Raw genomic sequence first — 57,671 nt, 5'->3', positions numbered from 1 at the left:
CCTCGGCCAGCCGTACGCCCTTCACCCGCAGCTTCTCATAGACCTGGCCCGGCGTGTCGGGGCGGACCTTGAAGCGGATGGTCGGGATGTCGCCGATGTTGGTGATCCGCTCGACCCGGACATCGCGCACGACGGTCGCGTTGCTGCCATAGGTGACGCAACCGAGGCCATGTTCGAACACGCAGTCGTGGATGTGGATGCGCTCGACCGGCGGCGCTTCGGCATAGGCCGCCGCCCCTGCCCCCTGCGTACCCTTCAATGCGATGCAGTCGTCGTCGACCGAGAAATGGCAGCGGCGGACGACCATGTCCTGGCAGCTATCGAGGTCGACGCCGTCGCTGCTCGGCGCGCGGATGACATGGGGGACGACGAAGCGACAATCCTCGATCGCGCCGCGACGGCAGCGATAGAGGTGCAGGTTCCAGAAGGCGGGGTCCTTAAAGGTCACTCCGCTGACCAGCACGTCGTTGCAATCCTCGATCGAGCAGAGTTGCGGAAAGGCGTAGACGACCTTGTTGCCGTTCAGCGTCTCCGGCGGCTTGTCGAAGAACATCCGCCAGAACGGATCGCCGTTGCCGTCGAGCGTACCAGGGCCGACGATGCGCAGGCCGTGATTGCCGGTCGCGTTGACGAGCGCGAGGCGCAGCGGCTCTGGGTACGCCTCGACGAAGCGGCGCATGACGATGGGGTAATCGGCGAGGCTCGGCGAACCCTTCAGCACCCCGTCCTTGCGCAGTTCCAGACCGACGCCCGGCTTCAGGATGATCGATCCGCTGACGAAGACGCCCGCCGGCACCGCGATCATCCCGCCGCCGGCGCGGGCGCAGGCGTCGATTGCAGCCTGAATTGCGCGGGTGTTGACGGTCCGCCCGTCACCAATCGCGCCATGGCTGCGGATGTCGACGGTGCGGCGACGTTGGGCAGAGAGCGGTGCGGCGACCGAGCCGATCAGTGCAGCGGCGGGGAGCCCGCGGAGTATCGTTCGCCTGTCCATGTCGCTCTCTCCGATCGCATTTTCATATGACGTATCATGATTATGCACAGCGGGTCACGGATATTTTGGCTATGCGGTATCAAGCCAGGGCCAACGTCGTCGCTTCTGAGAAGGCGAGAACCTCTGCAAAAGGTCATCGGTGCTCCCGCGCAGGCGGGAGCCCAGAGCCACGAACGACGCAGGCCATTGTATTGCTTGACCCTGGGCTCCCGCCTGCGCGGGAGCACTGACGGGTTTCTGACAGAAGCAGGGACCGAAGACGGTGGCGAGCGAAGGGTTACCGCACGAACCGGTCGGCGAAGGCGATGTAGTTCGTCCAGTCCGCCGCTGTGATGTCGTGCGGTCCGGTGCGGACATGGTAGGAGATCCGCGACAACACCGGCCGATCCGGCTCCGGCATCTCCGTCGCGTCCAGCCCTCCGGCCCCGAGCAGGCGGTACACCGGCTCTGCGCCCTTCGCCGCCAGGAATTCGCCGCGCGGGTCGGCCCACCAGTCCTCGCTCGCGCTGGCGATGTAGACCGGGCGCGGGGCGACGAGCGCGATCAGTTCGTGCGCGTCAACCGGCAGGTCCGCTTCCCGCTCGGCATAGGTCTTCCAGACCGGCGCGAACCAGTAATTGTTCATCACGCGGATCGTCTCGCCGAACCGGCGCCGGTAGAGCGACGCGCCGCCTTCGCCGGAATCGTTCGAGATGACGGCCGCGAACCGGTCGTCACGCGCGCCCGCCCACAGCGCCGCCTTGCCGTAGCGCGAATGGCCGATGACGATCAGGCGCTTGCGGTCGACGTCGCGATCGGTGCGCAGATAGTCGGCGACGCGGCTCAGCCCCCACGCCCAGGTCGCGATCGCGCCCCAGCGGGACGGCGCGCCGGGGCTGGTGCGATAGTAGGGCTGGACGCTCTCGGTGACCTTGCCGTCGCCATCGGGGTAGAGGTCGCCGGTGAAATAGGTCGCGACGCCATAGCCGGCGCGCAACAGGATTTCGACCGGCCATTGCGACGCATCGATCCCGCGCGACGCGGCATAGGCGACGCCCTTCACGACGCCGGTCGCGGGGGTGACCCAATTATGGGTGATGCGGATCGCAGGATCGGCGTTCACCGCTTGATTGCCGTGGAAATTGGGGCCGACGAACACCGGAACCGGACCCTTAGCCCTGGCCGGCAGATAGAGCAGCACCGCCAGTTGCGGACCGGTTTCCGTGCCATCGAGCAGCACCGTCACCTGCTTGCGCACCGCCAGTCCGCCCAGCGCGGAACGATCGATATCGGTCGTGACAAACTTCATGCGATGCGGCGCGGGCGGGGCGATGCCGTAGACGGTGCGCTCAAACGCGGCGATCAGTTCGGGGCGGCGCGCGCTGCGCCACATCGCGGGCGTGGTCACCCGGCGGCCATCCGCCATCACCAGCGGATCGGGCAGCGTGTAGGCGGGGACCTGTGCCTCGTCGCGGTTGCCGTCGAGTTGCGCGGCGGCGGGTGTCGCGAGGACCAGCGCGGCGAAGCAGGCGATACCGCGCATCAGTCGACCCGGACCGAATCGATGGCGAGACCGTCCGCGCCCGTTGCCGCCAGCGTCAGCCGATAGCTGCCGGCGTTGATCATGCCCGGCGTCTCGACCGTGACCTCGCGCCATGCGTCCGAGGGCGCGAAGGCGACCGTCATGGTCGCAACGACGATTCCGCTCGCGTCGAGGATCGTCACCGTCGCCTTGGTGGCAGCGCCGGCGAGCCAATAGCGAAACCGGAAGCGGTGGCTGGCGGCGACCCCGGTGTCGATCGGCCATGTGATCTTTGCGGGTTCGCTGCCGAGCGCGACATAGCCCTGGCCGCCATAGCCCTTCAGCGCGGTCGCGATGCTCGCCCCGTTCAGCGTCGCGGCCTCCGCCTCCTTCAATCCGGCATCCTTGGCGAAGGTGAACAGACCCGGCGCATAGGGCGAGACGAGCGTGCGGCGGACGAGCACGACATTGTCCACCGGCAGCGCGAGCGTCTCCCCGGCGGCGAGCTTGCGCGTTTCGAACCGAACCTCACGCGTCGCACTACCGTCGAGCAGCGTGCCGGTCAGCTCGCTCGCCTCCCAACCCGGCGCAGGTTGAGCGGCGACGCGGTACAGCGTGACGGGCCGCTTCGCGCGCAACGACGTGGCACCGGTCACGCCGTCACTGTCGAGCAGCTCGGCCGGCAGCGCCGCCCAGCGCGCAGAGCCAATGACGGTGTCGCCGATGTCGACGAACTGGCGCAGCGTCCCGCCCTGTACGGTGACAAGATCGCCGTCGATCTCGACCGCGGGCACGGCGATGGGACGGTCGCTCGCAATGGCGATCGCCGCGATCATCGCCTGCCCGGCCGCGACGCGCGGGAAGCTCAGTTCGAGCGTGCCGCCGCGAACGTCGGCAGTGACAACCTTCTTCAACGCCGCATCGACGCCCGCTTCGGCGAATACGTCGACGTCCTTCAGCAGCGTGCGGCCATTGACCGCGACATCGAACCGCCGCCAGCCGCGCGCATCGATCCCGGCGCGGCCGTACCAGCCCTCGGCGAAGTAAAGTTCGATACGGTAGCGGCCATCGGGAACTGCGAAGCGATAGCGCAGCGCCTCGCGGCCATAGCGATGCGTGCGGAACAGCGCGGGCGTGTCGGTGCCGGCGATCACGTCACTCGACACGCCGCGGCTGCCGAGCATGGGGTCGAGTTCGCGATAGGCATCCGCCCAGCTCGTCCAGCCCCAGCGCGCGCCCGGCGTCCAGTGACGATCGCCGGCCCAGGCCTGCCCGCTCGCGTCGGTCAGCGCCGGGCCACCGGCGTTGACGCGGTAGAGGTATGTCAGGCCCGCCGCCCCCTTCGTCAGCGTGGGCGCCCCCGCGCCGTCCGGCTTCGCGCCCGGCGGCGGGGGGAGCAGCGGCAGACGGATCACGTCGCGTGCAGCAACCTTGCCACCAACTCGGCACGTCGCGGACATGAGGCCGTAGCGGACGGTCACGCCGTCCCAGCGGAAGCGCTCCTCGGCATCGCGGCGGCGGCGACCGAGCGAAATGCGGCCGTCACCGTCGTTGAACAGCTCGACCGCGTCGCAGTTCGAATAGACCTCGATCCCCGATCGCACCCCCGGCACGGCCCAGCGGCCCGGCCATGTGTGCGAGACGATATGGACCATCGGCGCGACCAATGCCGGCACCTGGCGCGCGCGGAACATGTAATAGACATCGAGCGGCTCGCCCGCGAGCGTCATCAGCCCCTTGTTGTTGGCCGGCCCGACATGATCGAGCGCGCGCACGCCGTCCCAGATCTGCGTCCCGTCGGCGCGCATCGGCCGGCCGGGGTTCTCGTGCGTGGTCAGCAGCCAGTGGAAATGGCCGACGCTGCGGTCGGCGACGCTGTCGGCCAGCCGCGCCTTGGTCTGCATCAGCGCGGCCATCCGGTCCTCGCTGAACGGACGCTCGCCATAGGGTGCCTCGGCATGGAGGCCGAGCGCGCGCCACGCGCCATATTCGCCGACCAGCCCCTGCTTGACCATTTCCTGCGCATAGAGCGCCGGGTCGCCGCCATAGGTCCCCGACCAGTTCTGCGGGACATTCCAGTCGCTCCCCTCGCCGCCGTTGCACGTCACGACCAGCCGCTGCTGCGACGCGGTGGGATCGATCGTGCGGATGAGCGCGGTCATCTCCGCCGCGAACTCCTTCGGAAGCTTGCTTTCGTTCTGGAGGCCCCAGAGGAACACCGCCGGATTGTTGCGCCGCTCGCGTACCCAGTCGGCGATCAGCGCGCGGAAGTTGGCGCGGAAAGACGGCGTGTCGATCCACAGGCCCGAACTGAACTGCGGCCACCACAGCAAGCCATCGCGCGCGATCGTGTCGCCATAGACGAAATTGTGCGGATAATGGCCGTCGCGAAAGGCGTTGAAGCCGGCCGCCCTGACCTGCGCGACCCGCGCCACCGCCTGCTCGGGCGCGAAGGCATGGGAGCCGCCAAGCAGATGCTCATACTCGCTGATCCCTTTTACGTGGAACGGCTGGCCGTTGAGGAAGAGCCGCCGCGCGCCGCTCGCGTCGGTGCGGATCTCGAAGGTGCGGATGCCGTAGGGGGTAGCCAGTTCGTCGATGGTGCGCTCGCCCTCCACGATCCGCGCGCGTAGCGTATAGAGCGTGGGCGAGGCCGGCGACCACAGCCGCGGGCGGTCGATCCGGGGCAGCGGGGCTTCGACCGTCTGCGAGGCGCCGGGGGCGAGTGTCAGCGCGCTCCGCCGCTCGGCGACGACGCGGCCTGCGGCATCGACCATCTGGCCGACGATTGCGAAGCTGCGCGCGCGGGGCGACGCGTTCTCGACCTCGGTCCGCATCGTCAGGTGCGCCGCGGTCGCGTCGACCCGGCCGATCGCGCCCCAGGCATAGATGCCGAACGGGCGGATGCGCAGCGCGGCGGTGCGGACGACGCGGACCGGGCGGAAGATGCCGAAGGGTTGCGATCCTTCGCAGCAGCCGGCCTGCGGGCGGTCGTCACCGGAAATCCACGGCAGATCCTCGATCCCCGCGGGATTGTCGACGCGCACCGCCAGCACGTTCGCGCCGCCGCGCACCGCGTCGGTCACGTCGAGCGTGAAGCTGGTCAGCCCGCCGGCATGTCGCCCGACCGGCCGGCCGTTCAGCCAGACGGTGGCATAGCTGTTCACGCCTTCGAACATCAGCGAGATACGTTCGTCGGCGCGCGGGGCGGCGAGGGTCAGGCGCGTACGGTACCAGGCGGTGCCGTGGCGGGCGCCCTTCACGACCTGTCGGGCATAGGCATAGCCCTGCCAATTATGCGGCACCGACACGCGGTTCCAGCGCCTGTCGTCGGTGTCCGGTCGCTCGAACGGCTGGTCGGCGGCCTTCGAGTCGCCTTCGAACAGGATCGACCGCCACTCGGTAGCGACGGTCGTCACCTCCCGTGCGGCGGCCGGGAGGGCGGGCATCGCAAGCGTCAGCGCGAGCAGCATCGAAGCTATCGCCCGTCCGATCGTCCACATGTGCATCCTCAACCCTCACCTCTCACTCTGATATTATGAATGATGATATTACAGGTTGCCAGACCGAAAGACCTGGGAGCTTGCGATGTTCAGTCGGCGCACGGTGATTGAAGGCGGCCTCGCCGCCGGTGCGTTCGGCGGCCTGTCTCCCACCCTTTCGGCGGCACAGTCCTCGGACGGAGGACGCGGTGCCCCGGCGACGACGATGCTGTGGCACGCCAAGCCCGCCCAGGCGTGGGTCGAGGGCTATCCGATCGGCAACGGCCGGATCGCGGCGATGCTGCTGGGCGGCGTGAAGCGCGAGCGCGTGCAGCTGAACGAAGGCACGTTGTTCTCGGGCGGCCCCTATCACAACGTCAATCCGGCCGCGCGCGATGCGCTGCCCGAGGTGCGGCGACTGATCTTCGCGGGCCGCTATGCCGAGGCGGAAACGCTGGCGAACGAGCGCGTCCAGGCGGTGCCCCGGCGCGAGATGTCGTACCAGTCGCTGGGCGACCTGACGCTCGACTTGTCGCAAGCGAACGACACGTCCTTCGCCGATTATCGCCGCGAACTCGATCTCGACTCCGCAGTGGCGACGGTGCGCTTCGTTTCGGACGGCATCCGCTACGAGCGGCAAGCCTTCGCTTCCGCGGTCGATGACGTGGTCGCGATCCGCATCACCGCCGACCGGCCCTTCGCGCTCGATTGCAGCCTGTCCAGCGGGCAGCGCGGCAGCGTGCGCTTGGACGATGACGGGCTGTGGATTGAGGGCGTCAGCAACACCGACTTCGACAATCCCGGCCGGCTGCGCTTTGCCGGCGGCGTCGCGGTCGTCACCGATGGCATCCGAACGAGCGACGCGGGCGGCATCCGGGTCCGCGACGCGCGGTCGGTGTTGGTGCTGATCGCCGCAGCCACCGCGTTCCGCTCTCCGGTCGATGTCAACGGCGATCCGGCAGCTTCGGTCCGCGCGCGGCTGTCGGCGGCGCGGGCCAAAGGGTGGGACGCGCTGCATGCCGCGCACGTCGCCGACCACCGCGCGCTGTTCCGCCGACTGTCGATCGACCTCGGCACGACCGAGGCGGCACAGCGCCCGACCGACAACCGCCTGTCGCGCGCGATGACCCGCGACGACCCGGCGCTGGCCGCGCTGATGGTCCAGTTCGGCCGCTATATGCTGATCGCCTCGTCGCGCGGCGGCGAGCCGGCGAACCTGCAGGGCAAGTGGAACGAGCTCAACCGCCCGCCGTGGGGCAGCAAATACACGATCAACATCAATACCGAGATGAACTATTGGCCGGCCGAGAGCGGCAATCTGGCCGAATGCGTCGAGCCGCTGACCCGGATGGTCGAGGAACTGGCGATCTCCGGCGCGCGGACGGCGCGGGAGATGTATGGCGCGCGCGGCTGGGTGGCGCATCACAATACCGACCTGTGGCGGGCCTCGGGGCCGGTCGACGGCGCGCGGACGGGGCTGTGGCCGATGGGGGCGGCGTGGCTGTCGTGCCAGCTGTGGGACCATTGGGATTACGGGCGCGACCCGACCTATCTGCGGCGCATCTATCCGCTGCTGCGCGGGGCGGCGCTGTTCTTCCTCGATACGCTGGTCGCGGATCCGGTGAGCGGCACGATGGTCACCAACCCGTCGCTGTCGCCGGAGAATGACCATGGTCACGGCAGTACATTGTGCGCCGGGCCGGCGATGGACCGACAGCTGTTGCGCGACCTGTTCGACCGGACCATCACCAGCGCGGAGACCTTGCGCACCGATGCCGCGCTGCGTCGCGAGCTGGCGGCGATGCGCGGGCGGCTTGCCCCCGACCGGATCGGCAAGGCAGGACAGTTGCAGGAGTGGCTGCTCGACTGGGACGCCGATGCGCCCCAACAGACGCATCGCCACACCTCGCACCTCTACGCGCTTTTCCCCAGCCAGCAGGTCAACACCGACGACACGCCCGACCTTGCCGCCGCCGTCCGCCGGTCGCTGGAGTTGCGCGGCGCGGATGCGACCGGCTGGGCGCTCGCCTGGCGGATCGCGCTGTGGGCGCATCTGCGCGACGCCGACCGCGCCTATGCGCAGGTACGGACCCTGCTTCAGAGCCAGCCCAACGCGACCGCAATGCCGGGCTATCAGCCGCCGTTCCAGGTCGACTGCATCTTCGGCGGCGCGGCGGGCATTCTGGAGATGCTGGTGCAGAGCCGCGACGAGAGGATCCAGCTGCTCCCTGCCCTCCCCGCCGCCTGGGCGAAGGGAAGCATCGCCGGAGTGCGCGTGCGCGGCGGATGCAGCGTCGATCTGGCGTGGGAGGGTGGACGGCCGACCTCGGTCATGCTCCACCCGACCCTTTCCGGCCGGCGCGTGGTGCGTCACGCCGGGCGCACGCACAGCGTTACACTCACCGCCGGGCGTAGCCTGCGCCTCGACCCGGCCATCTGGACCCGATCATGAAGACCATCGTCTGCGACGAACCCCACCGCCTGTCCCTGGTCGAGCGACCGATGCCGGAGCGCGCCGCGGGCGAGGTGCTGATCCGCATCGCCCGCGTCGGCATCTGCGGGACGGATTATCACATCTTCGCCGGCAACCAGCCGTTCCTCAGCTACCCGCGCGTCATGGGGCATGAGCTGGCCGGTCATGTGGTCGCAGCCGACCCCGACTCACCACTCGCGACCGGCGAACTGGTCACGATCAACCCCTATCTCGCCTGCGGGACGTGTGTCGCCTGTCGCAAGGGCAAGCCGAACTGCTGCACGCAGATTCATGTGCTGGGTGTCCACACCGACGGCGGCATGGCGGAGTATCTGACGGTGCCGGAAAGCGCCGTGGTTCGCGTGCCCGGCTTGACGCCCGACCAGGCGGCGATGGTCGAATTCCTGGCGGTCGGTTACCACGCGGTTCGCCGCGGCGACACGGCGGCGGGGGACCGTGTGCTGGTGGTCGGCGCCGGGCCGATCGGCGTCGGCGTCGCGCTGTTCGCCAGGCTGACGGGCGCGGATGTGACGTTGACCGACACCAGCGCCGAACGGCTGGCGCGCGCCTGCGACATCGTCGGTGTCGAGGGCGTGGTGGTCGATGCGGGCATCCGCGACACGCTGGCGGCGCGGACGGACGGCGATTTCTATGACATCGTGTTCGACGCGACCGGCAACGTCCGCGCGATGGAAGCCGGGTTCGGTTTCGTCGCGCATGGCGGCAGCTATGTGCTGGTCAGCGTGGTGAAGGACGACGTGACCTTCGCCGACCCCGAATTCCACAAGCGCGAAATGCGCCTGATCGGCAGCCGCAATGCGCTGGCCGACGACTTCGCGGGCGTCATCGCGGCGATCGCCGGCGGACAGGTCCCGACCGACCGCATCCGCACGCACGACTTCGCGCTGGACGAGGCGCCGGCGCGGTTTCCTGAACTGATTGCGGGGCAAGCATCGGTGTTGAAGGCGATTGCCACCGTCTAACGCCCCCTTCCGTTCGTGCTGAGCCTGTCGAAGCACCGCCTTTCTGCCGCCGGAAAAAAGGAACGGTGCTTCGACAAGCTCAGCACGAACGAGAAAGGTCAGGGGGCCGCCTTCGCCCACCCCGCCTTCGCAGGTTCCAGCGTGTCGAGAAACGCCTCCGCGCTCGCCAGATATTCGGCCCGTTTCTCCGCGCTCATCCGGCCCCATGTCCCGTACATCGTCCCCATTCGCGGATTGGCGGCGAAGCGCTTTTCGTGCCGCGCGAGGAAGTGCCAGTAGAGCGCATTGAACGGGCAGGCGTCCGGCCCCGTCTTCTGCTTCACGTCGTAGCGGCAGCGCCCGCAATAATCGGACATGCGGTCGATGTACGCGCCGCTCGACGCATAGGGTTTGGATGCGATCATGCCGCCATCGGCGAACTGGCTCATGCCGATGACATTGGGCAGCTCGACCCATTCATAGGCATCGAAATAGACGACCAGGAACCAGTCCGAAATCTCTTGCGGCGCGACGCCGGCCATCATCGCGAAATTGCCGAGCACCATCAGCCGCTGGATATGATGGGCATAGGCCTCGCGCTGGGTCTGGCCAATGCTTTCGCTCAGGCAGCGCATGTTGGTGTCGCCGGTCCAGTAAAATTCGGGCAGCGGCCGCGTCGCGTTCAGCGCGTTGCGCTCGGCGAATTTCGGCATGTCCCACCAGTACATGCCGCGGATATACTCGCGCCAGCCGATGATCTGGCGGATGAAGCCCTCGACCGAATTGATCGGGGCATCGCCGCGCGTGTACGCCTCCTCCGCCGCGCGACACACCTCGACCGGATCGAGCAGGCCCAGGTTCAGGCACAGCGACAGGCTGCTGTGGTACAGATAGTCCTGCCCTGCGATCATCGCGTCCTGATAGGGGCCGAAGTCGGGCAGCGCGGTCGCGATGAACTGGTCGAGCGCCTTCAGCGCCTGCTTGCGCGTGACCGGCAGGCCGAAGGGTTCGAGGTCGCCGAAATGCCCGTCGAACCTTTTGGCGACGAGACCCAGCACCTCCTTCGTCGTGTCATCGGGGCGGAAGCGTTCGGGCGGCGGGTAGTTCAGCCCGCGCGGCGGCGTGGCGCGATTGTCGCGGTCGAAGTTCCACTGGCCACCGACGGGCTTGCCATCGTCTTGCATCAACAGGCCGGTCTTGCGGCGCATCTCGCGATAGAAATATTCCATCCGATGCTCGCGCCGTCCCTGCGCCCAGCCGTAGAAGTCGACGATCGGACAAACGAAGCGGTCATCGGGCAGGATATCGACGGGCAGGCCCGTGCGGTCGGCCCATTCGTCCTGCGCGGCCCGCACGCGATATTCCGCACCCTCGACGACGCGGATCGATTTCGACTTGTGCCGCTTGGCCGCGCGGACGACCTCGCCGGTGAAGCTCTGCGTATTGCCGCGCGCGTCGAGCGTGACGTAATCGACCGTCCAGCCGGCGGCACGCAGGTCGTCGGCGAAGTGGCGCATCGCGGAGAAGATGAGCGCGATCTTCTTCTTGTGATGGCGCACATAGGTCGCCTCGTCCCACACCTCCATCATCAGCACGACCGCCTGCTTCGGATCGATGTCGCGCAGGGAGGCCAGGTCCGCCGACAGTTGATCGCCGAGCACGGGGATCAGGACGGGCGTGGGCGGGACCCGTCGGGCGGTTCGTTCGTCCTGATGCATGTAAGGCAGATGCCGGAATCGGACGCCCGGTTCCCATGCGGAGGAAAAGATGCGCCAGGCGGTCGTGATCGGAGCGAACGGCGGGATCGGTGCGGCGCTGGTCGCGCGGCTAGACCGGTCGGGCGAATTCGACCGCGTCCATGCCCTCGCACGCCCCACGCTCGACCTGACCGACCCGGCCAGTATCGAGCGTGCGGCGGCGGGGATCGCGGGGCCGGTCGCGCTGACGATCGTCGCGACCGGGCTGCTGCATGACGGCGACCGTCGGCCCGAGCGGAGCCTGAAGGAGCTCGATGCCGACTGGCTGCTCGATCAGTATCGCGTCAATACGGTCGGCCCGGCACTGGTGCTGCGCCATTTCGCACCGAAGCTGCCGCGCGACGACCGGGGCGTGATCGCCTGCCTGTCGGCGCGGGTCGGGAGCATTTCCGACAACCGGCTGGGCGGCTGGTACGGTTATCGCGCCGCCAAGGCCGCACTCAATCAGATCGTTCGGACAGCGGCGATCGAACTCGCCCGGACGCATCGCCAGGCGGTGTGCGTGGCGCTGCATCCGGGGACGGTTGAAACCGGACTGAGCGCCCCGTTCCGCGGCAATGTCGCTGCGGAAAAGCTGTTCACGCCGGACTATGCCGCGGAGCGGTTGCTGGTGGTGCTGGACGGGCTGACACCGGCGGAGAGCGGTGAAATCTTCGCGTGGGACGGCGCGCGGATCAGCCCGTAAATCCTCCCCTTGCAGGGGAGGTGGCACGCCGAAGGCGTGACGGAGGGGTGTCACCCCTCTACGGATAGCGGGACACCCCTCCACCACGCGCTGCGCGCGCGGTCCCCCTCCCCTTCCAGGGGAGGATTTTCAGCCCCGCGTCGGATCGATCAGGAACTTCTCGCCCGTCGCCTTGCGCTCATACGCACGCAGCACCTCCGGATCGAGCGCTTCGCTCAACCCGATCGTGCGCGTGTAGTTGCTGGCAAACGTCGTCTTCAGTTCGTCGAGCACGCGCTTGTGCATCCGCCCAGCGACCTCCGGCCCGACCTTTTGCAGGAACGGCGTCAGCAGCCAGCCCGACACGCTCCACTGGAACCCGAACGTCAAACGATTGAGCGTGGTAGGCGACGTGTCGAGCGCGCCGTAGATGTAGAGCTGCTTGAATTCGTTCGAGCCGTAGCGGTTATAGTCGGTCATCCGCCCGACCGCGGCGCGCTCCATCGCCTGGACGATGCGGCTGCCCAGCGTCCCGCCGCCGATCGCGTCGAAGGCGATGGTCGCGCCCGTCTCGGTCACGGCTGCGGTCAGTTGCGCGTCGAAATCCTCGTCGCGGCTGTTCACCACATGGGTCGCGCCGATGCCGCGCAGGATCGCGGCTTGTTCTTCCGATCGCACGATGTTCACCAGCGGCACGCCGTCGGCCAGGCAGATCTTCTGCAACATCTGGCCGAGGTTGGAGGCAGCCGCGGTGTGGACGATCGCCTTGTGCCCCTCCATCCGCGCCGTCTCCACGAAGCCGAGCGAAGTCAACGGGTTGACGAACAGCGATGCGCCATCCGCCGCGCTCGCGCCCTCGGGCAACGGCACCACGTCACGAGCACGAAGACGTCGGTGGTCGGCGAACATGCCGCCGCCGATCATCCCGACCAGTCTGCCCTCCAGCTCCTTCGCATCCTTGCCCGCCGCGATCACCGTGCCGGCGCCCTCATTGCCGACGGCAAGCGACTGGCCGATGCGCCCACGGACCGAACCCATCCGCGCCTCGGGCACCGTCAGTTCCACGCCGCTGCCGACCGTCTTCAGCGAGGCGACGTCGGCTGGACCGAGCAGCAGGGCGAGATCGCTGGGGTTGATCGGCGCGGCCTCGACCCGGACGATCACCTCGTCATCTGCGGGATCACCGATGTCGACCGTGTCGATCGTCAGCCGCAGCCGGCCGTCACTTTCGATCGTCGATCGCAGCTCGCGTGCGGTAAAGCCCATCCGTCGTCGCTCCTCGTAATGCAGGTCCGCCAGATGGGGTGGCAGGCGCGGTTAGCAAGCGCCAGGGGGCGGGCAGATAGTCGGTCGACATGAAGAACCAGAAGGCGCAGCTGCCGTCCGCGCGGTAGCTGCCGCCTTTCAACAGGCCATAGGCGGTGGTGCCGAGGAATACCGGCCCGCCGCTGTCGCCGCCCTTGCACGACGGCCCCGCGACCGTGGTCCAGGTCGGCAGGCACGCGCCCCCGCACAGGTCGCCCGCCGGCGCGAAGTCGGTCAGCTCGATCACCGAACAGCTATAGCCGGTGCGCTCGCCGCGGTGGCAGACGACGTCTCCGGCGCGCAGCCCCGCCCGTCCGCGCGCCCCGGTGACCGGACGACTGATCGTGCGCGCCGTATCGACGAAGAATTCGGGCGTCAGCGTGCCGGGCGTCAGATTGATCTGCACGTCTTGGTTGCCCCAGCCCCATTGCCCGACGAACGGCAGGTCGACATTCTGCCCGGCCGGATCACGCACGGTCAGCGTATCCGGACAATGCGCCGCGGTCGCCAGCGCGCTGCGCACGCCGTCGGTCACGGCAAAACCGGCGGTGCAGAGATACCGATGGGCGTCACCCGGCCGCGTACCCGTCATGCGTGTGCCGCCGGCGATACTGCCCAGGTCGAGCACCGGCTGGTCGACAACGCGCAGGCGCACCGGCACGCGGGTCAGCGCCGCCAGCCGCGCCCGCAACGCATCCGCCCCCTCCCGCTCGATATCGCGGCGCGAGACGACGGCGACCAGCTCGCCGGTACGCATGTCGACGCCGAGGCCGGGCGGTGCGAGCAGGCTGTCGCGGATCGTTGACTGATAGGATGCGATCGCCTGGACGAGCCCGGTTCGGGTGGTCGCGGCGCCGGTCTGGAAGACGATCGCGACGCGCTTACCGCCCAAATCGACGCTGCGATCGGGCACCGGGTCGGTCCCGGTCAGGCGGACGATGATGCGAAAATCGGGGCGATGCTCGATGGCGATACCGGCCAGCCGGTCGGCGTAGCGATCGGCGATGGCGTCGGTCTCCGCGACGCTCGCGGCTTGCAGACGCAGGTGGCGGAGTGCCTCGACCGGGGTCAGGTCCAAGCGCTCGGCGACGGCAGCCGCGTCGTGCGCCATCGGGTCGACCGATGACTGCACCTGCGCGGCGGCAGGGCTGATCGATACGAGCAAAAGGGCGAGGAGCAGCGCACCCCATCCGGATCGCGAGAAGACAGACCATGCGGTCCGCAGTCCGTTCGACACACACAGCAGGAACGGAGGCGGATCGAAGGTCACGCTCGCCACCCTGTCATCCCACAGGTGTCGCCAGACTGAACGCCATCCCGCTTGACGCCCGCCCGCGACCGCTAAAAAGCCGGTCGCATGGCGAAGAAGCGGCGATATCTGACGGCGACGATGCCGGACGGCTATGTGAAGACGATCGGGCCGACGTCCGCGCCGCTCACCCATTACTGGCGGATCGTCGCGGTACTGGCCAACGGCCGGACCGAAGTCTTCTGGGGCCATGCCAAGTCGTTCCGCGAGGCGGACGGCAAGCGCGCCGCGCTGGGCGAGGCCGCCCGCCAGCGCGGCTGGGTCCGCCACAGCTTCGAGATCGTCGAACTGACCGCGACCGATCACCAGCCGTAACTGACCCCCAGCCGAACGCTGCGCGGCCGGAGCGGCGTCTGCTGGTCGCGCAACGCGAAGGAGAAGGGGTTGCCGAACGCGAAGCGATTGGCATGGGCGTTGGCAAGGTTGTCGAGCGTCAGCGACACATCGACCCCGGCAACCCGCACACCCGCCGCCATGCCCAGCACGGCATAATCGCCCTGGCTGATGTCGAACAGGTCGCCGGTCCCCAGCACCGATCGCCCGACATAGTCGCCGGTCGCCTGGACATAGGGCGCCATCGCCGCGCTCTTCCAGCGATAGGAAACCGCCGCATGCGCAGCGAACGGCGGCGTGTTCGGCAGGCGGCGGTTGTCCGGACTGGACAGGTCGGCGACCGGCCCGGACACCAAAGTATCGGTCAGCAGGAACGCACCCTGTACCTGGAAACCGGTCAGCGGAATCCAGTCCAGCGTCCCTTCCAGCGTTTGGATGCGCGCGTCGCCCAGATTGTCGGTATAGGGCAATCCGCGCCGGTTGATCAGGTCGGCCTGGATATCCCGCCACCGCGCGACCGATACGCCGAGCGAGGCGGCGACGCCGTGCGTGCCGTGGCGGACATGGCGAACGCCCACCTCGCCCACCGTGATCGAATCGGATCGATAATCGGCGACCCGGCCGATCCCCGGCGCCACCGACAGGCCGCCGGTGCGGTATCCGGTCTGAAAGCGGCTGAAGACCGCCAGATCGGACGCGATCTGCCAGGATGCCGCCAGCGTCGGGTCGACGCGGCGGGTCGATCGACCGCGAACGAAGCTGCCCGACACCGGGGTCGCGGATGGGGAGCCATCGGTCCGCCCGGCAGTACCGCGCGCGCCGGCGGTCAGCGACAAGCTGCTTCCCAGCGCGACGGTCATTTCCCCGAAGACAGACGTCGACTTGGTCACGTTCGTCACGCCGATGATGCTGCGTTCGGTCGTCGGCCCGGCGACCGTGCGGGTCAGGATGTCGCGGTCGCCGACGATGGTCACGCCGACGACCCAGCTGTCCCCGCTCTCCAGTGTGCGCGACAGTCGGGTCTCATGGCTTTCGAGGCGCTTCGACCGGCGCGATCGATAGATGATCGGCGCGCTGGCGGTCGCCGGCGTCGCGTCGAACTGTTCGGTCGAATGATAGCCGACGATCCCCGTCGCGGTCAGCAGGTGCAGTCCACTCGACCAGCGCCGCGCCAGCGCCAGGCGACCGAAGGTGAGGTCGCTTTCGAACGGCTGGGCGATGATCGACCGGCGCGTCAGCGGCCCGGCGGTGCCCTCGCTATACTGGCCGTCGTTCGCGGTGATCCGCTGCGCCGCGCCGCTCGCCTCGATCCGCCAGCCGTCCGCCGTGTCGAACCGGACGCCCAGCCGTCCGCCGACCGTCCGGTCCGAATTGATATCGGCGAGACCCCGGCGCGCGTCGTGAATATAGCCGCCGCCCCGCACGCCATAGACGAGCGCTCGCACCCCCAGCCGCTCGCGGACGACAGGCAGGTTGAGCATCGCCGCCACGTCCGTCCCGAGTGAGCCCCCTTCCGTCGCGGTCGCGCCGGCGATAACGCCCGCGGCCGACGCGCGCAGGTCGACCGGCGCCGAGGTCAGGCGGATCACGCCACCGATCGCGCCCGATCCGTACAGCGTGCCCTGCGGCCCCTCCAGCACCTCCACGCTCTGGATGTCATAGAGGCGCAGGCCCGGGTCCGGCCCGGAATAGGTCAGCTGGACATCGTCGAGATAGATACTGGTCGGCGACTGGGTGCTGCCGCTGAAGCTGCTGTCGGCGACGCCGCGGATGAACAGCTTGTTGCGCCCGCGCCCCAGCTGTGTGCTCTGGAGAACCGGCACCCCGCGCGCCGCGTCGACCAGACTGCCGACGACGCCGAGCGGTGTCGCGGTGGTCAGGTCGATCATCGTCACGCTGCCGGGATAGCGCAGCAGCGGAATGTCCTGCTTGCTGGCCGTCACCACGACATCGCCCGCAGGCGGGCGTTCGGGGCGCATCGGCGCGGGGCGGACACGGCGCGGCGCCGGCCGAGCGACGGGCGCGCGTTCGATGCGGAATGCTCCGGAGGGCAGCGCGACCGCACGATACGGCGTGCCGGACAACAGCTTCGCCAGCGCCGCCCGTACCGACATACGCCCGCGCAAACCCCGCGTCGGGACAAGCCGCAATCCGGGTTCAGTACTGATGATCTCGACGCCGGCGGCACGCGACAGACCGGTCAGTGCAACATCCAGCGTGCTCGGCCGCAGTCCGACGACGACATCGCGGGCGCAGGCAGGTCCGGCCGAAAAAAGGGCGAACGCGAGGACCGCGCCGACAGCGTTACCGCCCCGCGCCCTCCGCCAAGACCCAGCCCTGCTTGTCACGTCGCCACGTCGCCCCGATCAGCTCCGCCAGATGCGGGACATCGCGGTCGGCCGTCCCCGAAAAGCGGACCATGCCGGTAAAGGGCCGCGCGGACAAGCCGGGCGAGAGGATGATGTGAAAACCGTAGAGCCGCTCCAGCGCCGCAGCGACTTCGCCCAGCGGTTCGGAGGTGAAGGTCAGCACACCCTCGCGCCAGCCGCCGACCTCGCGCGGGGCGACGGTCGACCGCACAAAATTCGTCGCGCCCGACGTCGCCTGGAGCGCGTCGCCCGGATTCAGCCGGACGGCAACCCCCTTCGGTTCGTAGACGACCGCGCCCTCGGCCACCGCCACTGACAGGTGATGACCATCGCTCGCGACGTTGAAGACGGTGCCGACATCCTGCACCGTCCGGCCGTCGGCGACGACGACGAACGGCGCGCCCGGATCGTGGCGGACATGGAACAGCGCCTCGCCCGCCTCCAACGCGGCAAAGCGCGGGGCGGCGCGATCGAGTCGCAGGCGCGTGCCGCCGCTCAATTCGATGCGCGAGCCGTCGGGCAGATCGACCGAACGCCGCTCGCCCGCCGCGGTCGCGACGACATAGGGATCGGCGCGCGTCGGCAGCAGCGTGATCGCCAGCAGCGCCGCGACGCCCGCCGCGACGGCACCACCACCCGCCAGCCACCAGCCGCGGCGGCGCGGAGAGGCTGCGCACGCGTCATTATCGTTACCGGCTAAGGGCGCGGGCGCCGGAAAGGCGCGCGCATCCAATGCACGATCTGCGGCCGCGATCCGGTCATAGGCCGCGGCATGGGCCGGATCGGCCTCCAGCCAATCGACGAACGCCGCCCACACCTCGGGCGTGGCGTCGGGCAGGCGCACATGCCAGGCGATGGCCCGGTCGATCATATCTGCGCCGTCAATGTTCACGATCGGCATCCCTTCCGCCATCAAGACGATGCGGTGCAGTGCAACCCTCACCTGTCGCGGCCATATGGTCGTGAAGTTTGCGATAGGCGCGCTGGAGCAGCTTCTCGACGCCGCTGACACTGATCCCCAGATGATCGGCGATCGCCCGTTGCGACTGGTCCTCGATCCGGAACATGCGCAGCGCCGTCGCCATGCGCTCGGGCATGTCGGCGATCGCCGCCTCGACCGCCCGCCATTCGCTTCGTCCTGCCAGCACGCGTTCGGGATCGGGCACGTCGTCGTCGCCCGGCTGATCGTTCAGCCAGGCGGTGTCGCGCGCGGCGCGGCGCGCGGCGGAGATGCGCTGGTCGGTCGCGAGATTGGCAGCGACGCGGTAGAGAAAGGCGGCCGGCTGCGCGATCGGGCGGTCGGCGAGCTGGTCGATGCGCAGCCACATATCCTGTAGCGCGTCTTCGGCATCCTCGGGCGACCCCAGCCGCGCGACCAGCAGCCGCCGCAGCATCGGCTGTTGTTCCAGGAAGATGGCCCGCAGGCCGCCGTCATCCACCGTCGCACATGACCCATATGGTCAGGCGGGAAACGCCAGACCTTCCTGCGCAGCAATGTAGGTTATGTCGAGCGCGCGCAAGGCTTTGGCCTCATCGGGACGTGCCGACCCGATCGCATCATTCTCGCGCAGGCCATCGCCGGGGTGACACATGACGAGATGCTGCTTGCCCGGCCGGCGCAGGAATTGCGGGAACAGCGCGGCATAGTCGGACGTGAAGTCATAGTGACCGGCAAAGCCGTCGTTCGTCGCCAGCCCCTTTGCGGCGGCTGCGCGGGCGAAGCCGCGGGCGTGAAGCGCACTGCCGATCGCCTTGCCGCGAAACGGCCGCGCCAGCATCGCGCGCAGCCGGTCGGCGGGATTGCGCAGCCATGCATGTGGTGCACGGCGCGCGGTTTCCGCGAGGACGATGTCGCGGATGCCGGGCAGCGCATGGCTGTGCTGATGCCCGTCGACGAAAGCCGGAGGGCGGCCCATCACCGTCATGAACGCGTCGAACTGTGCCGTCACTTCGGCCGCGATTTCGTCGAGCGGCAGGTGCCCGATGCGACGGCGCAGGTCGCCGATGCCGGGCAAGATGCCATCGGGCGCGAGCATCGGCATCGCGGTCAACGGCCGCTCCTCGGTCAGCGTCAGGTGCAGCCCGATCTCGACATACGGCGGCAGATCGGCGAGCAATGCGCTGTCCGTCGGCCAATTGGGCATTCCGGCCATGCAGCCGATCGCGTTCAGCTTCCCCGCGCGGGCCAGGTCCGCGATCGTCTGGCTGACTGCGGGCGAAAAGGCGAAATCGTCAGAGCACAGGATGAGGCGACGCAAACACGGGTCCTTCGTCGAACTGGAACTGACGCTCGCGGATGCGGTGGCTCGCGAGGCGTCGACGCATCAGGCGCGGTCCCAGAAATTCGTAGAAGAACCAGTCGCCCGCGAACGGCGCGGCCAGCGAATACATCAGCCGCTCCAGCCCCGTCCAGCGGATCGACGCGCGGTCGCGCTCGCGTGGCGACGGCGCGCACCAGAAATCGCGGGAATAGCGCATCGTACCGCACCGACCGCCCTTCCCCAGCGCGCGGTGAATGATCTCGTGATCCTCCAGCACCAGGTTCCAGCGGGCGGGGTCGAACCCACCACCCTGGCGCAACGTCCGCGTGCAGAACGCCTGCCCCGCCCCGCCGGTGTGCGATTGGCGCGGTAGCAGCCGGCCGATGAGCGTGACGGTCCGCGCGCGAGCCCGACGCGTGTCCTCGTCGGTCCCCGGCTCGATGAAATAGGCGCCGGCGACGACGCATCCCTTGCGCGACAGCAACGCACCGGCCTGCGCGAGATAGCCGGCAGGATACAGCGTGTCGGCGTCGCAGGTCGCGGTCCACCGGGTGTGCGCGTGCACGAAGCCGGCCTGGAGCGCGGCGACCTTGCCCGGCGTCCGTTCGACGACCAGCAGGTGATCGATCCCGTGCGCCCGCGCCGCAGCCACGGCAATCTCGGCGCTACCGTCGGTCGAGGCATTGTCGATCAGGATCAGGCGGAACGTCACGGTCTGCGCGGCAAGACTGGCGATGGTCGCGGCCAGATAGTCGCGTTCGTTGAAGAACGGCAGCAAGACCGTCCACAACGGCGCAGCCGTCCGCGCCTGGGAAACCCTGTCGAGATCGAGATACATCAGCCTGGCCCGCCACCCCTATGGGGACAAGACGCCACGCCCGGCGACGACCCGCACCTCGATCATGAAAATATGCTCGGTGACGAGGAACTCTTCGACGACTAGAGCGTGCCGCGCGATGGATGGCCGCAGGATCGACGGGCGCGGATGGCGCGAATGGACGGTGGCGGTGCTGTTGCTGGCGGTCGCCGTCGCTGTCCGCGCGCGGGATTTCGGCAATCCGGTGATCCATGTCGATGAGCAATATTATCTGCTGGTCGGCGACCGGATGCTGTCGGGCGCGGTCCCCTATGTCGACCTGTGGGACCGTAAGCCGATCGGGCTGTTCCTGATCTTCGCCGCGATCCGGATGCTGCCGGGCGACGGTGTGCTGGCCTATCAGCTGGTCGCGACCGTCTGCGCCGCGGCGACCGCGTGGCTGATCGCGCGCGGCGGACGGCGGCTGGGCGCGAGTATGATCGGCTCGGTCGCGGCGGCGGTCGCCTATATCGTCTGGCTGTCGTTTCTCAGCGGGCGCGGCGGGCAGTCGCCGGTGTTCTACAATCTGTTCGTCGCGGCCGGTGGCGTGCTGACGCTGGGATTGCCGGCGCGGGCGCAGGCAAGCGATCGAAGCGCGATCCTGTGGAGCGGCTGCATCGCCTGCCTTCTCGCCGGAATGGCGATCCAGGTCAAATATACGCCCGTGGTCGAAGGCGCGATGTTCGGCGCGGCGCACCTTTGGTATCTGCACCGGGCCGGCGCTCGCTGGGGCTATCTGACCGGGGCCGCGCTGCTGTGGATGCTGCTCGGCCTCGCGCCGACATTGGTCGTGATCGCCGCTTATGCCGCGGCCGGCGCGGCGACGTTCGATGCCTTCTGGTTCGCCAATTTCATGTCCGTCACGCTGCGCCGGGGCTATCCGGCGGCCAAGATCGTCGCCCGACTGGCGGGGACGAGTGCGCAGCTTTCGGTCCTCGCCGCCTGCGTCGTCGCGAGCCTGCGCGACCGACCGCGATCGGCGGAGACGGTGCTGGCGGCGGCTTGGCTGGCGGCGGCGCTCGTCGCCTTCGCGATGATCGGGGCGTTCTTCGATCATTACGCCCTGCCCCTGCTGGTCCCGATCACGATCCTCGCCGCGCCCGCGCTCGGCCGCCATCGCTGGGCGCGGATCGCCGTCGCCGCCGGCGCGGTCATCCTCGCGATCTTCCACCTGTCGACCGAGCGTGACGAGCGCACCACCGCCCGCACCGCCGCCGCGATCCTCGCAAAGCACCGGGATGCCGGCTGCCCCTATGTCTTCGCCGGCGATTCGGTACTGTATCTGCTGTCCCGCACCTGCGTGCCGACGCCCTACGCCTTCCCCTCGACACTGGCCTATGAGCCCGAGCGTGGCGCCGTCGGCATCGACGAGGCAGCCGAAGTCGCCCGCATCATCGCCACCCGCCCGCCGGCGATCGTGACGATGGACGAGCCGCTGGCGCCGTGGAACGCGGCGAGCCACCGCATCGTCGCCACCGCGATCGCGCGCGACTACAGACTCGCCGCCCGGCTACCGCGGGAGGGCCGCCACCTGCTGGTCTACGTCCGCCGCGACCTTAGGGATTGATTCGAGACGTCCACGTGCTCCGGCCTGCGCCGGAGCACGGAGGGATTGGTCAGCGCTTTGGCGGATCGGGTCGCGCAATGCTCTTTCCTGTCATCCCGGACTCGATCCGGGATCCAGAGCCGCAAGCCGTGTCGCTCGTCACCCTGGGTCCCGGATCAAGTCCGGGACGACGATTCCTCGGGGCGACCGTCTAACGCCCGCTTATGAATGTCGATCGCCTCTAAAAACTCAGCGACCAGCGTGCCTCGGCCTGCGTGTCGAGCCGCTGGTCCTCGCTCAGGCGCGCACCGGTGACGGGGCGGTGGAGCGATGAGAGCGACACGCGCCAGCCCATCGCCAGCCGCCCCGCTTCCATCGGCTGCTCGCCCAGGAACAGGCGCATGCCCTGGCCCGCCGCCGGTCCGCCGAAGTCGACGAAGTCGGGTCCGTTGAACAGCCGGCGTCCGCGGGCGCGGCCGACGCGCAGGTAATCGACGCCGATCGACGGCCCCGACCCGCGCGACACTTCCAACCCGGCGGTGGAGACATCGGTCGACAGCCGTCGCGCCGGGGTCGGCAACAGGTCGCGCTTGCGCCGGATGGAGGCGTTGGCGACGCTCGCGCGCAGCTGCACCTCGCCCAGCTCGACGGCGGCAGAAGCGCCGAGGCTGAGCATCGTATAGCGATCGGAGCGCTACGGGCTGTCCGACCCGCCGCGCCCGCCCGACACGCGCACCGCGCTGAACGTCAGGTCGATCGGGCCGTTCAGCCGCAGTTCGTCGGCCTGGTTGCGCTGGATGGCGATACGGTCCTGCTGCTGCAGCGCGTCGACTGCGATCGCCCGGCTGCGCAGGCCCTGTGGCATCGTCGCGGCGTAATCGAAATGCCGCTCGATCAACGGGCTGCGTCGGATCGTCGTCGGGACGGGATCGCACACGACGGCGGTCGGTGCGCAACCGGCGAATGCGACGAGTAACGGCAACAGCCCCATGCCCATGTCCCCCCGCCGATTAGACGACACGCCGTGTCCCGATCCGCACGGCGTGGAACGAATTACGTCAAAATTCTGTCGAAAGTTGTAATTCCTGAACTCTACGCGTCGAAACGCACGATCTGACGCACCGCCCGCCCGGCATGCAGCGCGTCGAAGCCGGCGTTGATCTCGTCCAGCGTCAGATACCCGCTGACCAGTCGATCGACCGGCAGCCGCCCTGCCCGATAGAGTGCGATGAAACGGGGTATGTCCCGAGTTGGCACACAGGTACCGATGTAGCTGCCCTTCAGCGTCCTCTCCTCGGCGACCAGCGACACGATGTTGACGGGCAGCGCCGCGTCGGGTGGCGGCAGGCCGGCAGTCACCGTCGTGCCGCCCCGCGCCGTCATCGCGACCGCGGCCTCCAGCGCGCGCACCGCGCCGGCCATCTCCAGCACGACGTCGCAGCCGCCACCGGTCAGCGCCCGGACCTGGGCCACGGCGTCCTCCCCCGCCTGGACGGTCGCCGTCGCGCCCAGCGTCGCGGCGAGCGCGAGCTTGTCGGCGTCGAGATCGACGGCGATGACCTGCGCCGCACCCGCCGCCAGCGCGCCCAGCACCGCGGCCAACCCGACACCGCCCAGCCCGACCACCGCGACCGTCTGCCCCGCCTTGACCTCGGCGGTATTCACCACCGCGCCGACCCCGGTCAGCACCGCGCAGCCGAACAGCGCCGCCTCGTGCAGCGGCAGGTCGCGGTCGATCTTCACCAGCGACCGGCGCGACACGACTGCATGGCTGGCGAAGGCCGAACAGCCGAGATGATGGTGCACCGGCGCCCCGTCGGCGCCTGCCAGCCGGACGTCGCCCGCCAGCAGCGTCCCCGCCCCGTTCGCGGCGGCCCCCGGCTCACACAACGCCGGTCGTCCGCCGGCGCACGGCACGCAGTGGCCGCAACTGGGCACGAACACCATGATGACATGATCGCCGACCGACAGATCGTCGACGCCTGCACCCAGGGCTTCGACCACGCCCGCCGCCTCGTGCCCCAGCGCCATCGGCAGCGGGCGCGGGCGCTGGCCGTTGATGACCGACAGGTCGGAATGGCACAGCCCGGCGGCGGCGATCCGTACCAGCACCTCGCCGCGTCCCGGTGGCTGGAGGTCCAGCGTCTCGATCCTCAGCGGCCGGCTGTCGGCATAGGGCATGGCGGCCTCGCGGTGGCGCAGGACGGCGGCGGTGATCTGCATGGGCGCGGGCTTTCCGGCTGTTGACGCATGACCCTATCGCACCGGACGACGGCGGCAACCGCTTCGCGTCAGCGCGCCGCTCGGCTAGGGTCCAAACCCAATCAATCCAATGGCCGTGATTGCCCTATCGTGTTCGTCCGGCAAGAAGCGGGATGCAGCAGGTAGCGGCGCTACCTGCAAGCCTCGCGACGCAGACCGGCGGACGCGATAGGGCAACCGCGTAGGGCACCCATCAAAGTATTACTTCGATGGGACCCGGGAGCGGCGGGCCGATTTTGGCCCAGGGCTGCGGCGCTCGTCGGTCACGATGCAATAGCATCGCTCCGCTCCTCGCTTCTTGCCCTGAACCAAAATCGGCTCCGTCACGGCCGTTGGATTGATTGGGTTTGGACCCTAAGCTCAGCGCCATGCCCCGCCTCCCATTCCGCCCGCGCGACGCCTATCGCCACTGGCAGCCCATCGTTACCCGATGGAGCGACAATGATCAGTACGGCCACGTCAATAATGCCATCTATTACCAGTGGTTCGACACCGCAGTGAACAACTGGCTGTTCGGTGCCGGCCTGCTCGACGTCGCGGCCGGCGAGACGATCGGCTTGGTGGTGGAAACCGGCTGTCGCTACGCGCACGCCTTGTCCTATCCGCAGCCCGTCGAGATCGGGCTGGCGGTCGAGCATGTCGGCACGTCCAGCGTCGCCTATGTTCTCGGTGCCTTCGCTTCCGGCGAAGCCGAGGCCGCGGCGGAGGCGCGCTTCGTCCACGTCTATGTCGACCGCGTCGACCGCCGGCCCCGCCCGCTCGCCGACGCCTGGCGCGCGGCGCTCGCCACCATCGCTCTCGATCCGGATGCCGCCCATGCGTGAAGCCGCCATCATCGCCACCGCCCGCACCGGCATCGGCAAGGCCTATCGCGGCTATTTCAACGCGACGGAGGCGCCCGAACTCGCCGGCTTCGCGATGACCGGGGCGATCGCACGCGCAGGGATCGACCCGGTACGGATCGACGACATCTTCTGGGGCGTCGGCAGCCAGTGGGGCGAACAGGGCGGCAATGCCGGGCGGATGGCTGTCTTCGCCGCCGGCCTGCCGCAGTCGGTGCCGGCCTTCACGCTCGACCGCAAATGCGGCTCCGGCCTGACCGCGGTCGCGCTGGCGGCCCGCTCGATCATCGCCGGCGATATCGACATCGCGCTGGCCGGCGGCTCGGAATCGATCAGCCATACGGTCACGAAGGGCGCACCGCGCATGGCCGCGCGATCGGTGACGGACCGCGTCCCGCACGCGACGATGGCGATGATCGAAACCGCCGAGGTCGTCGCGATGCGCTATGGCATCACCCGCGAGGCGCAGGACCGCTACGCCGCCGAGAGCCAGCAGCGCGCCGCCGCCGCGGCATCGCGCATCGCGGAGGAGATCGTCCCCGTCACGGTCGACCACGCATTGCTCGACAAGGCGGGCGAGGTGACCGGCACCGAGACGATCACCGTCACCGCTGACGAGGGCGTCCGTCCCGGTACCACCTACGACGCGCTGGCGGGGCTTCGCACCGTCTGGTCGGGTGGCACGCTGGTGCCGGAGGGTCGCGCGATCACCGCCGGCAACGCCAGCCAATTGTCGGACGGTGCCGCCGCGCAAATCCTGATGGACCGCCAGATGGCGCACGCCGAGGGCAAGGATATCCTTGGCATCTACCGCGGCTTCCAGGCGGCCGGCTGCGCGCCCGAGGAAATGGGCATCGGCCCGGTCCTCGCCATCCCCAAATTGCTCGACCGCGCCGGGCTGTCGGTCGACGACATCGGGCTGTGGGAGGTGAACGAGGCGTTCGCCAGCCAGTGCCTCTATTGCCGCGACACGCTCGGCATCGATCCGGCGCGGTACAACGTCAACGGCGGCGCGATCGCGATCGGCCACCCGTTCGGCATGACCGGCAGCCGCCTGGTCGGCGCGGCGTTGCTGGAGGGTCGCCGCCGCGGCGTGCGCCATGTCGTGGTCAGCATGTGCACGGCAGGCGGCATGGGCGCGGCCGGACTGTTCGAAATCGTCTGATCCGGATTGACCCGCAGGCGGCGATTGTGCGAAGCGGTCGTCCGGCGCGCGGGTGTAGCTCAATGGTAGAGCAGAAGCCTTCCAAGCTTACGACGGGGGTTCGATTCCCCTCACCCGCTCCAGCCGTCGCAGCAGATTAGCTGCGCTAATCTGCGCCTCGACGACGGCTCGGCCGGCGCCGGCGAAGCGGCGACCGACGGCATGGCTTCGCCATGCCGTGCCCGATGGCCTATACAAAGCATTCCGCCAACCCTCCGCTTCGGATAGGCTGCCGCTCCCGCCCCCGAACCGGAGCCGCCCCATGCCCGACCGCATCCTCGTTTTCTACGGCTCCTACCGCTCCGACCGGCAGGGCATAAAGCTCGCGCAGTGGCTGGTCGCCGCCTTCCGCGAGCGCGGCGCCGAGGCCGAACTGATCGATGCCAAGGCGGTCGACCTGCCGATCCTCGACCGCATGTACAAGGAACATGCCCCCGGCGCCGCGCCGCCCGCGCTGGAGGCGCTCGCCGGCAAGATCCGCGCCGCCGACTCCTTCGTCTTCGTCACCGGCGAATATAATTGGGGCGTGCAGCCGGGATTGAAGAACCTGACCGACCATTTCCTGGAGGAATGGTATTGGCGCCCCGCCGCGATCGCCAGCTACTCCGCCGGCCGCTTTGCCGGCGCGCGCGCGGGCCTCGCCTGGCATGGGACGCTGTCGGAAATGGGCATGGTCGTGACGTCGAGCACGATCGCGGTCGGCGGGATCGGCAGTGCTTTCGACGCCGATGGCCAGCCTGCCGGTGACGGCGGCAAGGCGCTCACCCGCGCGTTCCCGCGCTTCGCCGACGATCTCGCCTGGTGGACCGAAGCCGCCCGCGAGCAGCGGAGCCGCCGGCCCCCGCCCTATTGAGACGGTTTCACGAGATTTCGATCGACTGGCGTCCCTTCGTCAGCATTGACGTCTGGTCGGCACCTTTTGCGGGCGCGGCCGAATGATCCGACGAGCGATCTCGGACGTTCACCGTGCATGAAGACAATATGCTTCCCCGACGGCACGACCGTACCCGCACTCGGCCAGGGCACTTGGATGATGGCGGAGGATTACGGTCGCCGGTCGCAGGAAATCGCCGCTCTGCGGGAAGGATTGTCGCTCGGCCTGACGCTCATCGACACCGCCGAGATGTATGCGGACGGCGAGGCCGAACGCCTCGTCGGCGAAGCGATCGCCGGCGTTCGCGACGAGGTGTTTCTGGTCAGCAAGGCCTATCCCCAGAACGCGTCGCGCACGCGGCTCCCGCGCGCCTGCGAAGCGAGCCTAGACCGGCTCGGCACCGACCGGATCGATCTTTACCTGCTCCACTGGCGCGGTTCCGTCCCGTTGACCGAAACGGTCGAGGCGATGGAGAGGCTGGTCGCCGACGGCAAGATCCTGCGCTGGGGCGTCAGCAATCTCGACATCGACGACATGGACGAGCTGATCGCGAGCGGCGGCAAGGGCTGTCAGACCGATCAAATCCTATATAATTTGACGCGTCGTGGTCCCGAATATGACCTGATACCCTCGCTGGCCAACCGACAGATGCCGGTCATGGCCTACAGTCCGGTCGAGCAGGGCCGGCTGCTCGGGCACCGTGGCCTTGTCGCCATGGCACAGGCCCGGGGCGCGACGCCCGCGCAAATGGCCCTCGCCTGGCTGCTGCGGCGGGACGGCATCATCCCGATCCCCAAGGCCGGATCGATCGCGCATGTTCGCGAGAACCGGGCCGCCCTGGACCTCGCACTGTCTGATGCCGAAGTGCAGCGTCTCGACGAGCTGTTCCCTCCACCGCGCGGTCCCGAGTCATTGGCGATGCTATGAGGCGACCCACAACGCCGACACCGCCGACAACGGGTCGCGCCAACCGACCCATAGCCGGCGCCACGACACCGTTGATCGCTTTCCACCGATCAGACGCTGCGACGCGTTTCACGCATCCTGCGACGTCCGAAACCGTCCCCGTCGATAGCCCCCGCCGCCGCCAGTCATCGCCCTTCGAGCGGGCCTGTTCCTAGCGGCGCGGGAGCTATTTCAACCGGTCAGGGCTGAAAGAACCGGATCGTCGGAGTGATGACCCTGTTCGTCGGGTAGGGCAGCGCGAAGCCCTTGGTCGGCACGCAATTGTCTTGGCTGTCCGACCCGGTAGCGCAGACCTGATCGACGTCCTTCCGTTCAGAGGTATCTCCCCCCTGCCCCTGACCGTCGCCACCTTGGGAACCGCCATTCTGGCCATTGCCGTTCTGGCCGTTGCCGTTGCCGTTGCCGTTCTGGCCATTGCCATTGCCGTTCTGGCCGTTATCGCTGCCGCTCTGGCCGGTGCCGCTGCCGCTCTGGCCGGTGCCGGTGCCGTTCTGGCTGTTGACGCCGCCCTTTCCAGAGGCGTTACCGCCCTGCCCCTGTGCGCTCCCGCTCTGGCCCAGCGTAGTTCCACCCGTGCCTTGCGCGTTACCGCTCTGGCCCGAAATGCTGCCACCCTGATTACCGGTACCAGCACCCTGGTACGAGGGCGATCCGATGCCCGCGGTTTGGCCTCCAGTTGCACCCTGGGTTCCGGTGCCTGCACCCTGGTACGACGTATAGGTCGAGCCGGTGCCCGAGATCTGACCTCCGGTCCCACCCCCGGTTCCGGTCCCGCCCTGCCCAAACGTCCCGGAGGAGCCGTTAAGCCACGAGTTCACGGAGGAACCGAACCCGCTCGTCGTATTCGGGTCGACGCGAACGATCGGGGGCAACTGATTTCCGAGAGTTCCAGCCTGCTCCCGAATTTCCTGCGTGACCGGACCGGTACCACCATTGTTGGAACCACCGCCAGCGTTGGTGCCGCCACCGGTGTTCGAGCCACCGCCGGTGTTCGAGCCACCACCGGTGTTCGAGCCACCGCCCGTGTTCGAGCCACCACCGGTGTTCGAGCCGCCGCCGGTGTTCGAGCCACCACCGGTGTTCGAGCCGCCGCCGGTGTTCGAGCCACCGCCCGTGTTCGAGCCGCCGCCCGTGTTCGAGCCACCACCGGTGTTCGAGCCGCCGCCGGTGTTCGAGCCGCCGCCGGTGTTCGAGCCACCGCCGGTGTTCGAGCCGCCGCCGGTGTTCGAGCCACCACCAGTGTTCGAGCCACCACCGGTGTTCGAGCCGCCGCCGGTGTTCGAGCCACCGCCCGTGTTCGAGCCGCCGCCGGTGTTCGAGCCACCGCCGGTGTTCGAGCCACCGCCGGTGCTGTCAGCGGTGATGCTCAGGACGCCGTTCACGAAAGTGACGGAGTAATTGGCACTTGGCGTCAGGTCACCGTGTCTGATGGTGTAGGCACCGGCCGTTTCCCCGGCATCGCGCATCGCCGCGCCGGTAAGGACGTCGCCTGCGACCAGGCCGGCGCCTCCCACCGTATAGCCGAACGAGGGATCGGCCTGGCCCATGACCTTCGACGCGTTCGCCATGATGACGACGATGTCACGCGGCGTGATGACGCCGACGTCCGCCGTGAACGTGCCGCCGGACATGGTATAGTTGCCCGCATCCGCGCCGTTCATGACGATGTCCGACACGGAAATTCGCTTGCCGGTACCGACATTACGATTGTCGTAGGTCGCACGTCCGCCCGATACGCCCACCAGGTCGCCCGCGATGATATCCTGGAGCGTGATGAACGGCAGTTCCGCGCCCGTGTTTCCGTCATAGGTCTTCGTGACGATACCGGACAGCTGAACCGAGATCTGCTTTTGCGCGATGGTGCCGGCGGCCCCGACCCTGGCGATATCATAGTTGAACCCGCCATTGCCGTCGCTAACCGTCCAGCCGGTCACGCCAACGGTGCGGTTGCCGGCGTTCTTGCTGTCATAGGCCTGCTCCGCCGTCGCGGTATCACCCGAGATCAGACCACTGATCTGGACGGTGCCCGAGGCGGTCACCGTGCCGTCATACACCTTGTCTCCGCCCGTTGCGACCAGCGTCAGTTGCGCCCGTCCGACGTTCGCGACGCCACGGACCGACTGATTGACCAGTTCGTAGTTGCCGAGCGTGTTGCCACTGAGCGCATAGCCCGTGAGGTCGACGCTCTTGCCGCTACCGGCATTGCGATCCGCCAGCGTGCCGGTGATGCCGGAGGTGTCGAGCACGACGCCGTCCGCGGCCATCATCGCCTGGGTCGCGGTATCGCCGTCCGCTGCGACGAACGTCAACGTTCCCAACTGCCTGTGATCCAGGAGCGTGCTACCGTCATAGGTCTTCACGCCACGACCCGAGCCGACGACCGCCACCGCCCGCGGCGTAATCGCGCCGACATCGGCCGCCGCGCTGTTCGACATCAGGACATAGTTGTCCGCATCCGCGCCCACCAGCGCCATGCCGGTGACGGTGACCCGCTTGCCGGTACCGACGTTGCGGTCGGCGTAGCTCGCCCCCGTCAGGGTGAGCGTCAGGGCATCGCCCGCGACCACGCCGTCGAGGTTGACCGGCAGCACGGTGGCGGCGGTCGTACCGTCGTACACCTTGCTGACCGTTCCGGTGAGCTGGCCCGTCAGCATCTTCTGCGTGATGGACCCGGCGGCGGCGATCCGCACGATGGCGTAGTTTCCGCCGTCGTTGCCGTCGTTGACGGTCCAGCTGTCGGCCAGGATCGTCCGGCTACCCGCATTCTTGCTGCTGAAGGCTTGGGTGGCGCTTGCCGTATCGTTGCCGATAAGCCCGCTGATCGCGACCTGACCGACCGAACCGGCGGTGCCGTCATAGACCTTGGCGTCCGCGGAGGCCGTCATGGTCAGCGTCGCCTTGGCGATGGTGGCGGTGCCGTTGGCGATGGCGCCGAGCACGTAGTTGTCCGCATCCGCACCCGCCAGCGTCAGCCCGCTGACGGCGACCGACTTGCCCACGCCGGCGTTGCGATCGACGAAGGCGAACGCCCCGGCGCCACTCGCGGTGACGCTGTCGCCAGCGAGCACCCCGGACAGGCCGGTGACGGTGCCGGTGGCAGCCGTCGTACCATCATAGACCTTGTTCGCGACGCTCGATGCGACTTGCAGTTCCCTGCGGTTGATGACGCCTGCGACCGAATTGCCGATGCTGACGACGTAGTTGTCGCCGCCATTGCCATCGGCGACCGACCAGCCACCGTCGACCGTCAGCAGGCGACTGCCGGCGTTCTTGCCGTCGAACGATTGGGTCGCGTTGACCACGTCGCCGGCGACCAGGCCGGTCGCCTGCACCCGCGCGGTCGAGGCGGTCGTGCCGTCATAGGCCTTGCTGTCGGCCACGGCGTTCAGCGCCAGGGCCTTGCGCGTGATCGTGCCCGTTCCGTTACCGGTCGTGTCCAGCACATAGTTGGCAGCATCCGTCCCGCCCAGCGTCGCGCCGGTGACATTGACCGCCTTGCCGACGCCGGCATTGCGATCGGCGAACGCCAGCGTGCCGCCCGACAGCGTGACCGTCTCGCCCGTCACCACATTCTGAAGTGCGCCGAAACTACCGGTCGCCGCGGTGGTGCCGTCATAGGTCTTGGTATCGACGGTGACCGTGGTGGTCAGCACGCGCTGCGTGATGGCACCCGTCGTGTCGACCAATGTCACCGCATAGTTGTTGCCGCCGTTCCCGTCGGTGATCGCGTAGCCCGAAGCGACCCGCAGCGTCCGCGCGCCGGCATTCTTGCCGTCGAAGAGCTGGCTGGCGGTGACGCTGTCGCCGGCGACCAGACCGTTCGCGAGAACGACGCCGGTCGAGGTGGTGGTCCCGTCATACTGACGGATATCGGTGACGGCGGTGAGTGCCAGCGCCGCCTTCGCGATCGACGCGGTCGTCGTGCTCGGCAGTGCGACGAGGTTGTAGTTCGCCGCGCTCAGGCCCGACAGCACGCCCGTGCCGAGATTGACCGTCTTGTTCGCGCCGGCATTCCGGTCGGCGAACGCCATTGCGACCGAAACCGACACGTCGTCCCCCGAGATGACGTTCTGCAACGGGCTGATGGTGCCGGTGGCGACCGTGGTGCCGTCATAGATCTTGTCATTGACGGAAACCGAGGTGGTCAGGTCGCGCTTGGCGATATCACCGGCGGCATCCCGGAGCGTCACGACATAGTTGCCGCCGCCATTGCCGTCGGAGACGGTGACGCCGCCGACCTGCAACAGGCGCGATCCGGCGTTGCGGCTGTCGAACGCCTGGGTCGCGGCGACCGTGTCGCCGGATACCAGGCCGGTGACGGCAACCGTCCCGCTGGAAACCGACGTGCCGTCGTACACCTTGCTGTCCGTGACGGCCGACAGCGTCAGCTGCGCCCGGGCCACGTCCGCGAGACCCATCGTCGTGGCGGAGGTCAGGACATAGTTGCCGAGCGAATTGCCGTCGAGCGCATAGCCCGTCAGCGTCACGCCCTTGCCTGTGCCGGCATTGCGATCGGCCAGCGCACCGGTGGCACCCGTAGCGTCGAGCGTCACACCGTCGGCAACCATCAGCGCCTGCGTCGCCGTATCGCCGTCCGCCGCGCGGAAGACCAGCGTGCCGAGCTGATTGCTGCCCAGCACGGCGGTGCCGTCATAGGTCTTCGCACCCAGGCCGGTCGTGCTGACGACGATCTGGCGTGCGGTGATCTCACCGACATTCGCCGAGGCGGACGTGCTCTGGAGCAAATAGTTGCCCGCATCCACGCCGTTCAGCGCGATGCCCGACACCGTCACCAGCTTATTCGTGCCGACGTTCTTGTCGGCGAAGTCCGCGCCGGTGGTCGTGACGGTCAGGACATCCCCGGCGATCACGCCCAGCAGGTTGGTCGGCAGCAGGGTCGCCGTCGTCGTTCCGTCATAGACCTTGGACACGGCACCCGAGAGCTGACCGCTCAGCAACTTCTTGGTGATGGTGCCGGCCGCATTGGCCTTCACCACCGAATAGTTGTTGCCACCGTTCCCGTCGTTGATCGTCCAGGCATTGGCGCTCAGCACGCGGTTACCCGCGTTCTTGGTGTCGAACGCCTGGGTGACGCCACTGATCGTGTCGCCGCCGACAAGGCCGCTGTCCGTCACCACGCCGCTCGACGACATGGTGCCGTCATATTCCTTGCTGTCCGCAACCGCGGTCAGCGTCAGCGTCGCCTTGGCGATGTCGGCGACACCCTGGGTCGTTGTGTTGGCGAGGACATAGTTGCCGAGGCCGTTGTTGGTCAGACCAAAGCCGGTCAGCGTCACGCTCTTGCCGTTGCCGGCATTGCGATCCGCCAGCGTGCCGGTGACGCCGCTCACATCCGCACTCACGCCATCGCTGGTGAGCAGGGCCTGCGTTGCGCTGTCCCCGCCTGCCAGCACGAAGCTGAGCGCGCCGAGTTGGGCGGCCGTCAGGTTGGTCGAACCGTCGTAGGTCCGGGCGGCAGCGCCCGTGGTGCTGGCCGTGATCTGACGGGCCAGGATCGTGCCGATCGCCGCCTGCGCCGACGTCGATTGCAGCGCATAGTTCGCCGCATCCGTCCCCGCCAGCGCCAGGCCGGACACCGTCACGGTCTTGCCCGTGCCGGCATTCTTGTCCGTATAGGTCGCGCCGGTGCTCGACACCGTCACCACGTCGCCGGCGATGATGCCGTCCACATTGGCCGCGTTCAGCGTCGCCGTGTCGGTGCCGTCATAGGTCTTGCTGACCGTTCCGACGAGCTGGCCGGTCAGCAGCTTCTGCGTGATCGAGCCGACGGCGTTGACCTTCACCACCGTGTAGTTGTTGCCGCCGTTGCCATCGGAGACCGTCCAGGCACTGGCGCTCAGCACGCGGCCGCCCGCATTCTTGCTGTCGAACGTCTGGGTGACATCGGCGATGGTGTCGCTTCCGACCAGGCCGCTGGCCGTAACGATCCCGCTCGACGATCGGGTCGCGTCATAGGTCTTGCTGTCCGCCGCCGCTGTCAGCGTCAGCGTCGCCTTGGCGATATCGGCGGTGCCATTCGCGATCGACGCGACCGTGTAGTTGCCGGCATCGGCCCCCGTCAGCGTGACACCGCTGACCGTGACCGTCTTTCCGGCACCCGCGTTGCGATCGACGAAGGCGAACGTGCCGGTGCCATCCGTCGTGACGCTGTTGCCGGAGATCACGCCGACCAGGCCGGTGATGGTTCCGGTCGCCACGGTGGTGCCGTCATAGGTCTTGTTGCTGACGGTCGCATTCGCCTGAATGGTCTTCGGCGTGATCGTGCCGGCCGCCGTGTTGCCGATGGTGACGGCATAGTTGTTGCCGCCGTTGCCATCCGCGATCGCCCAGCCGCCATCGACGGTCAGCGTGCGAGCGCCGGCATTCTTGCCGTCGAACGACTGGGTCGCGCTGACCACGTCGCCCGCGATCAGGCCGACCGACTGCACCAGCGCCGTGGAGGCGGCGGTGTTGTCATAGACCTTGGTATCGGCGACCGCGTTCAGGACCAGCGCCTTTTGCGTGATCGTGCCCGTCCCGTTGGCGATCGTGCTCAGCACGTAGTTCGCCGAATCGGCCCCGGCCAACGTGGCGCCGGAAACGGTGACGGTCTTGCCTGTCCCCGCATTGCGGTTGGCGAACGCCAGCGCACCCCCCGACAGCGTCACCGTCTCGTTCGACAGGACATTCTGCAGCGTACCGAACGTGCCGGTCGCCGCCGTCGTCCCATCATACTCCTTGGTGTCGACCGTGACCGCGGTGGTCACCACGCGCTGCGTGATCGCACCCGTGGCGTCGACCAAAGTCACCGCATAGTTGTTGCCACCATTGCCGTCGTTGACCGTGTATCCGGCGTCGACGCGCAGTGCCCGGCTACCGGCGTTCTTGTCGGCGAACGTCTGCGTCGCGGTGAAGCTGTCACCGGCCACCAGACCGAGGGCCCGGACCGCAGCGGACGAGTCCCTCGTGCCGTCATACTGACGGACATCGGTGGTCGCCGTCAGCGATAGGGCGGCCTTCGTGATCGACGCGGTCGCGGTGCTGGCGATCGGCAGCAAGGTGTAGTTGCCTGCGTCGGCGCCCGTCAGCGTGACACCGCTGATCGTGACCAGCTTGCTCGCACCGACGTTGCGATCGGCGAAGGTCATCGTCGCCGTGGCGTCGACGCTGTCGCCGGCGATAGCGTTCTGAAGCGTGCCGAACGTGCCGGTGGCGGCGCGCGTACCGTCATAGACCTTGTCGGCGACAATCACCGCCGCGGACAGTTCGCGCTTGGCGATCGTGCCCAGCGCATCCTGTAGCGTGACGATATAGTTGCCGCCGCCATTGCCGTCGGTGATGGCATAGTTGCTGACCTGCAGCACGCGATCACCGGCGTTGCGGCTGTCGAACGTCTGGACCGCCGTGGCGGTGTCGCTGCCGATCAGCCCGCTGATTACGACCGTGCCGGCCGAGGTACGCGTGCCTTCATAGGTCTTGCTGTCGCTGACCGCGCTCAGCGTCAGGGCCGCTCGTGCGACATTGGCCAGACCGCCGATGCTGTTGGTCGACAGCACATAGTTGCCGAGCGAATTGCCATCGAGCGTATAGCCCGTCAGCGTCACGCCCTTGCCGGTGCCGGCATTGCGATCGGCCAGCGCACCGGTGACGCCGGTAGCGTTGAGCGTCACGCCGTCGGCGGCCATCAACGTCTGCGTCGCCGTATCGCCGTCCGCCGCGCGGAAGACCAGCGTGCCGAGCTGGTTGGAGGCCAGCACGGCGGTGCCGTCATAGGTCTTCGCACCCAGGCCGGTCGTGCTGACGACGATCTGGCGTGCGGTGATCTCACCGACATTCGCGGACGTCGCGGTGCTTTGCAGCACGTAATTGTCCGCGTCCGCGCCGCTCAGCGACATGCCCGACACCGTAACCAGCTTGCCCGTGCCGACATTCTGGTCGGCATAGTTCGCACTGGTGGTGTTGACCGTCACCGCGTCACCCGCGACGACGCCCAACAGGTTCGTCGGCAGCAGCGTCGCGACCGTCGTACCGTCGTAGACCTTGGTCACGCTGCCGCTCAGCTGGCCAGTCAGCAGCCTCTGCCCGATCGACCCGGCCGCATAGACCTTGGTCACCACATAGTTGCCGCCGGCATTGCCGTCATTGAGCGTCCAGGCGTTCGCGCCCAGCAATCGGCTGCCCGCAGCCTTGCTGTCGAACGCCTGCGTCAGATCGCTGATCGTATCGCCGGTCACCAGGCCGGAGTAGGTGACCTGGCCCGTCGACGACGTGTTGCCGTCATAGACCTTGCTGTCGGTGACTGCGGTCAGCGTCAGCGTCGCCTTTGCGATGTTTGCCGTACCGGTCGACATCGAGGCAAGGCTGTAGTTGTCGGCGTCGGCGCCGGTCAGCGTCATGCCGCTGACCGTGACCGACTTGCCGTTGCCGGCGTTGCGGTCGACGAAGGCAAACACGCCGGTTCCGCCCAGGTTGACGGCGTCCGCACCGACCACGCCGGAGAGACCGGTCGCGGACCCAGTGGCGGCGGTAGTGCCGTCATAGGTCTTGTCGTCGACGGTCGCATTCGCCTGAAGAACCTTCTTCGTGATCGTGCCGAAGGCGGTGCTGCCGATCGTGACGACATAGTTGTTGCCGCCGTTGCCGTCCGCGATCGCCCAGCCGCCATCGACGGCCAGCGTGTGATCCCCCGCCGTCTTGGCATCGAACGACTGGGTCGCGCTGACCACGTCGCCCGCGATCAGGCCGACCGCCTGCACCTGCGCCGTGGAGGCGGTCAGGCCGTCATAGACCTTCGTGTCGGCGACCGCGTTCAGGACGACCGCCTTCTGCGTGATCGTGCCAGTGCCGCTGCCGACCGAGCTCAGGACGTAATTGGCAGCGTCGGTTCCAGCCAGCGTGGCGCCGGAAATATTGACCGCCTTGCCCGTCCCCGCATTGCGGTTGACAAAGGCCAGCGTGCCGCCCGACAGCGTGACCGTCTCGCCGGTCACGACGTTCTGCAACGACCCGAACGTGCCGGTCGCCGCCGTGGTGCCGTCATATTCCTTGGTATCGACGGTGATCGAAGTGGTCAGCACACGCTGCGTGATGGCGCCGGTGGCCCCCACCAGCGTGACCACATAGTTGTTGCCACCGTTGCCGTCGTTGACCGTATAGCCGGCATCGACGCTGAGCGCGCGGCTGCCGACGTTCTTGTCGGCGAACGACTGGGTCGCCGTGAAGCTGTCGCTGCCGATCAGCCCCGTTCCCGTCACGACACCGGTCGATGTCCGCAAGCCGTCATACTGGCGCACATCGGTCACCGCCGTCAGCGCCAGCGACGCCTTGGTGATGTTCGCGACGCTGTCGGCGATGCTCGTCAGCGTGTAATTGGCGGCATCGGAACCGCCCAGGATGATGTTGGACGCCGTGACGGTCTTGCCGTTCCCCGCATGGCGATCGGCGAAGGACAGGTCGGCGGTGACGCCAACACTATCGCCCACGACCTTGTTCTGCAGAGCCCCGAAGACGCCGGTCGCCGCGATCGTACCGTCATAGACCTTGTTGTTGGCGGTCACGGTGACGCTCAGCTGGCGCTGCAAGATCGTGCCCGAACCGTCGACCCGCTGGACGATGTAGTTCGCCCCACCGTTCCCGTCGTCGAGGGTGTAGCTGGTCACCTGCAGCGCGCGGCTGCCGGCGTTGCGGTTGGAGAACACCTGGGTCGCGTCGGCGACGGTGTCGCCGGTCTGCAGGCCCGTGACGGCGACCGTACCGGTCGAGACAATCGAACCGTCATAGGTCTTGTTTTCGTTCGCAGCCGTCAGGACCAGCGTCGCACGACCGATATTCGCAAGGCCGCCGACCGTGCCGGAGGCCAGCACATAATTGCCGAGCGTGTTGCCGTTCAGCGTATAGCCCGACAGGGTCATGCCCTTGCCGGTGCCGGCGTTGCGATCGGCCAGCGTCCCCGTGATGGCCGCGGTGTCGAGGGTGACCCCATCCGCACTCATCAGCGTCTGGGTCGCCGTATCCCCGCTCGCCGCGGTGAAGACCAGCGCGCCGAGCTGGCTCGCGCTCAGCGTGGTGGTGCCATCATAGGTCCGCGAACCCCGGCCCGACACGTCGATCGTGACCGTCCGCGCCAGGATCGTACCGGTGTTCGCCGACGCCGCATTGGTGCTCAGCGCGTAGTTGGCCGCATCCGTGCCGCTCAGGCTCATGCCCGAGATGGTGACAGCCTTGTTGGTCCCGGCATTCTTGTCCGAATAGCTCGCGCCGGTGCTCGACACCGTGACGTCGTCGCCACGAACGACACCGTCAAGCGACGCATTCGTCAAGGTGGCGGTGTCCGTGCCGTCGTACACCTTGCTGAAGGTGCCGCTGATCTGGCCCGTCAGGACCTTTTGCGTGATCGTGCCGGCCGCATCGACCTTGGTGACGGTATAGTTGCCGCCGCCATTGCCGTCCGTGATCGTCCAGCTGTTCGCGCTGAGATCGCGGTTGCCCGCGTTCTTGCTGGCGAAGGCTTGCGTCGCCTCTGCGGTATCGCCGGCGACCAGCCCGCCGATCGTGACCACGCCGGCCGACTCACGCGTTCCGTCATAGGTCTTGCTGTCGGCGCTCGCCGTCAGCGTCAGCACCGCCTTGGTAACGTCGGCGGAGCCCAGGACCGTGCTGTTGCCGAGGCTGTAATTGCCCGCGGCGTCGTTGGTCAGCACATAGCCCGAAAGGGTAACGCTCTTGCCGTCGCCCGCGTTGCGGTTGCCCAGCACGCCCGTCACGCCGGACGTCCCGACCTGCACGTTATCCTGCGTCAGCAGGGCCTGGGTCGCGGTATCGCCATCGGCCAGAACGAAGCCGAGCGTACCCAGCTGCGCTGCCGTGATGCTGTTCAGACCGTCATAGGTCTTGGCAGCGCTGCCGCTCGTGGTGACGGCGACCTGTCGTGCGAGAATGGTGCCGATAGCGGCCGATGCCGTCGTCGACTGCAGCGCATAATTGCCCGCATCGGCGCCGCCAAGCGTCATGCCCGACGCCGTCACCGTCTTGTTCGTACCGCGGTCCTTGTCGGCATAGAGCGCACTGGTTGCCGACACGGTGACCACGTCACCGGCAATGATGCCGTCGAGGTTGGTCCCCGCCAGCACAGCCGTATCCGTGCCGTCGTAGACCTTGCTGATCGTACCCGTCAGCTGGCCCGTGATGGACTTTTGCGAGATCGATCCGACCGCGTCGGACTTGGTGACGAGGTAATTGCCGCCGCCGTTGCCGTCGCTGATCGTCCAGCTATCCGCGCTCAGCGCCTGCGAGCCGGCGTTCTTGGTCGCGAAGGCCTGGGTCGCGGTGGCGGTGTCGCCCCCCACCAGGCCCGTCACCGTCACGGTTCCGTTCGACGTGCGCGTACCGTCATAGACCTTGCTGTCGGCACTCGCGGTCAGGGTCAGCGACGCCTTCGTGATGTTCGCGGACCCGCTGGCCGTCGCGCCCAGCTGGTAATTGTCCGAATCCGTGCCCGAAAGCGTGAGACCGCCGACCGTGACGGCCTTGCCGTTCCCGGCATCGCGGTTGAGGAAGGCGAGGACGCCGGTGGACAGGTCGACCGAGACCGTGTCGCCGGTCACGACACCGGTCAGGCCGTTGATCGTACCGCTCGCGGTGGTCGTGCCGTCGTAGACCTTGTCGTTGGCGGTCACGTCGGCGCTCAGCACCTTCTTCGTGATCGTACCGACAGCCGTCGCGCCGAGGGTCACCACATAGTTGGCGCCGCCATTGCCGTCGGCGACCGAATAGGTGTCGACCTGAAGCGTGCGGCTGCCCGCAGTCTTCGCATCGAACGCCTGCGTCGCGATCACCGCGTCGCCCGTCACGAGCCCGACGGTCTGAACGGTCCCGGCCGAACGGCTGTTTCCGTCATAGGTCTTGGTATCGGCGACGGCGCTCAGCGTCAGGGCCTTGGCCGTGATCGCGCCGGTCCCGGTGCCCAGGCTGCTCAGCACATAGTTGGCAGCGTCCGTCCCGCTTAGGACCGCGCCGGTGATGGCGACGGTCTTGCCGGTACCGACGTTGCGATCGGCGAAATTGAGCGTGCCGCCCGACAGCGTGACCGTGTCGTTCGTCACGACGTTGCTCAGACTGCCGAAGGTGCCCGTGGCAGCCGTCGTGCCGTCATATTCCTTGGTATCGACCGTGACGGTCGTCGTCAGCACGCGCTTGGAGATCAGGCCTGCCGCGGTCTGGAGCGTGACGGCATAATTGTTGCCGCCATTGCCATCGTCGATGACATAACCCGAATTGACGCGAAGCGTCCGGGCGCCGGCATCCTTGAGGTCGAACGATTGGGTCGCACTCGCGCTGTCGCTGCCGATCAGCCCCACTGCGGTCACCAGCCCGATCGAGTCGGTCGAACCGTCATACTGACGACCATCGGTCGACGCCCGAAGAGTCAGCGCGGCCTTCGTGATATCGGCGATCCCGTCGGCGATCGTCGCCAACGAGTAGTTCCGCATGTCCGAACCGGTCAGGCTTGCATTCGTCGCCGTCACCGCCTTGGCCGTGCCGGCATTGCGCGTGTCGAAATTGAGCGTGGCGGTGACACCGACCGAGTCGCCGGTCACCACATTGCTGAGCGCTGCGAAGGTTCCGGTCGCCGTGGTCGTGCCGTCATAAACCTTGTTGTTGGCGGTCATGACCGTCGAGACGGTCCGCTTCGCGATGGTGCCGGTCCCGTTGACGGCGGTCACCGCATAGTTGGCCCCGCCGTTGCCATCGCTGATGGTATAGCCATCGATGACCAGGGCGCGGGTACCGGCGTCCTTGTTGTCGAAACGCTGGGTGGCCGTCACGCTGTCGCCGGTCACCAGGCCGGCAATGCTCACCGTACCGACCGACGCGGTCGTGCCGTCATAGGTCCGGCTGTCGTTTGCCGCCGTCAGCGTCAGCGCGGCCCGCGCGACATCCGCCAGACCCGTCACTGCGTTCGACGTCAGCACATAATTGCCGGCGCTGTTGTTGCTCAGCGAATAGCCCGACAGGGTGACACCCTTGGCCGTGCCCGCATTGGCATCCGCCAGCACGCCCGTGACGCCGGTGGTCAGAAGCGAGACATTGTCCGCAGACAACAGCGCCTGGGTCGCCGCATCGCCGTCCGCCGCGGTGAAGACGAGCGAACCGAGCTGGCTCGCGCTCAGGGGTCGTCGTGCGATCATAGGTCTTCGCGCCGAGACCCGAGACGCCGACCATCACCGAACGCGCGATGATCGCGCCGATATCGGCCGAGGCGGTGGTCGACAGAAGGCTGTAGTTGGCGGCATCCGTCCCGCCCAGGCTCATGCCCGTCAGGGTCACCGTCTTGTCGGTGCCGGCATTCTTGTCCGAGAAGGTGGCACTGGTGCTCGACAGTGTGACGAGATCGCCGCGCACGACGCCCGTCAGGTTCGCTCCGCTGACCGTCGCGCTATCCGTCCCGTCGTAGATCTTGCTGACCGTGCCGGTGAGTGCGCCGGTCAGTTCCTTGCGCGAGATCGTGCCGGTGCCGTCGACGAGCGTGACCACATAGTTGCCGCCGCCATTGCCGTCGTCGATCGTGTAGTTCCCGACCTTCAGCGCGCGGCTGCCCGCATTCTTGTTCGCGAACGCCTGAACCGACGATGCGAGCGTATCGCCCGTGATCAGTCCGGTCGCCGTGACCGTTCCGGTCGAGTCGGTCGTTCCGTCATAGATCTTGCTGTCGTCGGCCGCGGTCAGCGTCACCGCCGCGCGGCTGATGGTCGCGACCCCGTTCGTGATCGTGGTGAGGTTGTAATTGCTCGCATTGTTGCCGGACAGGGTCCAGCCGCTGGCCGTCACCGCCTTGCCCGCACCGGCATTCCGGTCGAGGAACGCAAGCTGCCCGCCCGTTCCATGCACGTCGTCGGTCAGGATGGTATTGGCCAGCGTGATCGACCCGGTGGCGCCGGTGGTTCGATCATAGATCTTGTCGTCGGCGTTGACGGTCGCGGTGATATCGCGCTTCGAGATCGTCCCCGTAACTGCGGTACCGGAATTGGTCGAAACGGTATAGTTTCCGCCGCCGGCTCCATCGGAGATATTGTATCCCGTGACCGTCACGACATGCGAACCCGCATCGCTGCTGGCGAAGACCTGGGTGGCGGTCACGGTGTCGCCCGCGATCAGGCCTACTGTCTGGACCGTCTTCGACGAACTGTTGGTTCCGTCGTATACCTTGGTGTCCGTGACGGGATTGAGCTTCAGTTCCGCACGGGAAATGTTCCCGATGAAGCCCGACGCCGTCGTCGCCAGCGTGTAGTTGCGCGCATCCGCCCCGGTCAGCGAGATGCCGGAAACGCTGATCCCCTTGCCGGAGCCGGCGTTCTTGTTGGCGAAGACCGCGGTCCCCGCCGCCAAGGTCGCTGCGTCGCCGGTCACCACGCCCGTCAGGGCATAGTTGGCGGACGTCAGCGCCGCCGTCGTCGTGCCATCATAGACCTTGCTGACGCTGCCGGTCAGCGCGAGCGACAGGGCCTTCGCCGTGATCGTGCCCGTCCCGGTCAGCGTCGTTGCCGACAGCGCGTAGTTCGCCGCGTCGGCGCCCGTCAGGCTGAGGCCGCTGACCGTCACCGACTTGCCGGTGCCGGCGTTCTTGTCGACAAAGGTGGCGGTGGCGCTGGTGCCCAGGTCGACGGTATCGCTGCCGATCCTGCCGGACATGGAAATGTCGCCCGCCGCCAGTGTCACCGTCCGCAAGCCGTCATAGGTCTTGTTCAGGCTCGCCAGGCCGACCGTCAGCGTCTTGGCCGTGATCGTGCCGATGTTGCCCGACACGCTGGAGACGATCGAATAGTTCGCCGCGTCGGTACCAGTCAGGGTCAGACCCGTGGCGGTGACCGTCTTGCCGGTGCCGGCGTTCTTGTCGGCATACGACGCCGATCCCGCGCTCAGCGTGACCGTGTCGCTGCCGACTTTGCCGGACAGGTTGTAGTTCGATGCCGACAGGGTAGCGGTCGCCAACCCGTCATAGGTCTTGGACGCCGTGCCGGTCAGGGCCAGCGTCAACGCCTTCGCAGTGATGACGCCGTTGGTCGCGGTCAGCGAATTCGCGACGGTGTAGTTGCCCGCATCCGTTCCCGACAGGACGATGCCGCTGACCGTCACAGTCTTGTTGGTGCCGGCATTCTTGTTCGCATAGCTCGCGGATGCGCCCGATCCGGTCGTGACGGTGTCGGAACCGATAACGCCGGTCAGCGAGAAATCGCCGGCCGCCAGATTGGCCACGGTGGAGCCGTCATAGGTCTTGCTGAAGCTGCTGCTGACGCTCGCCGTCAGCGTCTTGGCCGTGATCGTGCCTTGGCCACTAACCGAAGTCGACGCTAAAATATAATTCGCCGCATCTGCACCCGATAAGGTGAGGCCGCTGACTGTAACTGCCTTCCCCGTACCGACGTTCTTGTCGGCATAGACTGCAGTTCCGCCACTTGGCCCCAAGGCGGCGACCACATCACTATTGACCACGCCAGTGAGCGTGACGCCACTTGTACCAATTGTTACCGTCGTACCGCCGTCATATGTCTTTGTCGTAGACACGGCCAGGCTAGCTGTCAGCGTCTTGGCCGTGATCGTGCCGATGTTGCCCGACACGCTGGAGACGACCGAATAGTTGGCCGCATCCGCACCGGTCAGAGTCAGACCCGTGGCGGTGACCGCCTTGCCGGTGCCGGCATTCTTGTCGTTATACGCCGCCGAACCCACGCCCAGCGCGACCGCGTCGCTGCCGACGATGCCCGACAGGCTGTAGTTCGCAGACGTCAGGCTCGCCGTCGCCGACCCGTCATAGGTCTTGGACAGGGTGCCGGTCAGCCCGAGCGTCAGCGCCTTGGCGGTAATCGTGCCGTTGGTCGCGGTCAGCGAATTCGACACCGTATAGTTGGCGAAATCCGTTCCGGTCAGCGTAATACCAGCAATATCGACCCGCTTTTGGGTGCCGACATTCTTGTTCGCGTAGGTAGCGACTGCGCCCGAACTGACCGAGACGGTGTCGCCAGTGACGACGCCGGTAAGTCCGATGCTATTTGAAGGGAGGGTGAAAAGTGTCGACCCGTCGTAGGTCTTGCTGAAAATTGGGCCGACGCTCGCCGTCAGCGTCTTGGCGGTGATGACGCCGACCTGGGCCGAGACGCTCGACGCCACGGTGTAGTTGGCGGCGTCGGCGCCAGTCAGCGACAGACCGGTGACGGTGACCGTCTTGGCGACACCGGCGTTCTTGGTGTCATACGCTCCGGTCCCGCCGGTCAGCGACACGGTATCGCTGCCGATGACGCCGGTCAGCTGGAAATTGGCGGATGTGACCGTGGCCGTCGTTCCACCGTCATAGACCTTGCTGATCAGGCCGTTGAACCCGGAGCTCAGCACCTTCGGCGTGATCGTGCCGATCGCGCCGGTGATCGTGTCGTTCGCGACCTGGTAGCCGTAGATGCGGACGCTACCGTTGCGCGTGACCAGCGACACGTCCTTGGCGGTTATCGTCTTGCCGGTCCCGACGTTCTTCGTATCGAAGGTCGCGGTCGAATAGGCGGTCGCCGTGTCGCCGTTGAGCAGCCCGGTGTAGCTGTAATTGGCCTGCGCCAGGTTGGCGACGTCCGTGGCGTCGTAATCGCGCGAGAAGGTGCCGGTCAGCGACACCGTCACGCTGGGCGAGATCGAATAGAGCAATCCGTTGCCGGTCTGCGACGCAGGCCGGTTGGCGCCGTAGGCCGCGCCATATTGGATGAAGTTCTTCGCCAGCCCGCCGACGGTGTCGAGCGCCGGATCCTGCGACCACACCAGCCAGCGCCCCGCCGGCGCCGACAGCGCCGCGGCGCCGCCGTTGTTGATGAACTTGGTCGCGGTCACGAGCTGCAGCGGCGCGATCGAATCGGTGCCGGTCGCCTTAAGCGTGGCGTTGGCGTTGATCGTCAGGTCGCTGGTCGTGCGCAGCGTCGCGGTGCCGAATTCGTTGGTCCCGCTGAAGTTGAGCGAGCCGTTGCTGAGCAACGACATGGTGTTCGACACCTTCAGGGTGTCGATTTCGGCGATCTGGTTGCCCGATCGCGTCAGCAGAACGTCCTTCGCCTCGCCCGTCAGCTTCAGCGCGTTCAGGTCGACCGACTGGGTGACGACCGCCGGTCCTGCGAACACCACCGTCTTCGCGGTCATCCCGCCGCCGCCGCCATCGGCCAGCGTCAGGATCGCGCTCGACCCCAGGGTGATCGACCGCGCGAAACTGTTGTAGCCGCTGACCGACTTGAACGTCAGCGAGGTCGCGTTGCTGTCACCGAACTGAACGACCGAAGGCCCTCCGGTCGCGGTGCTCGTGATGGCGTTGGTCGCGGCCAGGATATCGGCGTCGACCGTCAGCGACCCGTTCAGCAGCGAGGTGAACAGCAGCTTGCCGGTCGTCTTGAACGCCGCGACGTTGCTGCCGCTGCGCAGCACCATCTTGTTGGCGGTGAGCGTCACGGCACCGGTGGTCGTGCTGTCGCCGATCGCGAAGGCGGCGTCGCCCGTCGTGGTGATGCCGGTATAGCCCTCGCCGGTCAGGTCGATCTTGCCCGTGGTGACGATCGACGACGGCACCGACGCTGTGCTGGTCAGCACGATGCCGCTGGTCGTCGTATCCGATAGATTCTTGGTGCGGCCATAGCCGGCGAAGGTCTGGCCGCTGATCTTGCCCAGGACCGACACGCCGTTGGTGCCAACACCGCGCAACGACACGTCGGTACCGGCACTGACGATCGGCGTCGAAACGGTCGACGTGATCCTTACCCCGTCACCGCCGGTCGATGTGCCGAAGATGTTTACGGCATTCGAAGTGGACTTGGCCAGCGAACCACCGACAAGGGCGACGCCATATCCAGCAGTTTGCGAATAGCCATAAATATTAACGCTGCCCGACGCGGCCGTCAGGCTGTTATTCCCAGCGATTGCCACGCCAGAATAGTTATTGGTCCCGCCGGTACCGCCAAGACCATAGATGTTCAGGTTGCCAGTGCCGGTAACCTGATAATTTCCGACCGCGCTGAACCCGGCATTGCCCGGATTATAGCCATAAATGGTGATACTGCCGCCGCCGGCGTTCAGATACTGGCCATCGGCGCTGACGATCGTCCCCTGCGCGGTCAGCGTATCGACGAAGTTCGACGACGCGGCGGTCGGATCGTTCGGCGTCACGAGATCGGCCGAACCACCACGGATCGTGATGTTGCCGCCGGCGGTCGTGACCTGCTTCGCGATCGTGACGGTACCCGACGCCGCGCCAGCCGCCCTGCTCTTGAAGATGACGTTCAAGGCACCGGCGGTGCTCTTGATCGTATTGTCATATGTCGTCGACGTACCAGTGGACACGTTTCCGTCGGACGCGAGCGTCAGGGTCGACGCACCCGTTGCAGTCTCCTTCAGAATTGTCGGTATGACGAGGTTCGAAACACTCTTGAGCGATATGTCACCCGCGCCCTGGGTCTTGATCGTGCTGATCGCTGCCGAACCTTGCGACGCTATGGTCGTCAAATCCTTGGTTGACAGCGATACACTCCGCAAAGTCATCGCCGAGCCGGACTTTACGGAATTTTCACCGCTTGCCCCGTTTTGAATAATGTCTCGTGCAGATAAAGGACCCGCCGCATCGACACTGATCTTGCCACCGGTGATAAGATCGAAGTCCGCAACAATGCCAATGCCTGATTTAACAGTTAAATCTGATGAGGCTGAAACAGTCGATTTTAAAGTTAAGTCGCCGTTTCCGCCTATTATGGACAGCTTTCCATTCGACTGCGTAACATTTCCGCCAATATATAAACTAGAACCGCTCTTTATCGTCGAATCGGTACCCAAGCCGGAACCGGCGGACTGCTCGATAGAGCCTTTTATATCTACGGTTTTTGCACCATCGATCGTGATAATCCCATCGGATTTCAACTTCGTGGCGGCGTTGGTCATGAGGATCGAATTATTCGCGTTCTTACCCGTGATGGTAAGCCCGCCCTTGCCGGCATTCACCGTCAGCTTTCCGCTGAAATACGTGTCGTACGCATAACCATCACCCTCGATGGTCATTTCCGGCGTGGCGCTGGCAGACGTCGACGTCAGGTTGACGTCTCCCGATCCATAAAAATTGAGAGCGACGGCGGTGCCTCCCCGCGTCGATCCGATCAGCTTCAGTCCGCCAGACCCTGTCAGGTTCAGGGTCGACGACGAATTCGACCGGATACCGTCCCCGCTCGTCGAATTACCGGTAAACCACAGGACACCATCGGACTTGTACGTTCCGCTCCCCAGTTCGAAACCGATCCCGCTGGTCGAGGTGCCGGTCAGCGTGACATTGCCGGTGCTCGTCGCGGCACTCGACGTGTTGAACTGCGCCCCGTCGGCCGTCCGCACGCCCGCCCTGCTGGACGAGGTTCCGGTCAGGTCGATGGTGGCGGCATTACTCGTATTCAGCACAGTGTTGCTGACAAGGACGCCTTCGCTGGTCCCCCCCTCGCCCTTGATCAGGATGTTGCCCGACCCGCCCGTGGTATCGATGGCGTAATTGACGATTACGCCGCTGCTTCCGCTCTTGCCATAAAGGGAAACCTTGCCGCCGGCGGTCGTGATGTTGCTTCCGGTAACGATTCCGTACGATGTGGATGCGCCGATCGCGAACATATCGTCGGTCTGGCTGATCAATCCGCCGCGGATCAGTACATCGCCACCGCGGGTCGTGATGGCATCGCCTACGCCGACATTGCCGATGCCGGTGCCGCCGGTGGCACTGGCGCGGCTGTTCAGCGTCACGTTCAATGCCCCGGCGGTGGACTGAATCGCTCCCACTGCCGTCACGCTACCGTCCGACTTGACGGTCAGAGTCGACGCGCCCGTGCCGGATTTCGTGATCGCGAAAATATTGAGGTCGGCTACGGCGGTGAGCTTGATGTCGCCGGTACCCGACGACGTATTGATGGTATTGAGTTGCAGCGTACCCTTCGACGCGACCGTGATGGCACCGCCGTTCGATGTGGTGACGTCGATCGTCCCGATCGTGACGTCCTTGCTCCCGTCGACCTTGACCGTCGTGGTCGCCTTCAGCGCCCCGGTCTTGAGATTCTGCGGATTGGTCGACCGGATGGCCGACACGTCGATGGCACCGGCCTTCGCCGTCAGGTCGAGGACGTCCACGCCCAGCGGCGCCTTGACCGTCAGCGACTTCTGCGCGGTGATCGCGCCGGTCGCCGACAGGCTGCCCGCCGCATCGACCGTCAGCGCGTCGGCGCCCTCGGTCGTGGTCGTGCCGTAGAGGAAGATGGCGCCATCGGACTGGATCGTCGACGCCCCGCCGGCCGTCTGTATGATATTGCCCCGGTGCTGGAGCGAGGCGGAGGTATTGAAGGTGATCGCGCCGGCGGAGGTGATCGAATGGGCGCCGCTGTTGGGCGTGAACGTCCTGTAGCCGAAACCGCCCGATCCGGTCCCGGTCGTCGTGACCTTCAACCCGCCCGTGCCGGCGTTGATCGTCAGGGCGCCGGCGTTGGTGGAATCGCCGACGATGAAGCCCAGGTAGTCGCTCTGCGCCGTGATATTCATCAGCGGCGTCTTCGCTGCGTCGGTCGACGTCGACGTCAGGTTGACCGCACCGCGGCCGGCGAACCAGATGCCGGTGTTAGTCGTCGACCCCGACGTCAACGGCCCCAGCACCTTGCCGGTCAGGGTCAGCCCGCCCTTGCCGGTGATGTTCGTCGTGTCGTTCGTGTTGCGCAGGATGCCGCCGCCGGTCGTCGACGTACCGATGAACTCGACGAGCCCGTCCGAACTGTACGTGCCGGCATACATGCCGATGCCCAGCCCGCTGGTCGACGTGCCGGTGAAGCTCAGCGTGCCCGCGCCCGTCGTGCTGATCGCGGCTGCGAACGGGAAATCGATGCCGGTGCCGCCGGTCGACACACCCGTGAAGGTCATCGTCCCGCTGCCGCTGGTCGTGATCGAGGTGCTCGACAGGTTGATGCCGGTGCCGGTGGACGACTTGCCGTCCAGCAGGATGTTGCCGCCCCCGGCCTCGATGATCGAGCTGATGTTGACGCCGACGGAGTCGTCGCCCGAACCATAGATGGACACGTTGCCACCCGTGGTCGTGATCTTGCCGCTGGTGCCGATCGCGGTCGAATTGTGCCGCGCGTACATGTCGTCGCCGCTGCCACCGCGCAGGATGACGTTGCCGCCCCCCGTGGTGATCGCGCCGCTGGCGTTGATGAAGCCGATGCCCGTATTCGCCGCGGCGCTGGCGCGGCTGTTCAGCGTGACGTTCAGCGAACCACCGGTGCTGACGATCGCATTCGGCATCGTGATGCTGCCGTCGGACTTGACGGTCAGCGTCGACACGTTCGGCGACACCGTTCCCGTGATCGTCTTCGAAATCGCCGCCAGGCTGATATCGCTGACCGCAGTCAGATCGATGTTACCGGTCTTCGACCCCGTGGTGATCGCCTGCGTGCTCAGACCCGCCTTCGAATTAAGCGTGATCTTGCCGAAGCTTGTGAATATCGAATCGTTCGTCGGGCTGACCGTGATCGTGCCGGTCGTGATGCCGCCGGTCGACTTGACCTCCAGATCGCCCGCGGACGACAGGTTCCCCGTCGCGATCGCGCTGTTGGCGGTGCCGGGCACGTTGGAGATAGTCAGCTTGCCGGTCGAGGTCACCGCGCCGTCGGTCAGGTCGATGGCGCCCGTCCCGGAGAAGCCCAGGTTGCTGGAACCCGATCCGCTCTGGACGAACGATCCCCAGCGGATTCCGCCCGCCGTCGTGCTGATCGAACTGTCGCCGGCGCCCGTCTGGGTCGTCGTCGCGCGCATCCAGATGTCGCCGGTGCCGGTCGCCGTGATCCCGCCCTTCGAGCCGATGACCGTCCCCAGGCCATAGGTCGACATGGCGCTCGCCCCGGCGGTACCGGTTCCGTCTAGCACGAGGCCACCGGTGCCGGCGTCGATGTTCAGCGAGGAATCGCCGGCCGAGCTGCCGAACACCATCGCGCCGCGGGTGTAGGTCACGCCGTTCTGATTACCGGTCAGCGCGCCGCCCTGCGCGACCAGCTTGACCATGCCGGTGCCGCTCTTCAGCTTGTAGGTGCCCGGCCCTTCGGACAGGATGCCGTGCAGCGACGCGGTGCTGCTGGTGCTCTTGCCCGTGATGGTCAAAGCCGCCCCGGCGTCGAAGGTGGTCGCCAGCGTGCTGCTGCGGTAGAAGCCGATGCTCGTCTGCGACGTGCCGGTCAGTTCCAGGTCGCCGCCGGTCGACACGAACTTTCCGCCGCGGACATAGACGCCGATCTCGCTGGTCGACGTGCCCTTCAGGGTCAGCTTGCCGGTGCCGGTCCCGATGACCGCATCGGTCGACGATGTCGACGCGACGTCGATGCCGCGCCCGCTGGTCGAGGTGCCGTCGAGGGTCAGCGTGCCCGTGCCGCTGGTCAGGATGCCGGTCGTCGCGGTGACGTCGATCGCCGTCGCCGACGTCGAGACACCCTTCATCGACAGGTTGCCGCCGCCGGCATCGACCTTCGCGTTGACGGTGATACCCGCCGCCGCGCCGCCGGTGCCGATGATGTTGATCGCGCCGCCGCCGGTGCTGATCGCGGCCCCGATCGTGACGCCGGCGGTGCTTCCCGCCCCGATCGCCTCGCCGCTCGCTCCGGCGCCGCCGCCGATCAGCAGGCCACCGCCCAGGGTCGTGATCGCCGCGTTGACGTTGACGACACCGACCGCACCGCCCGAAGCACGGCTGTTGAGCACGACGCCCAGCGCGCCGGTCGTCGACGAGATCGTGCTGCCGACGGTGATGTTCCGATCCGCCAGCAACGACAGGACCGCCGCCCCGCCCGCCGTCTTCGAAATCGCGCCGCTGACCGTGATGTCGCCCGCGCCACCGCCCGTACTGTTGGTCGTGACCGTGACGCTGGTACCCGCGTTCAGGCTGGTGTTGATCGCGCCGACATTCACTACGGAGCTGGCACTATTGGTCGGCGTAAACGTATTCGGCGACCCACCGTTGAAGCTTCCGTTGCTCGTGGTGCCCGTGCTGATCGTGATATCGCTCGGATCGAGCAGCCATTCGCCCGCGCGGCCGGTTCCGGCCGCCGCGTTGACGAAGCCCTGCGCCATCAGCAGGCCCTTCGACGACGTTTCGACGCGACCGCCGTCGGTCGCGCCGCCGGCGTCGATAGTGCCCAGGAAATTGGTGTAGTCGTCCGACCACAGCACGGCCTTGCCGCCCGCGCCGGCGCTGCCCGACACGTCGATCTTCGCCGTGTCCGCCATCACCACCGCGTTCGCGCGCGCGATGTCGTGGTCCGCGATGCGCAGGTCCGCGGCGGCGCCGCCCTGCCAGTCGCCGCCGACCAGCACGGTGCCGCCGCTCGTGCCCGACGCGTCCAGCGACGCGCCGCTGTCGAGCAGGACGTTCTTCGCCGTCGCCTCGATCGCGCCGCCCGCGCCGTCCGCCTTGCGCGCGGTCAGCGTGCCGGAAATGCGCGCCTCGCCACCCTCGGCGGTCAGGAAGATGCGGCCATCCTTCCTGGACACACCTTGGGCGTTGATCACGCCGCCGGTGTTGCCGGCGAGCGCATAGATGTTGCCGCCCTGCGCGCGCAGTTCGGCTTCGGCTGCGGTGATCGCACCCAGGTTGGTGGCCGACGTGCCCGCGCCGCCGACGACGACGGAGAACTTGCCGTTCGACTGCGACTGGTCGCGCAGCAGCACCTGATAGCCCACGAGCAGGCCGGCGCTGCCCTTGGCCGCGCTGATCTCGCCCTCGTTCGTCACCTTCGCCGCGACCAGCGCGACGTCGCCGCCCAGGCTGCCGATCTTGCCGTAGTTGACGATCGGCGCTTCGCTCGCCCCGGCCAGCGCCAGGTCGCCGCCGGCCAGAAACTTGGCGTTGTCCAGGTCCTGGGTCGAACCGACGAAACGGCCGCCGACGTCGATCACGCCGGTCTTGCCGACGACGATCCCGTTCCGATTGATGAGGTAGACGGAGCCCTCACCCTTCATCAGCCCGTCGATCACGCTGGCGGAGGTGCCCTTCACGCGATTGAGGGTCGCACCGTCCTTGCCGTTCTCGAACGACACGGTCGCCCCCTTGGCGATCGAGAAGCCGTCCCAGTCGATGATCGCCTTGTCGGTCGCCTGACGGACGGTCAGATCCATTCCACTTGATTGTACCGTAGCCCGCCCAGCAACAACCTGACCGCCGCTGGGCAAGGACTGCGCGAACGCAGGTACGCTCAAAGGCACCAGCCCAGCCAGCGACAGACCGAAAATCGGTGCCGAGGCGAAGAACTTCAGGCGGGCGCGTGAACGAACGATCATGTAATTATCCAGTGCAAACAACGCGGTGGTCGCCATTCCGTTGGCGACCACCAGATTTCTTTCAGTCAAAAGAAATTTTGGTATGGCATTCAAGTTACATTTTATTTCTTTCTTCCGAACGACTGCTTAACCTGACTAAACTTTTCACCATTCGCATTGTCGCGACGGGCAATCAGGGCGTCCCACTGCTTGAGCGACAGCAAATGCGCGTCGATAGCGGTGACCGCACCCTGCCGCACCATTTCGGCCAGCTGCGCATCGGGCAGCGCACGCAGACGCTCTTCGGACACGCCGTAGTAGTCGGCGATCACCTCGCGCTGTTCGCCACCCGCGGTGAGGGCCAGCGTGTGCTTCACTTCGTGCAGGTCGGCCTTGATCAGCTCCTCGACGAACTGGGCCGAGCGCTTCCGCTCCGCCTCGAACTCGTTCAGGAAGTTGATCGCGTTCTTGGTGAAATCGGTCGGCTCGCCGTTTTCGAACAGCGGCTGGCCTTCACCACCCTCGACGAAGCCGGACGCCTTGCGATCGATGCAGACGACGTAATCGTCGGTGCCGGTGCCGGCGAGCGTGAAGGGATAGCGGCGCAGATAGGCCGGGACATAGACGCCCGCTTCGAACTTGCCGTCCTTGAGGAACAGGTTCTGCCCCTCCTTCATGCCCAGGATCGCCATCGGCGTCTTTTCCGGGCCGCCGAAGACGATCGGGAAATAGTGCATTGCCTGCACGAATTCCCCAACCAGCAACGGCACGGCGTTGACAGCACCGACCTTGGCGAGAAGCTGGCCGTCGTCGACGAAGTTCAGTCCCGCATGGTCTTGCGAATGAAGAGCCTCCGGCTTTGCGTAGAGATACTGCGATCCGGACAGTTCGATAGTGCTCATGATACTTACCTTTTCTTTAAAATCAGAGGGTTAGGGTCGCGCGCAGCTGGGCGCGCCATTCGCCGGCCTGCGTCCGCGCACCGTCACGGAGCGCCCAGGCCGAATTCGCACTGAGGGACAGGGTGTCGCCCACCCGATAGTCTCCACCGAGGCCCGCCGACGCGACGGTCGCAGCGCGATGCGTCGCGTTGTCGATCCCGCGTGCGGCATCGACGAAGACGTAGGGTGACAATGATGCGCCCGCATTGCGCGGGATCGCCAAGGCCGGCAGACGCAGCTCGTTGCGGGTGACGACGCCACGGTCGAACGCCCCTTCGTCTGGGGTATAACCGCGCACCAGACCCTCACCGCCCAGACCCAGCTGTGCCGGGAGCGGGAGGGCACTGATGGCATATTGCACCGACAGCTGACCGACATAGGTCAGACGCGCGGGGAGTTGCTTCACGCCGGAGACATCGAGCGTCCCGTAGGCGTAGCGGTCATCGGCTGTGCGGCCGTTGGTAAATTCCGCCAGCCTGTTGCTGGCCGCCGACCCGGGATTGCCGGGGCTGGCGTGAACGTTCGCCGTGACGGACAGGCTGCCGGTCGCGCTCTGCCACTGCTTCGACCAGCCGACCAACGCCTGCCAGATGTCCGCGGACGCATCGATGGCGACCTGCGATCCGAAGAAGACCACGCGGTGCTGACGCTTGGTTTCCAACCCGACGACGACATCGCCCGAACCGGACGGCAGGCCGAGAACGGACAGCGCCGAACGATAGGCAAGCGTCACTTCGGTCGTCCGCTGGCGAACGGAGAAATCCCTGTTGATCACTTGATTGGTCAGCGCATCGCTGACCGTCGCCTCGATATTCTGGCGCGGAACCGTTGGGATATAGACCCGGCCGCCCTGCGCGCGATACCGCGGCTGCTCGGGCAGGAAGTCGCGCTTGCGGAACCAGGCATCGTCGCTCCCGGTAAGCTGGTACGACGCATAGGCGCCCGGCAGCAGCGGCAGCTTGGCGAGTGCGCCGACGAAGATACGATCGAGCCCGGTCGACTCAGCGCCGGTATTAGACCAGCCCGCGTAGACGCGCACCGGCTCCGGCGGCCTGGAGACGAGCGTCAGCGCGGTCTTTCCGGCCTGCGCGGCAGGAGCGAACTGTACCGAAACCGGCGTGAACGGATCCCGGTTCAGCCAGTCGACATCCTCGCCCAGATCCCGGCTGTTGACCGGGCTGTCGAGGTCGGCCCGCACCCGCCGCTTGACCGACGCCGCCATTCGGGGCGACAGCCCCCTGACCTCGACGCTGCCGATCCGAAATTCGGTCACGCGAAGTTGCAGGACGCCGGTGGTGATCTCCTGCTCCGGCACGCTCAGCGAGACGAAGGGCCGTCCGGCAACACGTGATTGACGCGCAATTTCGGCCTCGATGCGTGCGATCAACTGGCGCGACAGTGGCTTGCCGAGAAACTTTCGCAGCGCAGTCGTCGTCGCCACCGGATCGACCGCCGGAACGTCGGAGACGACCACCCCGTCGGACAGCGAACCCGCGTCGCGCAGGGCTTCACTTTGGTTCAGCAGCACTACCGCCCGAAGCGCCGGTCCGATCGGCGTGTCGTCGACATCCGCCGGCAGCACATTCTGCAGTTCGGCAGCGGAAGGGACCGGCTTGGGCACCGGCGGCAGGTTACGCTCGACCGCAGTCTGCGCGGAAACCTGTACGGCGCTGGACAAGGCCGTCCCGGCGAGCAGAAACTTGAAGATCAATTTGGTCACGACACCAACCGTTCACTTGACGAAGGAGAGAGGCCACCATCGCGGCCGGACGGCGTGGCAGCGCAGACGATGGCGGCGGGGAACCGCGCCACCGCGAGCACGCCGACGGCCAAGATCACCGCTTTTGGCCCTTCGCCTTCGCAGGCTGCGCGGCCGACGCCGATGCCGCGGCAGGCTGAGCGCGCGCCCAGGCCTCGTTGCGGCTGACCATGATCTTCATCGCGTCGCCGAAACCGTTCAGGGACAACGGGAGGACCAGAGCCTGACCGGTCTTGTCGGCGACCGCGATCACACCCTTCTGCGCTGCGTAGAACGGCGCCAGATCGGCGCGGGTGACGACCCGGTCGATGTAGCAGCCGTCCGCTTCGCAGCGGGTGATGCGATAGCCCGGGACGTCGGTCTTGTCGTCGAGACGAACCAGGGCCTCGGGCTGTACGAAGACGCCGAGCGGGACCTGATACTGCACTCCATAGCGATCGTCCTTGCCGGCATAGGCGAAGGAGAAGCGCAGGAGCTTGTCACCGTCGTCCTTGCGCTGGACGGCCTGCACGACCTCGCACGGGGGCAAACCGCTGCGGACGGCGCAAACCAAAGACCAGTCGCCGTAGCGGTCGACCGTCGGCGCGGGCGCCGGGGTTGGAGCGGGGGCGGCCGGTGCGGCGGCCTGGCTGGGGGATGCCACCAGCATGGCGGCAATCATTGCATAGATCATTGTGAAACTCTCTCGTCTAAATCTGTGCAAATCACCTCCTGCGGGCAAAGTAATAGCGTCGCCGTCCAATCAATACGGCGTGCACCACTATTTCCTGCAATCGATAATTGCCCCCACGACGCGGATAGCTACGAACATAACCTACCGCAAGTCGTAATATTGATGCGACGGCTTCAATGGTACGGTATAATTACCATAATACCATTGTAAGCCGTTGTCGGTGTTAGAGAATATTTCTCTTGCACCGCCGTCGCAGCCTGGGCGAACCCGATTGCCCCCCGGAGGCCTAAGCACCTAAAAACAAAGGACTAACTGCATTTTTCACGATTTTGCGCGGTGAGCTGCGGGGTTCGCACCCGCTCACGCACCTAGCAAAACTACCAATGCATGGCCTGCCACTAAGCTACTTGAATCGCTGGCCATTGCTTCGGCCATGCTAACGGGACAAATAACAGCTCTTTAAGAATAACACCGAGTTTACTGTCTGAGTATTGATCCGTCTGCATGGTGAATTATTATTAGCAGTTGTTTATGATTAATGTATTTTCACCGGCACGGTATATTTGCCTAGCCGCACCCTCCCCCGCCATCCCGTTGGGACAGAGGGCACAAGGGATTCGCCTCACGTCATTTCAGATCGTGGAGCAGATTGCGGGAGATCGGATGGGCAGTGCGCGACCCGATGGCGTTAAGCCGCGGCTTGGCGTGATGAGGGGCGATGCATGCCAGCTGGACGGTAACTACCCGGAAAGACCGTGACCCGCGGGACGCCTAGTCCAACCGGTATCGCGACGCGCGAACGACCGGTGTCGCGCCACTCGCCACCGACAATTCTGCAACGTGATTTCACACGCGCGTAAGATTATTGCGAAATGGCGACCGCCTGAGGGATAGCCTATGCCAACGCGTATGCTGATGGGGTTGCAAGACTGCAAATTGAAAGCAACTATATACAAATAAACGATTTTTTCGTTTGACCTGTATATACAGATGATGCTTCATCCGACTCCATCGCGCCAACGATGGACGGGGGACACATCCATGAAGTTCGTGCCGGCATTGCTCGCCGCAACCTGCCTTACGGCGGCTTCGGCCGCTGCCCAGACCACCGACGCGCCCGTGGCGCAGCAGACGGACGCAGCGGGTGAGGCGGCGTCCACGACCGGCGACGTCACGGTCACGGGCAGCCGTATCCGCCGGCAGGACATCGCGGGCGTGGGACCCGCGACGGTCGTGTCGGCCGAGCAGATCCAGAACACCGGCATCGTCAATGTCGAGACGCTTTTGCAGCGCCTGCCCGCGAACGCCGGGTTCGCAGGCAACCAGACGTCCGCCTATTGGACCGGCAACGGCTATGGCACGGCGCAGGTCAATCTGCGCGGCCTGGGTATCAAGCGCACGCTCGTCCTGCTGAACAATCGCCGGCTGGTCGCCGGCGGGACAGGTGCGAACTCGTCCCCCGATCTCAACATGATCCCGGTCGTTGCGCTCGCGCGGACCGACGTTCTCAAGGACGGCGCGTCCGCCATCTACGGTGCTGACGCGATGGCGGGCGTCGTCAACCTCGTCACCCGCACCGATTACGACGGCATCGGCATCAGCGCGCGCAGCGGCATCACGGAACGCGGCGACGGCGGCGATTATACGATCGACCTGCTGGTCGGCGAACGCGGTTCGCGCGGCGGCATCCTGGCCGCGGCGACCTATCAGAAGACCGAGCCGGTCAACATGGCATCGCGCGCGCCCTGTTCGCTGGCGGAGACCACGCGCGGTACGCTATCCTGCGTCAACAGCGCCTCGACGATCGGCGGACGCGCCGCCCTGCCGAACGGACAGCAGATCAATTTCAACCAGGTGCCCGGCGGCAACGGCAATTTCTTCGAGCCCTACAGCGCCGCCAAGCACAACTTCAATTCGAACCCGTTCCTCTACGCGGTCAGCCCGATCGAGCGCATCACGACCGCGGTGTTCGGCGACTATGACCTGACCGACGGGGTCGAAGCGTTCGGCGAAT

The 57,671-nt window shown here is 66.8% G+C and carries 28 protein-coding genes, 1 tRNA gene and 1 pseudogene (2 of these 30 running past the window's edge); 11 read left to right on the top strand and 19 right to left on the bottom strand.

Annotation, left to right across the window (positions count from 1 at the left end; genetic code table 11):
- From ACFSC3_RS12275 to ACFSC3_RS12265, 3 genes are all read right to left on the bottom strand, one after another.
- Positions 1–994: the 5' portion of a glycoside hydrolase family 28 protein gene (locus ACFSC3_RS12275; protein ID WP_380940725.1), read on the bottom strand. 368 nt of this gene lie to the left of the window's left edge; the window shows 994 of its 1,362 coding nt (coding positions 1–994); the start codon lies at positions 992–994; the stop codon falls past the left edge of the window.
- Positions 995–1,271: 277 nt separating this feature from the next.
- Positions 1,272–2,516 (bottom strand): alpha/beta hydrolase family protein, encoded by a 1,245-nt coding sequence (locus ACFSC3_RS12270; RefSeq protein ID WP_380940724.1) that lies wholly within the window; start codon positions 2,514–2,516, stop codon positions 1,272–1,274.
- Positions 2,516–5,998 (bottom strand): malectin domain-containing carbohydrate-binding protein, encoded by a 3,483-nt coding sequence (locus ACFSC3_RS12265; protein ID WP_380940723.1) that lies wholly within the window; start codon positions 5,996–5,998, stop codon positions 2,516–2,518. The genes ACFSC3_RS12270 and ACFSC3_RS12265 overlap by 1 nt, the downstream gene beginning before the upstream one ends.
- 85 nt (positions 5,999–6,083) lie before the next feature.
- Between ACFSC3_RS12265 and ACFSC3_RS12260 the strand changes: the two genes are divergently transcribed.
- Entirely contained in the window at positions 6,084–8,429 is a 2,346-nt protein-coding gene (locus ACFSC3_RS12260) for a glycoside hydrolase family 95 protein (RefSeq protein WP_380940722.1), read from the top strand.
- Positions 8,426–9,433, top strand: a complete 1,008-nt coding sequence (locus ACFSC3_RS12255; RefSeq protein ID WP_380940721.1) for a zinc-binding alcohol dehydrogenase family protein — start codon at positions 8,426–8,428, stop codon at positions 9,431–9,433. Before ACFSC3_RS12260 ends, ACFSC3_RS12255 begins: the two co-directional genes overlap by 4 nt.
- Before the next feature lie 98 nt (positions 9,434–9,531).
- On the opposite strand, the gene ACFSC3_RS12250 is transcribed toward ACFSC3_RS12255, so the two are convergent.
- Positions 9,532–11,130 carry a cryptochrome/photolyase family protein gene (locus ACFSC3_RS12250; protein ID WP_380940720.1) on the bottom strand — a complete coding sequence of 533 codons (1,599 nt, stop codon included), beginning with the start codon at positions 11,128–11,130 and terminating at the stop codon, positions 9,532–9,534.
- 49 nt (positions 11,131–11,179) lie between these two features.
- Here ACFSC3_RS12250 and ACFSC3_RS12245 point away from each other — a divergent pair, with 49 nt between their 5' ends.
- Entirely contained in the window at positions 11,180–11,854 is a 675-nt protein-coding gene (locus ACFSC3_RS12245) for an SDR family NAD(P)-dependent oxidoreductase (RefSeq protein WP_380940719.1), read from the top strand.
- 129 nt (positions 11,855–11,983) lie between these two features.
- Here ACFSC3_RS12245 and ACFSC3_RS12240 read toward each other — a convergent pair whose 3' ends face one another.
- Both ACFSC3_RS12240 and ACFSC3_RS12235 read right to left on the bottom strand, forming a co-directional pair.
- A complete protein-coding gene (locus ACFSC3_RS12240) occupies positions 11,984–13,099 on the bottom strand; it encodes a zinc-binding dehydrogenase (protein ID WP_380940718.1) in 1,116 nt (371 codons plus the stop codon).
- A complete protein-coding gene (locus ACFSC3_RS12235; protein WP_380940717.1) occupies positions 13,056–14,417 on the bottom strand; it encodes a chymotrypsin family serine protease in 1,362 nt (453 codons plus the stop codon). The genes ACFSC3_RS12240 and ACFSC3_RS12235 overlap by 44 nt, the downstream gene beginning before the upstream one ends.
- 78 nt (positions 14,418–14,495) lie before the next feature.
- Here ACFSC3_RS12235 and ACFSC3_RS12230 point away from each other — a divergent pair, with 78 nt between their 5' ends.
- Positions 14,496–14,762, top strand: a complete 267-nt coding sequence (locus ACFSC3_RS12230; RefSeq protein ID WP_380940716.1) for a hypothetical protein — start codon at positions 14,496–14,498, stop codon at positions 14,760–14,762.
- On the opposite strand, the gene ACFSC3_RS12225 is transcribed toward ACFSC3_RS12230, so the two are convergent.
- The 5 genes from ACFSC3_RS12225 to ACFSC3_RS12205 are packed head-to-tail and all read right to left on the bottom strand — an operon-like array spanning position 14,750 to position 20,248.
- Positions 14,750–17,128, bottom strand: a complete 2,379-nt coding sequence (locus ACFSC3_RS12225) for a TonB-dependent receptor (protein ID WP_380940715.1) — start codon at positions 17,126–17,128, stop codon at positions 14,750–14,752. The two genes, ACFSC3_RS12230 and ACFSC3_RS12225, sit on opposite strands and share 13 nt — an antisense overlap.
- Positions 17,085–18,050, bottom strand: coding sequence for a FecR family protein (locus tag ACFSC3_RS12220; protein ID WP_380940714.1), 966 nt, complete (start codon positions 18,048–18,050; stop codon positions 17,085–17,087). Before ACFSC3_RS12220 ends, ACFSC3_RS12225 begins: the two co-directional genes overlap by 44 nt.
- Positions 18,031–18,588 carry an RNA polymerase sigma factor gene (locus ACFSC3_RS12215; protein WP_380940713.1) on the bottom strand — a complete coding sequence of 186 codons (558 nt, stop codon included), beginning with the start codon at positions 18,586–18,588 and terminating at the stop codon, positions 18,031–18,033. Before ACFSC3_RS12215 ends, ACFSC3_RS12220 begins: the two co-directional genes overlap by 20 nt.
- Before the next feature lie 21 nt (positions 18,589–18,609).
- Positions 18,610–19,407: a ChbG/HpnK family deacetylase gene (locus tag ACFSC3_RS12210; RefSeq protein ID WP_380940712.1), complete on the bottom strand. Its 798-nt coding sequence runs from the start codon at positions 19,405–19,407 to the stop codon at positions 18,610–18,612.
- Positions 19,382–20,248, bottom strand: a complete 867-nt coding sequence (locus tag ACFSC3_RS12205; protein WP_380940711.1) for a glycosyltransferase family 2 protein — start codon at positions 20,246–20,248, stop codon at positions 19,382–19,384. Before ACFSC3_RS12205 ends, ACFSC3_RS12210 begins: the two co-directional genes overlap by 26 nt.
- A gap of 118 nt (positions 20,249–20,366) precedes the next feature.
- Here ACFSC3_RS12205 and ACFSC3_RS12200 point away from each other — a divergent pair, with 118 nt between their 5' ends.
- A complete protein-coding gene (locus ACFSC3_RS12200; protein WP_380940710.1) occupies positions 20,367–21,833 on the top strand; it encodes a hypothetical protein in 1,467 nt (488 codons plus the stop codon).
- Positions 21,834–22,053: 220 nt separating this feature from the next.
- On the opposite strand, the gene ACFSC3_RS12195 is transcribed toward ACFSC3_RS12200, so the two are convergent.
- From ACFSC3_RS12195 to ACFSC3_RS12185, 3 genes are all read right to left on the bottom strand, one after another.
- The gene (locus ACFSC3_RS12195; RefSeq protein WP_380940709.1) at positions 22,054–22,488 is read right to left on the bottom strand and encodes a hypothetical protein; all 435 of its coding nucleotides are present in this window, start codon (positions 22,486–22,488) and stop codon (positions 22,054–22,056) included.
- An 18-nt stretch (positions 22,489–22,506) separates the two neighbouring features.
- Positions 22,507–22,809 carry a hypothetical protein gene (locus ACFSC3_RS12190; RefSeq protein ID WP_380940708.1) on the bottom strand — a complete coding sequence of 101 codons (303 nt, stop codon included), beginning with the start codon at positions 22,807–22,809 and terminating at the stop codon, positions 22,507–22,509.
- Positions 22,810–22,904: 95 nt separating this feature from the next.
- Positions 22,905–24,035 carry a zinc-dependent alcohol dehydrogenase family protein gene (locus ACFSC3_RS12185; protein ID WP_380940707.1) on the bottom strand — a complete coding sequence of 377 codons (1,131 nt, stop codon included), beginning with the start codon at positions 24,033–24,035 and terminating at the stop codon, positions 22,905–22,907.
- 407 nt (positions 24,036–24,442) lie between these two features.
- Between ACFSC3_RS12185 and ACFSC3_RS12180 the strand changes: the two genes are divergently transcribed.
- The 5 genes from ACFSC3_RS12180 to ACFSC3_RS12160 all read left to right on the top strand — a co-directional run bounded on the left by ACFSC3_RS12180 (position 24,443) and on the right by ACFSC3_RS12160 (position 27,921).
- Entirely contained in the window at positions 24,443–24,898 is a 456-nt protein-coding gene (locus ACFSC3_RS12180; RefSeq protein ID WP_380940706.1) for an acyl-CoA thioesterase, read from the top strand.
- Positions 24,891–26,081, top strand: coding sequence for an acetyl-CoA C-acyltransferase (locus ACFSC3_RS12175; protein WP_380940705.1), 1,191 nt, complete (start codon positions 24,891–24,893; stop codon positions 26,079–26,081). Before ACFSC3_RS12180 ends, ACFSC3_RS12175 begins: the two co-directional genes overlap by 8 nt.
- A 48-nt stretch (positions 26,082–26,129) precedes the next feature.
- Positions 26,130–26,203, top strand: a tRNA-Gly gene (locus tag ACFSC3_RS12170).
- Positions 26,204–26,382: 179 nt separating this feature from the next.
- On the top strand, positions 26,383–26,973 hold the full coding sequence (locus ACFSC3_RS12165) for an NADPH-dependent FMN reductase (RefSeq protein WP_380940704.1): 591 nt from the start codon (positions 26,383–26,385) through the stop codon (positions 26,971–26,973).
- A gap of 117 nt (positions 26,974–27,090) precedes the next feature.
- Positions 27,091–27,921, top strand: a complete 831-nt coding sequence (locus ACFSC3_RS12160; protein ID WP_380940703.1) for an aldo/keto reductase — start codon at positions 27,091–27,093, stop codon at positions 27,919–27,921.
- 218 nt (positions 27,922–28,139) lie between these two features.
- On the opposite strand, the gene ACFSC3_RS12155 is transcribed toward ACFSC3_RS12160, so the two are convergent.
- From ACFSC3_RS12155 to ACFSC3_RS12135, 5 genes and pseudogenes are all read right to left on the bottom strand, one after another.
- Complete coding sequence (locus ACFSC3_RS12155) at positions 28,140–41,147, bottom strand: beta strand repeat-containing protein (RefSeq protein WP_380940702.1); 13,008 nt, start codon at positions 41,145–41,147, stop codon at positions 28,140–28,142.
- Between the two features lie 250 nt (positions 41,148–41,397).
- Positions 41,398–52,143, bottom strand: a pseudogene (locus ACFSC3_RS12150) (YDG domain-containing protein); the annotation flags it as partial.
- A 263-nt stretch (positions 52,144–52,406) separates the two neighbouring features.
- Positions 52,407–53,186: a SapC family protein gene (locus ACFSC3_RS12145; protein ID WP_380940701.1), complete on the bottom strand. Its 780-nt coding sequence runs from the start codon at positions 53,184–53,186 to the stop codon at positions 52,407–52,409.
- A gap of 22 nt (positions 53,187–53,208) precedes the next feature.
- Complete coding sequence (locus ACFSC3_RS12140; protein ID WP_380940700.1) at positions 53,209–54,945, bottom strand: ShlB/FhaC/HecB family hemolysin secretion/activation protein; 1,737 nt, start codon at positions 54,943–54,945, stop codon at positions 53,209–53,211.
- 115 nt (positions 54,946–55,060) lie between these two features.
- Positions 55,061–55,657: an invasion associated locus B family protein gene (locus ACFSC3_RS12135; protein WP_380940699.1), complete on the bottom strand. Its 597-nt coding sequence runs from the start codon at positions 55,655–55,657 to the stop codon at positions 55,061–55,063.
- A 1,041-nt stretch (positions 55,658–56,698) separates the two neighbouring features.
- On the opposite strand from ACFSC3_RS12135, the gene ACFSC3_RS12130 reads away from it, so the two are divergent.
- Positions 56,699–57,671 carry the start of a TonB-dependent receptor domain-containing protein gene (locus ACFSC3_RS12130; RefSeq protein WP_380940698.1) on the top strand. It continues 1,736 nt past the right edge of the window, so the window shows 973 of its 2,709 coding nt (coding positions 1–973); the start codon lies at positions 56,699–56,701; its stop codon lies off the right edge, out of view.

This window comes from Sphingomonas floccifaciens, from assembly GCF_042681125.1.
In the GTDB taxonomy this organism is placed as follows: Bacteria; Pseudomonadota; Alphaproteobacteria; order Sphingomonadales; family Sphingomonadaceae; genus Sphingomonas; species Sphingomonas floccifaciens.
Note: the sequence above shows the minus strand (reverse complement) of the source record. Positions and strands in the feature narration are given on the sequence as shown.

Coding starts and splice junctions, on each gene's coding strand:
- ACFSC3_RS12175 (WP_380940705.1), top strand. CDS start 24,891: ATGCGTGAAGCCGCCATCATCGCCACCGCCCGCACCGGCATCGGCAAG.
- ACFSC3_RS12265 (WP_380940723.1), bottom strand. CDS start 5,998: ATGTGGACGATCGGACGGGCGATAGCTTCGATGCTGCTCGCGCTGACG.
- ACFSC3_RS12145 (WP_380940701.1), bottom strand. CDS start 53,186: ATGAGCACTATCGAACTGTCCGGATCGCAGTATCTCTACGCAAAGCCG.
- ACFSC3_RS12180 (WP_380940706.1), top strand. CDS start 24,443: ATGCCCCGCCTCCCATTCCGCCCGCGCGACGCCTATCGCCACTGGCAG.
- ACFSC3_RS12135 (WP_380940699.1), bottom strand. CDS start 55,657: ATGATCTATGCAATGATTGCCGCCATGCTGGTGGCATCCCCCAGCCAG.
- ACFSC3_RS12245 (WP_380940719.1), top strand. CDS start 11,180: ATGCGCCAGGCGGTCGTGATCGGAGCGAACGGCGGGATCGGTGCGGCG.
- ACFSC3_RS12205 (WP_380940711.1), bottom strand. CDS start 20,248: ATGTATCTCGATCTCGACAGGGTTTCCCAGGCGCGGACGGCTGCGCCG.
- ACFSC3_RS12250 (WP_380940720.1), bottom strand. CDS start 11,130: ATGCATCAGGACGAACGAACCGCCCGACGGGTCCCGCCCACGCCCGTC.
- ACFSC3_RS12155 (WP_380940702.1), bottom strand. CDS start 41,147: ATGATCGCACGACGACCCCTGAGCGCGAGCCAGCTCGGTTCGCTCGTC.
- ACFSC3_RS12270 (WP_380940724.1), bottom strand. CDS start 2,516: ATGCGCGGTATCGCCTGCTTCGCCGCGCTGGTCCTCGCGACACCCGCC.
- ACFSC3_RS12240 (WP_380940718.1), bottom strand. CDS start 13,099: ATGGGCTTTACCGCACGCGAGCTGCGATCGACGATCGAAAGTGACGGC.
- ACFSC3_RS12190 (WP_380940708.1), bottom strand. CDS start 22,809: ATGGGCATGGGGCTGTTGCCGTTACTCGTCGCATTCGCCGGTTGCGCA.
- ACFSC3_RS12255 (WP_380940721.1), top strand. CDS start 8,426: ATGAAGACCATCGTCTGCGACGAACCCCACCGCCTGTCCCTGGTCGAG.
- ACFSC3_RS12160 (WP_380940703.1), top strand. CDS start 27,091: ATGAAGACAATATGCTTCCCCGACGGCACGACCGTACCCGCACTCGGC.
- ACFSC3_RS12165 (WP_380940704.1), top strand. CDS start 26,383: ATGCCCGACCGCATCCTCGTTTTCTACGGCTCCTACCGCTCCGACCGG.
- ACFSC3_RS12185 (WP_380940707.1), bottom strand. CDS start 24,035: ATGCAGATCACCGCCGCCGTCCTGCGCCACCGCGAGGCCGCCATGCCC.
- ACFSC3_RS12200 (WP_380940710.1), top strand. CDS start 20,367: ATGGATGGCCGCAGGATCGACGGGCGCGGATGGCGCGAATGGACGGTG.
- ACFSC3_RS12260 (WP_380940722.1), top strand. CDS start 6,084: ATGTTCAGTCGGCGCACGGTGATTGAAGGCGGCCTCGCCGCCGGTGCG.
- ACFSC3_RS12220 (WP_380940714.1), bottom strand. CDS start 18,050: ATGCCGATCGTGAACATTGACGGCGCAGATATGATCGACCGGGCCATC.
- ACFSC3_RS12195 (WP_380940709.1), bottom strand. CDS start 22,488: ATGCTCAGCCTCGGCGCTTCTGCCGCCGTCGAGCTGGGCGAGGTGCAG.
- ACFSC3_RS12230 (WP_380940716.1), top strand. CDS start 14,496: ATGGCGAAGAAGCGGCGATATCTGACGGCGACGATGCCGGACGGCTAT.